At 44.7% G+C, this 57671-nt stretch carries 61 protein-coding genes and 3 pseudogenes (2 of these 64 cut by a window edge); 51 read left to right on the top strand and 13 right to left on the bottom strand.

Annotated features, from left to right (window positions below; translation table 11 throughout):
* The 39 genes and pseudogenes from FIM25_RS02485 to FIM25_RS02685 all read left to right on the top strand — a co-directional run.
* Positions 1-667 carry the 3' portion of a Gfo/Idh/MocA family oxidoreductase gene (locus tag FIM25_RS02485; RefSeq protein ID WP_425456376.1) on the top strand. Its footprint begins 47 nt before the window's first position, so the window shows 667 of its 714 coding nt (coding positions 48-714); its start codon lies beyond the left edge, outside the window; it ends in the stop codon at positions 665-667.
* A gap of 420 nt (positions 668-1087) precedes the next feature.
* Positions 1088-1891, top strand: coding sequence for a PD-(D/E)XK nuclease family transposase (locus FIM25_RS02495; RefSeq protein ID WP_281279290.1), 804 nt, complete (start codon positions 1088-1090; stop codon positions 1889-1891).
* 44 nt (positions 1892-1935) lie between these two features.
* Complete coding sequence (locus tag FIM25_RS02500) at positions 1936-2244, top strand: cephalosporin hydroxylase family protein (protein ID WP_246051970.1); 309 nt, start codon at positions 1936-1938, stop codon at positions 2242-2244.
* Between the two features lie 96 nt (positions 2245-2340).
* A complete protein-coding gene (locus FIM25_RS17835) occupies positions 2341-2622 on the top strand; it encodes a PD-(D/E)XK nuclease family transposase (protein ID WP_179953100.1) in 282 nt (93 codons plus the stop codon).
* Positions 2540-3388: a PD-(D/E)XK nuclease family transposase gene (locus tag FIM25_RS02510; RefSeq protein WP_179953101.1), complete on the top strand. Its 849-nt coding sequence runs from the start codon at positions 2540-2542 to the stop codon at positions 3386-3388. Before FIM25_RS17835 ends, FIM25_RS02510 begins: the two co-directional genes overlap by 83 nt.
* A gap of 44 nt (positions 3389-3432) precedes the next feature.
* Complete coding sequence (locus FIM25_RS02515) at positions 3433-3741, top strand: cephalosporin hydroxylase family protein (RefSeq protein WP_246051972.1); 309 nt, start codon at positions 3433-3435, stop codon at positions 3739-3741.
* Positions 3742-3837: 96 nt separating this feature from the next.
* On the top strand, positions 3838-4935 hold the full coding sequence (locus FIM25_RS02520; RefSeq protein WP_179953102.1) for an Rpn family recombination-promoting nuclease/putative transposase: 1098 nt from the start codon (positions 3838-3840) through the stop codon (positions 4933-4935).
* Positions 4936-5090: 155 nt separating this feature from the next.
* Positions 5091-5321: pseudogene (locus tag FIM25_RS02525) on the top strand (N-acetyltransferase); the annotation flags it as partial.
* Positions 5322-5581: 260 nt separating this feature from the next.
* Positions 5582-6286, top strand: a complete 705-nt coding sequence (locus FIM25_RS02530; RefSeq protein ID WP_139445974.1) for an Rpn family recombination-promoting nuclease/putative transposase — start codon at positions 5582-5584, stop codon at positions 6284-6286.
* Between the two features lie 394 nt (positions 6287-6680).
* Positions 6681-6956, top strand: a pseudogene (locus tag FIM25_RS17490) (DegT/DnrJ/EryC1/StrS family aminotransferase); the annotation flags it as partial.
* 91 nt (positions 6957-7047) lie between these two features.
* The gene (locus FIM25_RS02540; RefSeq protein ID WP_139445976.1) at positions 7048-7401 is read left to right on the top strand and encodes a hypothetical protein; all 354 of its coding nucleotides are present in this window, start codon (positions 7048-7050) and stop codon (positions 7399-7401) included.
* 189 nt (positions 7402-7590) lie between these two features.
* The gene (locus FIM25_RS02545; protein WP_139445978.1) at positions 7591-8298 is read left to right on the top strand and encodes a hypothetical protein; all 708 of its coding nucleotides are present in this window, start codon (positions 7591-7593) and stop codon (positions 8296-8298) included.
* A 14-nt stretch (positions 8299-8312) separates the two neighbouring features.
* On the top strand, positions 8313-9641 hold the full coding sequence (locus tag FIM25_RS02550; RefSeq protein ID WP_218961227.1) for an oligosaccharide flippase family protein: 1329 nt from the start codon (positions 8313-8315) through the stop codon (positions 9639-9641).
* Between the two features lie 112 nt (positions 9642-9753).
* Positions 9754-10653: a hypothetical protein gene (locus FIM25_RS02555; RefSeq protein WP_139445982.1), complete on the top strand. Its 900-nt coding sequence runs from the start codon at positions 9754-9756 to the stop codon at positions 10651-10653.
* 161 nt (positions 10654-10814) lie between these two features.
* Positions 10815-11207, top strand: coding sequence for a glycosyltransferase family 4 protein (locus tag FIM25_RS17840; RefSeq protein WP_484068176.1), 393 nt, complete (start codon positions 10815-10817; stop codon positions 11205-11207).
* The gene (locus FIM25_RS02565; RefSeq protein ID WP_179953103.1) at positions 11185-12306 is read left to right on the top strand and encodes a glycosyltransferase; all 1122 of its coding nucleotides are present in this window, start codon (positions 11185-11187) and stop codon (positions 12304-12306) included. The genes FIM25_RS17840 and FIM25_RS02565 overlap by 23 nt, the downstream gene beginning before the upstream one ends.
* On the top strand, positions 12299-13030 hold the full coding sequence (locus FIM25_RS02570; RefSeq protein WP_179953104.1) for a class I SAM-dependent methyltransferase: 732 nt from the start codon (positions 12299-12301) through the stop codon (positions 13028-13030). Before FIM25_RS02565 ends, FIM25_RS02570 begins: the two co-directional genes overlap by 8 nt.
* Positions 13031-13072: 42 nt before the next feature.
* Positions 13073-13480: a glycosyltransferase gene (locus tag FIM25_RS02575; protein ID WP_179953105.1), complete on the top strand. Its 408-nt coding sequence runs from the start codon at positions 13073-13075 to the stop codon at positions 13478-13480.
* A gap of 34 nt (positions 13481-13514) precedes the next feature.
* Positions 13515-14600, top strand: coding sequence for a UDP-N-acetylglucosamine 2-epimerase (locus FIM25_RS02580; RefSeq protein WP_139445990.1), 1086 nt, complete (start codon positions 13515-13517; stop codon positions 14598-14600).
* Between the two features lie 27 nt (positions 14601-14627).
* A pseudogene (locus tag FIM25_RS17845) lies at positions 14628-14855 on the top strand (glycosyltransferase); the annotation flags it as partial.
* A 145-nt stretch (positions 14856-15000) separates the two neighbouring features.
* Entirely contained in the window at positions 15001-16722 is a 1722-nt protein-coding gene (locus FIM25_RS02590) for an AAA family ATPase (RefSeq protein ID WP_139445993.1), read from the top strand.
* Positions 16723-16815: 93 nt separating this feature from the next.
* Entirely contained in the window at positions 16816-18423 is a 1608-nt protein-coding gene (locus FIM25_RS02595; protein WP_139445995.1) for an AAA family ATPase, read from the top strand.
* A 147-nt stretch (positions 18424-18570) separates the two neighbouring features.
* The gene (locus tag FIM25_RS02600) at positions 18571-20166 is read left to right on the top strand and encodes an AAA family ATPase (RefSeq protein WP_139445996.1); all 1596 of its coding nucleotides are present in this window, start codon (positions 18571-18573) and stop codon (positions 20164-20166) included.
* Positions 20167-20220: 54 nt separating this feature from the next.
* Positions 20221-21939, top strand: a complete 1719-nt coding sequence (locus FIM25_RS02605) for an AAA family ATPase (protein WP_139445998.1) — start codon at positions 20221-20223, stop codon at positions 21937-21939.
* A gap of 94 nt (positions 21940-22033) precedes the next feature.
* The gene (locus FIM25_RS02610) at positions 22034-23641 is read left to right on the top strand and encodes an AAA-like domain-containing protein (RefSeq protein WP_139446000.1); all 1608 of its coding nucleotides are present in this window, start codon (positions 22034-22036) and stop codon (positions 23639-23641) included.
* A 138-nt stretch (positions 23642-23779) separates the two neighbouring features.
* A complete protein-coding gene (locus FIM25_RS02620) occupies positions 23780-24787 on the top strand; it encodes an Rpn family recombination-promoting nuclease/putative transposase (RefSeq protein WP_139446003.1) in 1008 nt (335 codons plus the stop codon).
* Positions 24788-24884: 97 nt separating this feature from the next.
* Complete coding sequence (locus FIM25_RS02625) at positions 24885-26603, top strand: AAA family ATPase (protein WP_139446005.1); 1719 nt, start codon at positions 24885-24887, stop codon at positions 26601-26603.
* A 16-nt stretch (positions 26604-26619) separates the two neighbouring features.
* Positions 26620-28215 (top strand): AAA-like domain-containing protein, encoded by a 1596-nt coding sequence (locus tag FIM25_RS02630; protein WP_139446007.1) that lies wholly within the window; start codon positions 26620-26622, stop codon positions 28213-28215.
* Positions 28216-28476: 261 nt separating this feature from the next.
* A complete protein-coding gene (locus FIM25_RS02635; RefSeq protein ID WP_139446009.1) occupies positions 28477-28710 on the top strand; it encodes a hypothetical protein in 234 nt (77 codons plus the stop codon).
* On the top strand, positions 28707-29063 hold the full coding sequence (locus FIM25_RS02640) for a type II toxin-antitoxin system PemK/MazF family toxin (RefSeq protein WP_179953106.1): 357 nt from the start codon (positions 28707-28709) through the stop codon (positions 29061-29063). Before FIM25_RS02635 ends, FIM25_RS02640 begins: the two co-directional genes overlap by 4 nt.
* 52 nt (positions 29064-29115) lie before the next feature.
* Complete coding sequence (locus FIM25_RS02645; protein ID WP_139446014.1) at positions 29116-30537, top strand: MBL fold metallo-hydrolase RNA specificity domain-containing protein; 1422 nt, start codon at positions 29116-29118, stop codon at positions 30535-30537.
* 220 nt (positions 30538-30757) lie between these two features.
* The gene (locus FIM25_RS02650; protein ID WP_139446016.1) at positions 30758-31057 is read left to right on the top strand and encodes a nucleotidyltransferase family protein; all 300 of its coding nucleotides are present in this window, start codon (positions 30758-30760) and stop codon (positions 31055-31057) included.
* Positions 31050-31385 carry a HepT-like ribonuclease domain-containing protein gene (locus FIM25_RS02655; protein WP_139446018.1) on the top strand — a complete coding sequence of 112 codons (336 nt, stop codon included), beginning with the start codon at positions 31050-31052 and terminating at the stop codon, positions 31383-31385. Before FIM25_RS02650 ends, FIM25_RS02655 begins: the two co-directional genes overlap by 8 nt.
* A 90-nt stretch (positions 31386-31475) precedes the next feature.
* Positions 31476-33170 (top strand): ArnT family glycosyltransferase, encoded by a 1695-nt coding sequence (locus tag FIM25_RS02660; protein WP_139446020.1) that lies wholly within the window; start codon positions 31476-31478, stop codon positions 33168-33170.
* 13 nt (positions 33171-33183) lie between these two features.
* A complete protein-coding gene (locus FIM25_RS02665) occupies positions 33184-34131 on the top strand; it encodes a glycosyltransferase family 2 protein (RefSeq protein WP_139446022.1) in 948 nt (315 codons plus the stop codon).
* 230 nt (positions 34132-34361) lie between these two features.
* Positions 34362-34709, top strand: coding sequence for a pilin (locus FIM25_RS17760; protein WP_425456375.1), 348 nt, complete (start codon positions 34362-34364; stop codon positions 34707-34709).
* Between the two features lie 194 nt (positions 34710-34903).
* Positions 34904-37027 (top strand): tetratricopeptide repeat protein, encoded by a 2124-nt coding sequence (locus FIM25_RS02675; protein ID WP_139446024.1) that lies wholly within the window; start codon positions 34904-34906, stop codon positions 37025-37027.
* An 87-nt stretch (positions 37028-37114) separates the two neighbouring features.
* Positions 37115-37573: a DUF4160 domain-containing protein gene (locus FIM25_RS17495; RefSeq protein ID WP_246051974.1), complete on the top strand. Its 459-nt coding sequence runs from the start codon at positions 37115-37117 to the stop codon at positions 37571-37573.
* Between the two features lie 9 nt (positions 37574-37582).
* On the top strand, positions 37583-37819 hold the full coding sequence (locus FIM25_RS02685; protein ID WP_139446026.1) for a DUF2442 domain-containing protein: 237 nt from the start codon (positions 37583-37585) through the stop codon (positions 37817-37819).
* Between the two features lie 209 nt (positions 37820-38028).
* On the opposite strand, the gene FIM25_RS02690 is transcribed toward FIM25_RS02685, so the two are convergent.
* Both FIM25_RS02690 and FIM25_RS02695 read right to left on the bottom strand, forming a co-directional pair.
* Positions 38029-38442: a type II toxin-antitoxin system HicB family antitoxin gene (locus FIM25_RS02690; protein ID WP_139446028.1), complete on the bottom strand. Its 414-nt coding sequence runs from the start codon at positions 38440-38442 to the stop codon at positions 38029-38031.
* A 147-nt stretch (positions 38443-38589) separates the two neighbouring features.
* Entirely contained in the window at positions 38590-38835 is a 246-nt protein-coding gene (locus FIM25_RS02695; RefSeq protein ID WP_246051976.1) for a type II toxin-antitoxin system HicA family toxin, read from the bottom strand.
* Positions 38836-39337: 502 nt separating this feature from the next.
* Between FIM25_RS02695 and FIM25_RS17850 the strand changes: the two genes are divergently transcribed.
* From FIM25_RS17850 to FIM25_RS02720, 5 genes are all read left to right on the top strand, one after another.
* Complete coding sequence (locus tag FIM25_RS17850) at positions 39338-39499, top strand: DUF4160 domain-containing protein (RefSeq protein WP_218961229.1); 162 nt, start codon at positions 39338-39340, stop codon at positions 39497-39499.
* Between the two features lie 37 nt (positions 39500-39536).
* Entirely contained in the window at positions 39537-39797 is a 261-nt protein-coding gene (locus FIM25_RS02705; RefSeq protein WP_139446030.1) for a DUF2442 domain-containing protein, read from the top strand.
* A 128-nt stretch (positions 39798-39925) separates the two neighbouring features.
* Positions 39926-40747 (top strand): hypothetical protein, encoded by an 822-nt coding sequence (locus FIM25_RS17260; RefSeq protein WP_218961230.1) that lies wholly within the window; start codon positions 39926-39928, stop codon positions 40745-40747.
* A gap of 66 nt (positions 40748-40813) precedes the next feature.
* Positions 40814-41050, top strand: a complete 237-nt coding sequence (locus tag FIM25_RS02715; RefSeq protein ID WP_139446032.1) for a DUF4160 domain-containing protein — start codon at positions 40814-40816, stop codon at positions 41048-41050.
* On the top strand, positions 41034-41306 hold the full coding sequence (locus FIM25_RS02720) for a DUF2442 domain-containing protein (protein ID WP_139446034.1): 273 nt from the start codon (positions 41034-41036) through the stop codon (positions 41304-41306). The genes FIM25_RS02715 and FIM25_RS02720 overlap by 17 nt, the downstream gene beginning before the upstream one ends.
* 28 nt (positions 41307-41334) lie before the next feature.
* Here FIM25_RS02720 and FIM25_RS02725 read toward each other — a convergent pair whose 3' ends face one another.
* Positions 41335-41586 carry a type II toxin-antitoxin system Phd/YefM family antitoxin gene (locus tag FIM25_RS02725; protein WP_139446036.1) on the bottom strand — a complete coding sequence of 84 codons (252 nt, stop codon included), beginning with the start codon at positions 41584-41586 and terminating at the stop codon, positions 41335-41337.
* Positions 41587-42166: 580 nt separating this feature from the next.
* Between FIM25_RS02725 and FIM25_RS02730 the strand changes: the two genes are divergently transcribed.
* Entirely contained in the window at positions 42167-42913 is a 747-nt protein-coding gene (locus FIM25_RS02730; RefSeq protein WP_179953107.1) for an RpnC/YadD family protein, read from the top strand.
* A gap of 867 nt (positions 42914-43780) precedes the next feature.
* Here the strand turns inward: FIM25_RS02730 and FIM25_RS02735 are convergent.
* From FIM25_RS02735 to FIM25_RS02745, 3 genes are all read right to left on the bottom strand, one after another.
* Positions 43781-44134, bottom strand: coding sequence for a hypothetical protein (locus FIM25_RS02735; protein ID WP_179953108.1), 354 nt, complete (start codon positions 44132-44134; stop codon positions 43781-43783).
* 90 nt (positions 44135-44224) lie between these two features.
* Positions 44225-44509: a hypothetical protein gene (locus tag FIM25_RS02740; RefSeq protein WP_139446040.1), complete on the bottom strand. Its 285-nt coding sequence runs from the start codon at positions 44507-44509 to the stop codon at positions 44225-44227.
* 156 nt (positions 44510-44665) lie between these two features.
* Positions 44666-44809 (bottom strand): type II toxin-antitoxin system Phd/YefM family antitoxin, encoded by a 144-nt coding sequence (locus tag FIM25_RS02745; protein WP_139446043.1) that lies wholly within the window; start codon positions 44807-44809, stop codon positions 44666-44668.
* A 300-nt stretch (positions 44810-45109) separates the two neighbouring features.
* On the opposite strand from FIM25_RS02745, the gene FIM25_RS02750 reads away from it, so the two are divergent.
* The 6 genes from FIM25_RS02750 (at position 45110) to amrS (ending at position 51178) form a co-directional block, all read left to right on the top strand.
* On the top strand, positions 45110-46009 hold the full coding sequence (locus tag FIM25_RS02750; RefSeq protein ID WP_246051992.1) for an Rpn family recombination-promoting nuclease/putative transposase: 900 nt from the start codon (positions 45110-45112) through the stop codon (positions 46007-46009).
* A 232-nt stretch (positions 46010-46241) separates the two neighbouring features.
* Entirely contained in the window at positions 46242-47162 is a 921-nt protein-coding gene (locus FIM25_RS02755; RefSeq protein ID WP_139446047.1) for a radical SAM/SPASM domain-containing protein, read from the top strand.
* Between the two features lie 181 nt (positions 47163-47343).
* Positions 47344-48723 carry an NAD(P)H-dependent oxidoreductase gene (locus FIM25_RS02760; RefSeq protein WP_139446049.1) on the top strand — a complete coding sequence of 460 codons (1380 nt, stop codon included), beginning with the start codon at positions 47344-47346 and terminating at the stop codon, positions 48721-48723.
* A 26-nt stretch (positions 48724-48749) separates the two neighbouring features.
* Positions 48750-49565 (top strand): AmmeMemoRadiSam system protein B, encoded by an 816-nt coding sequence (gene amrB / locus FIM25_RS02765; protein ID WP_139446051.1) that lies wholly within the window; start codon positions 48750-48752, stop codon positions 49563-49565.
* A complete protein-coding gene (gene amrA, locus FIM25_RS02770; protein ID WP_218961232.1) occupies positions 49562-50128 on the top strand; it encodes an AmmeMemoRadiSam system protein A in 567 nt (188 codons plus the stop codon). The genes amrB and amrA overlap by 4 nt, the downstream gene beginning before the upstream one ends.
* Positions 50129-50152: 24 nt before the next feature.
* On the top strand, positions 50153-51178 hold the full coding sequence (amrS, locus tag FIM25_RS02775) for an AmmeMemoRadiSam system radical SAM enzyme (protein WP_139446053.1): 1026 nt from the start codon (positions 50153-50155) through the stop codon (positions 51176-51178).
* A 17-nt stretch (positions 51179-51195) separates the two neighbouring features.
* Here the strand turns inward: amrS and FIM25_RS02780 are convergent, their stop codons facing one another.
* The 7 genes from FIM25_RS02780 to FIM25_RS02815 form a co-directional block, all read right to left on the bottom strand.
* Positions 51196-52335: a glycoside hydrolase family 3 protein gene (locus tag FIM25_RS02780; protein WP_139446055.1), complete on the bottom strand. Its 1140-nt coding sequence runs from the start codon at positions 52333-52335 to the stop codon at positions 51196-51198.
* 315 nt (positions 52336-52650) lie between these two features.
* Positions 52651-53115: a PH domain-containing protein gene (locus FIM25_RS02790; RefSeq protein WP_139446059.1), complete on the bottom strand. Its 465-nt coding sequence runs from the start codon at positions 53113-53115 to the stop codon at positions 52651-52653.
* A 164-nt stretch (positions 53116-53279) separates the two neighbouring features.
* A complete protein-coding gene (locus FIM25_RS02795; protein ID WP_139446061.1) occupies positions 53280-53480 on the bottom strand; it encodes a cold-shock protein in 201 nt (66 codons plus the stop codon).
* Positions 53481-53843: 363 nt separating this feature from the next.
* Positions 53844-55016, bottom strand: a complete 1173-nt coding sequence (locus tag FIM25_RS02800; protein WP_139446063.1) for an ABC transporter permease — start codon at positions 55014-55016, stop codon at positions 53844-53846.
* Complete coding sequence (locus FIM25_RS02805) at positions 55013-56197, bottom strand: ABC transporter permease (RefSeq protein ID WP_179953110.1); 1185 nt, start codon at positions 56195-56197, stop codon at positions 55013-55015. Before FIM25_RS02805 ends, FIM25_RS02800 begins: the two co-directional genes overlap by 4 nt.
* Positions 56194-57201, bottom strand: a complete 1008-nt coding sequence (locus FIM25_RS02810; protein ID WP_139446067.1) for an HlyD family secretion protein — start codon at positions 57199-57201, stop codon at positions 56194-56196. Before FIM25_RS02810 ends, FIM25_RS02805 begins: the two co-directional genes overlap by 4 nt.
* A protein-coding gene (locus FIM25_RS02815) for a TolC family protein (RefSeq protein ID WP_179953111.1) crosses the window boundary here: on the bottom strand, positions 57198-57671 show its final stretch. The gene runs 957 nt beyond the window's last position; only the last 474 of its 1431 coding nucleotides appear in the window; the start codon falls outside the window, past its right edge — the gene reads right to left on this strand; its stop codon occupies positions 57198-57200. Before FIM25_RS02815 ends, FIM25_RS02810 begins: the two co-directional genes overlap by 4 nt.

A 57671-nucleotide genomic window follows, 5' to 3' on the forward strand; every position in this document is an offset into this window, starting at 1 on the left:
ACAGAACCGTCGCAATGCTACCCTCCAGCTTTTAAAAAATGCCGTTATGCAGAAGCGATTTGGAAAAATCTATTCTGTAGCCATCAATGTATTCTGGACAAGACCACAGGATTATTACGACAGCGCAAAATGGCGTGGAACCTGGGAATTTGATGGTGGAGCATTTATGAACCAGGCCAGTCATTATATTGACCTTTTTGAATGGCTCATCGGCCCTGTGGAAAGTGTCATGGCCTATACCGGCACCCTTGCCAGGGATATAGAGGTGGAAGATTCAGGAGCTGCCATCCTTCGCTGGCGTAACGGAGCCCTTGGCACCTTGAATGTCTCCATGCTTACCTACCCGAAAAACCTTGAGGGTAGCATTACCATTCTTGGAGAAAAGGGGAGTGCCAAAATCGGCGGGGTTGCGGTGAATGAGGTGCTGCACTGGGATTTTGAGGAAAAGCTGCCCGAAGATGAAAAAATTGGTGATGCCAGTTACCAGACCACTTCCGTATATGGCTTTGGTCATCCCCTTTATTTTTCCAATGTGATAGAAACCCTGCGGGGCAATGCTGATCCGGAAACCGACGGTAGAGAAGGCCTGAAAACCTTAGAGTTACTCATTGCCATGTATCTTTCCGCAAGGGATGGTAAAAAGGTGGCTTTACCGCTTGAATATTAGACGGCTGAGGCTTTCATCAAGACACCCTCTCCCTCTGGGAGAGGGCAGGGGTGAGGGTATAATGGCGCCCCTGTCCCTACAAAAGCCCGGTGGCTGAGGTTCTCGAAGCCAGGGCAGGGGTGGGAGGGCCTGGAGTTTAAAACCTTAGGTTTCGTATGTTGGCGTATATCGAGAACATACGTGACTATTTCAGGCAATTTAATCATATTGGCGTTTCCGTAAGGGAAGATTCTCGTGGAAATAAAAATTTACAATGACATCGTTTTTAAATGGATCTTTGGAAGGCAAAGCTGCACAGCCCCTTTGATCGCCCTCCTTAACGCCATTACATCGCCTGCAAAAAAGTTTTCCGAAGTAACCATCTTAAATCCCTTTGATGAATCTGAACCCTTCAAGAATGAAAAGTAGGGTATCCTTGATATCCGGGCCAAAGATGACTTAAGCGGTGAATGGGTAAATCTGGAGGTTCAGGTAAATCCGGGCTTTCATTATCCGCCCCGCAGCAAGTTTTACCTTGCAGGTATGTACCGGGATCAGCTTGAGAAGGGTAAAGATGGCCTTTATAGTGACCTTAAAGCCTGCTACGGTATTCATATTCTTGTGGGTACGCTTTTTGATAAGCCGGAAGAAGAGGATTTCTGGTTCAATCATTATGCCATGCTGAACACCCGCACACACAAAGCCCTCGTCAATCACTGGCACCTGTATTATATTGAACTTGAAAAGTATCTTCGCAGCCTTGAAAAAAAGGCCGAAGCCAGACCCCTTAATGAGCTTGAGGAATGGACGCTTTTTATTGGCACCATTCAGGACAATGACAGACCCTTAGATGAGCGCATCAATCATAACCCAATGATCCGGGAGGTGTATAAAATGATTGAGACCTTCACAAAAAATGACCATCTCCGTGAGAAATACCGTGTGCAGGAAGAATTCATCCGTGTTCAGAAGACCAATGAGTATATGACTGAAAAGATGAGGCAGGAAATTATCAGGCTGGGTCATGAGGTCGAACACTTCATGGCCGAACAGGAAAGGATTACTGCTGAGAACAAGGCGGCTCTTCAGGCTCAGGAGAGGGAAAGGGCTGAGAAGGAAAGGGAAAAGGCTGAGAAGGAAGCCATTATGAAAAAAGCCATCCATGGGATGCGTAATCAGGGATTGCCAGACGAAGGTATTGCATCAATACTGGGAATATCCGAAGCCGTGGTAAGAGGATTGTAAAAAAAGCCTGCTATGACCCATGCATCATTGCAAAGGTGCATGATGTGGCAAAGAAGTATCAGTGCATTCTTGTCTGTCTGGATTCCATGCATACCCATGACCATGTGCTTGCGGAGCTTAATGCCTATGGGCCGATGGTAAGTACAGGCAGTTATTGTGTGGTTTTTGATACCCTCATTGAAGACATGCCCGAAAATATGTTCCCGGACAGACCCTGGGGGCCGGGCAACAATCCCAAAACCGCTGTGTGGGAATATTTAAAAACCCACCCGGAATTTGAAATGGACAGGGATATCCAGCATAAGCTCCTGATCACCGTTGCACCGGACGGATATCTGAAAAAGATCGCCTGAAAAACTTAAACCAGATTCATTTAAAGCACGGTGGCTGAGGCTCTCGAAGCCCGCTTCAATCCTGTTCAGCCTCCTTTTTTGTAAGGAATGATTTCAATGGAAATAAAAATTTACAATGACATCGTTTTTAAATGGATCTTTGGAAGGCAAAGCTGCACAGCCCCTTTGATCGCCCTCCTTAATGCCATTACATCTCCTTCAAAAAAGTTTTCCGAAGTAACCATCCTGAATCCCTTTGATGAATCTGAACCCTTCAAGAATGAAAAGCAGGGTATCCTTGATATCCGGGCCAAAGATGACTGTTCAGGTAAATCCGGGCTTCCATTATCCGCCCCGCAGCAAATATTACCTTGCGGGCATGTACCGGGATCAGCTTGAGAAGGGCAAAGATGCCCTTTATAGTGACCTTAAAGCCTGCTACGGCATTCATATTCTTGTGGGTACGCTTTTTGATAAGCCGGAAGAAGAGGGTTTCTGGTTCAATCACTATGCCATGCTGAACACCCGCACACACAAAGCCCTCGTCAATCACTGGCACCTGTATTATATTGAACTTGAAAAGTATCTTCGCAGCCTTGAAAAAAAGGCCGAAGCCAGACCCCTTAATGAGCTTGAGGAATGGACGCTTTTCATTGGCACCATTCAGGACAATGACAGACCCCTGGATGAGCGCATCAATCATAACCCAATGATCCGGGAGGTGTATAAAATGATTGAGACCTTCACAAAAGACGACCATCTCCGTGAGAAATACCGTGTGCAGGAAGAATTTATCCGTGTTCAGAAGACCAATGAGTATATGACTGAAAAGATGAGGCAGGAAATTATCAGGCTGGGCCATGAGGTCGAACACTTCATGGCTGAACAGGAAAGGATTACTGCTGAGAACAAGGCGGCTCTTCAGGCTCAGGAGAGGGAAAGGGTTGAGAAGGAAAAGGAAAGGGCTGAGAAGGAAAAGGAAAGGGCTGAAAAACAGGCGGCTCTTCAGGCTCAGGAGAGGGAAAGGGTTGAGAAGGAAAGGGAAAGGGCTGAGAAGGAAGCCATTATGAAAAAAGCCATCCATGGGATGCGTAATCAGGGATTGCCAGACGAAGATATTGCAACAATGCTGGGAATATCCGAAGCCGTGGTAAGAGGATTGTAAAAAAAGCCTGCTATGACCCATGCATCATTGCAAAGGTGCATGATGTGGCAAAGAAGTATCAGCGTATTCTTGTCTGTCTGGATTCCATGCATACCCATGACCATGTGCTTGCGGAGCTTAATGCCTATGGGTCTCTGGTAAGTACTGGCAGCTACTGTGTGGTTTTTGATACCATTATTGAAGACATGCCCGAAAATATGTTTCCGGACAGACCCTGGGGGCCGGGCAACAATCCCAAAACCGCTGTGTGGGAATATTTAAAAACCCATCCGGAATTTGAAATGGACAGGGATATCCAGCATAAGCTCCTGATCACCGTTGCACCGGACGGATATCTGAAAAAGATCGCCTGAAAAACTTAAACCAGATTCATTTAAAGCMCGGTGGCTGAGGCCCTCAAAGCCCGCTTCAATCCTGTTCAGCCTCCTTTTTTGTAAGGAATGATTTCAATGGAAATAAAGATTTACAATGACATCGTTTTTAAATGGATCTTTGGAAGGCAAAGCTGCACAGCCCCTTTAATCGCCCTCCTTAACGCCATTACATCGCCTGCAAAAAAGTTTTCCGATGTGACCATCCTGAATCCCTTTGATGAATCTGAGCCCTTCAAGAATGAAAAGCAGGGCATCCTTGATATCAGGGCCAAAGATGACTTAAGCGGTGAATGGGTAAATCTGGAGGTTCAGGTGAATCCGGGTTTTCATTATCCGCCCCGCAGCAAGTTTTACCTTGCAGGTATGTACCGGGATCAGCTTGAGAAGGGCAAAGATGCCCTTTATAGTGACCTTAAAGCCTGCTACGGTATTCATATTCTTGTGGGTACGCTTTTTGATAAACCGGAAGAAGAGGATTTCTGGTTCAATCATTATGCCATGCTCAACACCCGCACACACAAAGCCCTCGTCAATCACTGGCACCTGTATTATATTGAACTTGAAAAGTATCTTCGCAGCCTTGAAAAAAAGGCCGAAGCCAGACCCCTAAATGAGCTTGAGGAATGGACGCTTTTCATTGGCACCATCCAGGACAATGCCATGCCCCTGGATGAACGCATCAATCATAACCCCATGATCCGGGAGGTGTATAAAATGATTGAGACCTTCACAAAAAATGACCATCTCCGTGAGAAATACCGCGTACAGGAAGAATTCATCCGTGTTCAGAAGACCAATGAGTTCATGACCGAAAAGATGCGGCAGGAAATTGTTAGACTGGGCCATGAGGTCGAACACTTCATGGCCGAACAGGAAAGGATTACTGCTGAGAATAAGGCAGCTCTTTTGGCTCAGGAAAGAGAGCGAGCGGAAAAAGAAAAAGAGCGAACAGAAAAAGAAAGAGAGCGAACAGAAAAAGAGGCAGCCCTCCTGGCCCAGGAAAGAGAACGGGTAGAAAAAGAAAGAGAACGGGCAGAAAAAGAAAGAGAACGGGCAGAAAAAGAAGCTTTTAAGAAAAATTCCATCCTCCAATTGCGTAAGAAGGGTTTTTCTGATGCAGATATAATATTCACGCTGGGAGTTAGTGATGAAGATATCCGCAATTTAGATTGATTTTTCAAAATGGACTCTGCCCCCTTTTTAATGTTTCCGTAAGGGATGGTAAAAAGGTGGCTTTACCCCTTGAATATTAGATGGTTGAGGCGCTCGAATTTCTGGTGGCTGAGGCTCTCGAAGCCCCACTAAATAAGCAACCAGGAGAAATATTCATGAATTACCAGATTCACCCCACAGCCATTGTGGATGAAGGCGCAGAAATCGGAGAGGGCAGCCGCATCTGGCACTGGGTGCATGTGTGCGGTGGCGCAAAAATAGGCAAGGGCGTTTCTCTGGGCCAGAATGTTTTTGTTGGCAATAAGGTGATAATTGGTGATTTCTGCAAAATCCAGAACAATGTCTCAGTATATGATAATGTAACCCTTGAAGATGATGTTTTCTGTTGACCCAGTAGAACACACTGATTGAGAAGAAGGCATCCAACAGTGCCGGGATGCGGGCATTCTTTTTCAGCCTCCAGCAGAATTTTTCTGTTTTTTTCTGTAGTTGTTACTTTCCTGTGCATCAAGTTTGCCGTCGGAATCCTTGACCTTTTGATTTATCTCTTTGAGGATTTCTAACATCAGGACTGGCCATTCTTGTTTATCCAGCTCCCTAATATAATGGGTATTGCAAAGAGAATGGAGGCAGTCTCCATACCGAACTGGATATCAAGGCAAAATCTTCTGACGGCAGGTGGATTGATATAGAAATGCAGAACTCGGATAAGGGCTTTTTCGGGGAACGGGCTTTGTATTATTGGACTGACCTCTATGGGGATCAGCTGGTTACAGGGGACAATTATTCTACCCTGCGTCCTGTGGTCTACATCAATATCCTTGATTTTAAGATGTTTAAGAATGTGGATAGATACCACCTCTGCTTCATGCTCCGTGAAAAGGATACGCCGGAACTGCTTTTGACGGATCACCTTTCCCTGCATTTCCTTGAACTTCCCAAGATTACTGCTTACAATCTGGATAAGAGTCTGGACAACTGGCTTTATTATCTCAAAAATGAAGGCCTGAACAAGGAGGATGGTATTATGGAAAACATCTTGAAGAACAATCCTCAGATAGCCAACGCCAGAGAAAAGTACCTGAGCTTTACCCAGGACGAACATATGCGTGAAGCCTATGATTCTCACATCAGATGGAAGCGGGATCATGATTCGGCTTTGTTTTTTGCGGAAAAGAAAGGACGGCATGAAGAGAAGTTCCAGACCATCATGGAGCTTCTGGATTTCAATATGAAGCCTGAAGAGATAGCCAGAATTACAAGGCTCACTCCCGAACAGGTAAGAGCTGTTATTGCCGCAGGAGACAAGGGTCTGGATCTTCTGATGGAAGATGATGCTACCAGACATTAAGCCTTCTTGCTTTGCTTTTTAAACCGCATTCAGCCAGGAGTGTGTCTTGTGTCCGTTTAATGCCTTGAGGGTTATTTTTGTGGTGTCGGTGTGAGAGAGTGTGACTCTTGCAAAAAAGAAAAGGTAGAAGCAGAGCTTGAAAAAAGAGTAGTACAGCCCTTTTTAAGAGGCTGTCTTCAGGTATTGCCTTGCCCTTACAAAACCCTGCCTTCCATACAGGCCCTTAAAAGCCTTTGCCATTAAGTAACATGTGGAGAAATAAATATGGCCATGGATTTTTATATGAGCGTATTGAAAAAAAGTGATGATTACTGGGTTGCACTTTGTCTTGAAAATGGGTTGGTTGGCCAAGGGTTGTCCAAAGAAAATGCACTATAGCTGAGCTTGTTTTACGGATGACGACAATCTTGCCAAAGCCATGCGTGAAATCCGTGTGCATGGTCAGGACAGACGATACCATCATCCCCGAATAGGCTTTAACGGCAGGCTGGATACCCTGCAGGCGGCCATTCTCCTTGCCAAGTTTGATATCTTTCCGGATGAGGTGAAAAAAAGAGGCCGCATTGGTACACAATATTCACAAAAAATCCAGGCGGAATGCCCAGATATTGTCACGCCACATATCGAGGAAAGGATTGCTGATTTTCCAAATGTTATATCAATAATGTGAAATGTCGAAAACCCTTTACACTCAACTTGAACCTTGATACTTAAGCATTAATGAAATGGTAACCTAATCTTTTTCTAGGAAAAAATTAAGTATGAACAACTCTATAGGTTTGAAAACCAGTGTTTCGCTTCAGCCTGATAAACAAAAAAATTCGCATGACCTGCAACTTTTTATTCTTTGGGCAGCCACAAAAAAGCCTGATATAGAGATGTTTATAGACACTATATCCGAACGCTTTATTTTAAAATATGCCAGTATGTGTGAATGGAGTGAAGAGTATTGGGGCGCGAATCTTAACCGTTTTTATGGTCTTTTACCCGCCGGACCGAGATCAAAGCTCTGTGATGTAGGCGGCAAGCCTTTTCTCATTGCCATTTGCGAAGATGTACAGCCATTGTATGGTCCCCATCAATCATTGGGGGGTAATATAGAACTCCAACCTTAATGCGATGGAATGCAAACGCCAGCTACGAGAGCGATTTGGTGGAAATTATTGTCACTGCTCGTCTAATTCACAGGAGTATTTACATCAAAGCACGCTATTATTAGGGCCATCTATTCATAGTGAAATAAAATATGGACCATGGGATGGGAACATACACAATAATTGTTGCGATCTTATAGGTGCTAATGGGTGGAAAATGCTACCGTGTTTTTCAGCACCCTGAACTACTGCTGTAATTATATTGTTCTTCGTAACTTCCAGAATTTGCCCCACCAGCTTGACATGGAAAAAGACATAGATATGCTTGCTGATGACATGGAGCTTCTTGCCACTGCTGCAAATGCAGTCCCCACAGGCAATGGTTTTGGTAGCTATGTTACCAAAATTGGGGAAAGGAGCGTACCGTTAGACATACGCTGCGTTGGTGATGAATACTATGATGCTTTGTGGGAAAAGGATATGCTGCAATCAAAAGCATGGACTTCAGATGCAATCCCGACACCTGATCCCATCCATCATTTTTTTTCACTGCTTTACCACGCCAAGCTACACAAGCCTGTAGTTAAGCAGCAATACAAGCCATTGCTCTTAAAGCTTGCCAAGGAAATTAATTTCATAGGCTTTTCAGAAGAACATATTGTCAGTCATGAAAAATCTGCTGAAGTCCTGTCGGGTTTTTTGAAAGCACAGCGATATAGATTGACTTTTCCTTTAGATGGTCGTGTGGTCCTAAATCGTCCGGTAGCATCAAAAATTACAGGCTACAACATTGCGAACCCAGATGTCATTAGAATGAGAAAAGTACTTAATCATCTAAGAGCATCCTTGCCACGGTGGAGCTATCGAGTTGTTCCTCAGCCTATTAAATCCGCAGTAAAGCGCTGCTTCGACAAGTAATGGATAAGTCCATCGTGGAGATATTAAGTAAGAAAGCAGAGAATAAGCTTTTTTTGACAAGTAGCGCAGCTATTCTTCTATTAAAAGTGGTTAGTATTATGTTTTCTATCCTAACTACGGTCATCTTAGCACGCATTCTTGGGCCAACGGGTTTTGGTCAGTATAGTTTTGTTTTAGCAGTTGCCTCAGTAGCCACACTTCCAGCCTATGCTGGCATCTCTACACTGGCAATGCGGGAAACTGCCGCCGCCTATGCAACCCAGCAGTGGGGGCTTGCAAAAGGTGTTTTAAAGTGGACCCTACGCATAGCATTGGTCCAAAGCCTATTTGTTTCAGCTTTTTTGGCTGTCCTCCTGTTCATTTTTTCCGATCAGGTTTCTTCTTCTGAATACTGGGCTGCTTTATGGGGTATAATACTGATACCGACTTTGACGCTCAGTGTTCTCCGCACTGCTTTTATGCGTGGTATTGGTGAGCCTGTTAAGGGTATCTCTGTAGAAGCATTGGTGAAGCCGGGTGTGTTAATTATTGGGGTTAGCGTTGCATCTGTGGCGCACTGGCTGACTCCGGCAACAGCCATCGCCTGGAATGTCGTAAGCTGCATAGTTGCTATATGTCTTGGTTTTTGGTGGTTCCAAAGGCTGAAAGCACCTGAAATTTATACGCATCCCCCAGAATACCATGCTTCCATCTGGTGGCGTTCGGTTGGTACACTGGCATTGTTAGTAGGTTCCCAGCAAATTATCAAATATACTGATATCATCCTGCTCGGATTATTTACTACGGCATCTCATGTCGGCCAGTACCGCATTGCGGTTCAAGCTGCCGATATTACATTGTTTGTTTTGATGGGAATAACCATGGTTCTTGGTCCACGGGTTGCGGCCCTGCATGCTACTGGCGATTACAGATCGTTGCAACGACTTGTTACTTTGACAAGTCGAATCAGTGCTTTAGCTGCACTTTTGGCTTTATTGATGCTTCTATTCATGGGCGAATGGCTAATACGAATGGTTTTTGGCATCAATTACGAGGACACTATAACACCCTTGCTAATTTTGGCTACGGGACAGTTATCCTTTGCCTGGTTCGGTATTTCACTTACCTTGCTAAAAATGACGGGACAGGAGCGAGCCTCCTTGAAAGTCCTGGGGTTGGCTGCAATAGTTAATGCACTGCTCAATATAGCACTGATCCCGCTTTTGGGCATGATAGGTGCTGCATTGGCAACTGCCATAACACTGGTTTGGGGGTATGCAATGCTTAGTTGGACTGCTTATCGATTACTGGGACTGCATAGTACGCCGTTTCGTATTTGGCATGGACGGGAGGCCATCAGATGAAACACACAGCTATGTGGCGCTGGGCGGATTACATATTGCAGCGTATTGCGGACCGGATTGGCGTCACTGTCGCACCGAATCATCCGCTGGATTTTACTTAAAGTGATTAATTATGAAAAAAAATGCTTGGCTCTATCGCCTTGATCCGATTGCTGTAAAGATTTCTGATTTTTTTGGTTTGAAATTGTCGCCAGGTAAACCGCTGGATTTAAGAAATATAATAAACCATCCCTTGGATGCCTTTTATCAGGCTGGGCGTCATAGCGTCTTAATTAACATTCCTATTGAAAAAATTCGAACACTTGGAGCTAATGCATTTCCTTGTCATGCCGGAACTTATCATCCCTACATTCGCACTTTGCAAGAATGGGAAGCAGGTAAAATAACCTCCGCAAAAGGTTCTTCTCTTCAACGTTTTTATAAAAATTGGCAACCTAAAAATGCTGCCCAATTTCTTGGATTAGACGAGACAACTTGCCATAAAATCCTTCGAGAATCACCGCCATCTGCCGCAGTTTTGCCCTGGGATTTTAGAAGTATGCAGCGGCAGAAAGAGGACATTCAACATGGCATTATTAATGATTACTTACCACATGCGACCAAGACAATAGTTAAGGATTTTAATTGGCAATTTTGGGGGCCTAAAAATCCATTGGATCTTGAGGTTGAATTATCTCGACTTACCAAACTAATAATCAGTATAAAAAAAAACGGTTACCAACGTACGCACCGTTTAGATGGTGATATAAGTGGTACTTTTCTATGTTCCAGCAAAGACTGGATCTTTTATCATGCTGGAAGTGGGCAACACAGAATTGCTGCCCTCAGTACTCTGGGATGGACTTCAATACCCGTGCGCTTGTTTCAGTCACCGCCTTATCTCGTAATTCGTGAACATGCTAATCACTGGCATCATGTGCGCTCTGGACTCTTTAGTCTAAAAGAAGCACTTGCAGTGTTTGATCGGGTGATGGCTGGTGAGCAGCTTTATATTCCAAATTACAATTCTTAAGTCTAGAACAGTGCGCATCGCACAGTGGTGTCTTTCTCTATAGTAGCTTGTAGTTACTTAAGAAATATTAGGAAAAAGTTATGGATACACTAAACTCGTCTTTGTTTAAAAGAATCATCAGCCCCTCGGCAACCGGCAACGGAGCCTTTGTTGTCCATAAAATGCTTCAGGGCGGGATTCCAGACTACAGGGTTATTCCATATTCCCCATACAGAACGCTGTTTCCGCCATCTCTTTTCACGCCCGGCCGCAATGAACATGCAGATATTATACATACGACAGCAGACTATGGCTGTTTTCATGCCCGCAAAAACATACCTTTGGTGCTGACATTTCATGGCTTTTCTTTGGATCGTTTTTTAAGACCATATAGTACTTTTTTTCAAAGCATTCATTGTCAGACGGATCTTAAATATTTCACAAAGCTTTCTGTACTTCGTGCAGATGCAATTACAGCCGTAAGCCATTTTACGGCTGATCTTGTAAAAAAGAAAATGAGCATCCAAGCAGGCCAAAGAATAAAGGATGATTATGAAGATTTTGTTTCTGTGTAAAAGATTTTATACCAATAAAGACTTGATTAAAGATCGATATGGCCGACTCTACCATTTTCCTGTTTGCTGGTCTAACAAGGGGCACAAGGTTAATGTTGTAGCTGTTAACTATCATTCAAGAGATATGAGCAAGCATATCGCTAATGGGGTTAGTTTTGAAAGTATATCTATAAAAAGATTATTTGTTTCTATTAAGAATTTAATTCCGCATCTTAGTAGGAAGCGGTATGATATTGTAATTTCAAGTGGTGATCAGTTGGTTGGGATGCTAGGTTTAATTATTGCGAGGCTAAATAGTTTACCATTTGTTTTTGATGTATATGATGATTACTCGGAGTTTGATATCAGTAGATTTCCTTCTTTTAAATGGATATACCAAAAAGTTATTAAAAATTCTAATTATATCAGTTGTGTCAGTAAGAATATTCAAAAAAAAGTTAGTTCTTTTAATAAAAATATTAAGATAGGTATTTTTCCAAACGGTACAAACACGCAAGTGTTTTATTTGAGAGATAAGATTGCCTGCAGAGAATATCTGGGTTTAAATTTAGATTGTTATTATATTGGCTATACAGGTTCAATAGATGCACGATTTGACTATTTAGCTATAATAAGTGCTATTAGATGTCTTCGAAAAGATTATAATGTCAAGATGTTAATAGCTGGAAAAAATATAGCTAATATAAATTTTAATGCAGATGAAATTGTGTATATTGGTCAAGTAGATCAGAGTTTGGTTCCAGTAATAATAGGAGCTTCAGATGTTATGGTTGCGCCTTATGCAGATCATCCTTTGTCTCATTGCTGTAATCCATGCAAAATATCTGAATACTTGGCTTGCGAGCGTCCTGTTGTTGCTGCTAAAGTAAGTGATGTAGCTTGTTATCTCAATAATGATCAGTTTTTTATATATAATTGTGGCGATACTCAGGAGCTATTGGAAAAAATAAAATATCATTTACTAAATCCCAAATTGGTCAAAATTCCTGATTCACTACTCTGGCATACTATAGCAGATAGTTTTTTAGAAGAACTTTATTGTATTATAAATGATAAAGTAAAGAAAGGTGCTGAAAATAATGAAGGGTATAATGGATAGTTATTTTAAAAGATTATACGAAAGGACAATGGATGAAGCATATTCTCTGGCATACAAAGAAATTGTAGATGCACTTAAAAATGGCGGAAAATGTCTTGATTGTGGCGCAAATACTGGCAGAAGCTTTGAAATAATCAGTAAATCCCTGCTTTTTGAACAAAAGAACTACCACGGAATTGACTGGTCTGCTGCCGCAGTAGAGCAATGCAAGGATAAAGGCTTAAATGTTATATATAGCGATCTGAATAGAAAATTGGATTTTGAAGATGGGCTTTTTCAGTGCGTTTTCGGGCTTTCAGTATTAGAACATCTACTTAATGGCTGTTCGTTTATGAAGGAATGTTATCGTATTCTTGATAAGAATGGACGGCTTATTTTACTTACACCAAATATAAGTACATTATTCAGTATTGCACTGTTGGCTGTCGGCAAGATGCCTTCAAGCGGACCACATCCTGATTCAAATGAGCTGCTTAATAACGAAGAGGTTTTCAGGGTAAGCAGTGACAGTATTTTAGCAGATACGGAAATTGATACGCCGCAACACAGACATCTTGTAGTTTTCAGTTTTCGAGTTCTAAAGAAATATCTTACCATGGTTGGGTTCAGAGATGTTAAAGGTTATGGTTTTGGCTTGTATCCTTTTCCCAATTTTTTACAACCCATACTTGAAAAAACAGACCCTTATCATTGCCATCAAATGGTCTTCATCGCAAAAAAATAGGCAAGATTATTTTAATCATTAAAGACGATGGTGAGAAAAAGAATGACTGCAAAAAGAATACTTTGTCTTACTTCCACCTTCCCCAGATGGGTACAGGATTCTTCGGCTCCCTTTGTTCTCAACCTGATCCATGATCTAAAAAAATTGGGCTGGCAGGTGGATGCCCTGGCACCACATGCACCGGGTGCTGCCATAGAAGAAGTGCTGCATGATATCCCCACAAGGCGTTTTCAGTATTTCTGGCCACCTGAGCAGCAGACTCTCTGTTATCGCAGCGGTGCCCTGATTAACCTGCGTAAACAACCTTCTGACTACCTCAAGCTTCCGGTTTTTGTCCTTGCTCAGATAGCAGCCGTACTGAAACAGCTAAGAAGAAAAAAATATGACATTATACACTCCCACTGGTTGTTGCCTCAGGGTTTTTCCGGAACAGCAGGCTCTCTTTTTTGAATATTGTAAAATATAATGGTCAGGGAGAACATTTATGATACATTTTTTTATTGGAACAAAAGCACAACTCATAAAGACTGCTCCTGTTATGGTTGAATTGCAGCGTAGAAATATTGTATTTAGATATGTAGATAGCGGGCAGCATGGGAATTTTACTCAATCTCTACGTAAAATTTTTAGAATAAAAGAGCCAGATTTTAGCTTTTGCAAAGATAATCGTGACATTACAAATAGTATTGATGCATTTAAATGGGTGGGATATCTTTTAGTTTGTTATTTTTTTAAAAGAAAGAATCTTAGGGATAAGGTTTTTGCAGGTGGCGGAATATGTCTTATACACGGTGATACTTTGAGTACATTGTTTGGGTTGATGTTGGCAAAAGCAGCTAAACTTAAAGTTGGGCATATTGAAGCGGGCCTGCGTAGCTTTAACTATTTACATCCGTTTCCTGAAGAAATAATTAGAATCTACTGCATGAAAAAGTGTGATTTTTTATTTGCACCATCCGATATGTCGTACAATAATCTTAAGTCTATGCGTTTAAAAGGTAAAATAATAAAGGTGGATGGTAACACTGTTGTTGACGCCCTGCGTTTTATTCATAAAAATTATGTTAATATAGAAATACCTAAAGAGCCTTATGCTCTTGCGACATGCCACCGCCTTGAGACAATAACTAATCGAAATAGACTTGAAAAAGTCATTCAACTCATTAATTGTGTTTCGAAAAAAATAAAGGTTGTTTTTGTGGTTCACAAGCCAACCCGTAAATATCTAAAACAATTTGCTTTAATGGAAAAAATATCATCGAATGTCGAAATTATAGAAATGCAAAATTATGTCGAATTTACTGCTTTGATTCGCAATTCGAAGATGGTACTTGCAGATGGAGGAAGCATCCAAGAGGAGTGTGCTTATTTATGCAAGCCTTGCCTGATATTGCGCAACAAGACGGAGCGTCCTGATGGCCTAGGCAATAATGCCATGTTATGGAACTTTGATTATGCCGTATTGGATAGCTTTATAAATAATATTGATTCTATTACTTATCTCATTGACGAATGGCCAAAACCTTCTGTTAAAATAGCTGATTTTTTAGTTCATCAAATGAATTCATGATAGTATTTCTTCCTCGTAGTTGCAAGCAGAACTGGCGGCATTACGGATTCCGTAACCCATGAAAAAACAGGCCTGCTTGTGGATGAAAGGTCTCCGGAACAACTGGCCGGAGCCATAGTCAGACTGAGCAAAGATACAGCACTTGCAGAAATATTAGCTGATAATGCACTGCTAAAGGTAAATGAGACCTTTACCCGAAAAGCTTCTGCCCAAAAATTTTCCTGTCTGTTTGAAAGTCTGGCAGAAAAAAAATGAACAAAATGAATTTTTGATTTCATCAGGCTGAACACATCAGGGTAAGGATTGAAAAGATGGATCAAAACTGTCTTTTAGTTTAAGCTTGATGTCATATGGTTTTTTACTCTAGGAAGAAAAAAATCTCGTTTCACAGGCGCTGACTATGAAAAAAAGAATCCTCTACGGTGAAGCCAATTACTCAGCCATTGTTCGTGAAAACGGCTATTTTGTGGATAAAACCGCCTACATTCAAAAGCTTGAAACTGTAAAAAATGCAGTATTCCTTCGGCCGCGACGCTTTGGAAAATCCCTTCTCTGCACCATGCTGGAATCCTACTATTCTGTTTTATATAAAGAAAACTTTGAAGAGCTTTTTAGCCATACATGGATAGGCAAAAACCCAACCCGCCTGCATAACAGCCTTATGGTTCTGTCCCTTGATTTTTCAGTGGTTGAAACCGGAGACATGCAGGTGATGGAAAAAAGCTTCAACAGCAGTGTCAACCTTGTCCTTGAAAATATTTTGTACCTGCACAGCTCTTTTTTTGAAGATACAGATGTGAAGATCCGGCATGAAAGCAGTGCCACAGAAAACCTGAATCAACTTTTGCGGGCCATCAGCCGTAAAAATGCCCCATCCCTTTATGTTATCATCGATGAGTACGACAATTTTGCCAACCAGCTCATCACAGGTCATAAAGATCATCTTTATAAGCAGCTCATGGCTGATGATGGTTTTCTGAAAACCTTTTTCAAGCTTTTGAAAGAGGGCCGAAAAACCGGAGCCATCCATAATGTTTTCATCACAGGCGTTTTGCCCGTCACCATGGATGAACTGGCTTCGGGCTTTAACATTGCCACTTTCATCACCCTTGAACCGGATTTTGAAAACATGATCGGCTTCACCCAGTCCGAAGTGGATTTACTTCTCGATGACATTTACAGAGACTATGACATAAACCCGGATACCCGCAATGAGGTACAGGATGTTATTAAAAATCAATATAATGGTTATCATTTTATAAATCCCGAAGGTGAGGCGGTCTATAACTCCACCATTCTTCAGTATTTTCTGAGTTGGTTCACAAAATACCGCACTATGCCAAAACACTTAACGGATATGAATCTTAAAACCGATATCCTTTGGGTCAAAAGAATCACCGGCTCCAACCCTGAGCTTACGGAAGGTTTTGTCACTCAGCTGACAACCCAGAACAGCATTGATTATGACGACACCCTGCTTACCCAGAAATTCAACATGTCACAGTTTTTTGAAAAGGGCTTTTTTCCCATCTCATTTTTCTATCTGGGCATGCTCACCCGAAAAAACGACTTTGCCCTCACCCTGCCCAACCTCAACATGAGAAGAATCTTTGTGGAATACTTCAATGAGCTGTACCGTATTGATGTTTCCACCGGGTACGGGGACATGATGCAGCATTTTGTTAAAACCCTTGATTTAAAAGCCCTGTTTGCGGGCTACTGGCAGGAGTATGTTTCCCAGCTTCCTGAAGCGGTTTTCAATCAAGTGAATGAAAACTTTTACCGCACCACCTTTTATGAACTCTGTTCCCGCTATCTTTCCCGCTGGTTCACATGGAATGTGGAAAGATCATACCCAAAAGGTCGCACAGATCTTGAGTTTGTAGGCAAATACAATGAATGCTTTGCAGGCATCCGCATGGTCATAGAATTCAAGTATTTTTCCAATGCTGCCTTTAAAAAATTCAATACCAGCATTGAAAACTTCACCATGATTTCTGAAGATACGGAGCAGATTGCAGGCTATGTTGAAGGGCTTAAAAAGGAATACCCGGAGGCAAAGGTTTCACAGCATGTGATTTACTGCTTCGGCAATGGGGGTTTTAAGGTGTTTGATATTTAAAAATGACTGATTATCTCTTAAAAAACCAGTTACCTAAAACAGTCTTTTTTAATGACAAAGTGGCTGTCCCATAGTTTTAAGAAAGGCTTAAGCATGGCAAAATTTTTTAACAATGCAGGCCCTGTCAAGGCAGATATGAACTATCATATTGATCCCCTGACCCGTATTGACTGGGATGAGGTTTATGATCTGATTCTACAGCAGCGTTATTTTATCCTCCACGCCCCCAGACAGACCGGCAAAACCTCCAGCCTCATTGCCATGATGCATGCCTTAAACAAAAAAGAAGATTTTACAGCCCTTTATGTGAACATCGAGGGAGCACAGGCCGCAAGGAATGATGTGGATGCAGGAATTAATGAGGTGATCGGCGCACTGGCATCTGCAGCTTCGGTTTATCTTGAAGATGACAGGCCATCGGCCATGCTTGAGGAAGTAAGAAAACAAAGGAAGATGCAGGGTGCCCTTGCGGAACTGCTCACCAGGTGGTCACAGATGCTAGAAAAACCCCTTGTTCTCATGCTCGATGAGGTGGATTCTCTGGTGGGAGACACTCTCATCTCTCTCCTCCGTCAGATCCGATCCGGCTATGACAGAAGACCCAAAGCCTTTCCCCAGAGCCTTATTCTTTGTGGTGTCCGGGACATCAGGGATTACCGCATCCACACCTCCCATAATGAAATCATCACAGGCGGCAGTGCTTTTAATATCAAGGCCGCATCCCTGCGCCTTGGCAATTTTACGGAAGATGAATGTAAAGACCTCTGGTTGCAGCACACGAAAGAAACAGGTCAGATTTTTGATGAAAAAATCTTTCCTGAACTCTGGGAAGACACAAAAGGCCAGCCCTGGCTGGTCAATGCTCTGGCCCATGAGCTGACATGGAACAATAAAGAGGCCCGTGACCGAAGCAAAACCCTTTTTCTGGAAGACTATTTTGCAGCAAGGGAAAGACTGATCCAGTCCAGACAGACCCACCTTGATCAGCTTACGGATAAACTTAAGGAACCACGGGTCAGCCGCATCATTGAAGAACTTCTTCAGGGTGAAGAGCTGCCGGATACGGTTTTTGGCAAAATCAGTACGGATGACCAGCAGTATGTTGAAGATCTTGGCCTCATTACTACAAAGCCCCAGATTGCCATCTCTAACCGGATTTACAGGGAAGTTATTCCAAGGGAAATGACCTGGCTGGCCCAGACCCGTATTGTTCATGAGTCCACCTGGTACATGAGAGAAGACAAAAACCTTGATATGACAAAGCTTCTTTTGGCTTTTCAGCAGTTTTTCAGGGAAAATTCAGAAAGCTGGATTGAGCGCTTCGATTATAAGGAGGCAGGGCCTCAATTGCTCATGCAGGCCTTTTTACAGCGCATCATCAATGGTGGTGGTCGGGTTAACCGGGAATACGGACTTGGAAGCAGACGCACGGACCTTTTTCTGGAATGGCCTCTGGATAAGGAAAAGGGCTTTTTCGGACCTGTGCAGAGGGTGGTGATAGAGCTTAAAATCCTGCGCAAGGGTTTAGAAAATACCATAAAGGAAGGCCTTGAGCAGACAGCCGACTATGCCGATAAAACAGCGGCAGGGGAGGCCCATCTTGTCATATTCAACCGCAATCCCCAGATCCCCTGGGAAGAAAAAATCTGGAACAAAACCATGAATCATGGGAAATGGACCATGGGCGTGTGGGGGGTGTAAAAAGTGGGAAGTGGGAAGTGGGAAGGTTTTTTGTAGAAGTGTCTGAAGTTTAAAAATGACTGATTATTTCTTAAAAAAACCAGTTACCTAAAACAGTCTTTTTTAATGACAAAGTGGCTGTCCCATAGTTTTAAGAAAGGCTTAAGCATGGCAAAATTTTTTAACAATGCAGGCCCTGTCAAGGCAGATATGAACTATCATATTGATCCCCTGACCCGGATTGACTGGGATGAGGTTTATGATCTGATTCTACAGCAGCGTTATTTTATCCTCCATGCCCCCAGGCAGACAGGTAAAACCTCAAGCCTCATTGCCATGATGCATGCCTTAAACAAAAAAGAAGATTTTACAGCCCTTTATGTGAACATCGAGGGAGCACAGGCCGCAAGGAATGATGTGGATGCAGGAATTAATGAGGTGATCGGCGCACTGGCATCTGCAGCTTCGGTTTATCTTGAAGATGACAGGCCATCGGCCATGCTTGAGGAAGTAAGAAAACAAAGGAAGATGCAGGGTGCCCTTGCGGAACTGCTCACCAGGTGGTCACAGATGCTAGAAAAACCCCTTGTTCTCATGCTCGATGAGGTGGATTCTCTGGTGGGAGACACCCTCATCTCTCTCCTCCGTCAGATCCGATCCGGCTATGACAGAAGACCCAAAGCCTTTCCCCAGAGCCTTATTCTCTGTGGTGTCCGGGACATCAGGGATTATCGTATCCACACCTCCCATAATGAAATCATAACTGGCGGCAGTGCTTTCAATATCAAGGCCGCATCCCTGCGCCTTGGCAATTTTACGGAAGATGAATGTAAAGACCTCTGGCTGCAGCACACGAAAGAAACAGGGCAGATTTTTGATGAAAAAATCTTTCCTGAACTCTGGGAAGACACAAAAGGCCAGCCCTGGCTGGTCAATGCTCTGGCCCATGAGCTGACATGGAACAATAAAGAGGCCCGTGACAGAACAAAGCCCCTTTTTCTGGAAGACTATTTTGCAGCAAGGGAAAGACTCATCCAGTCCAGACAGACCCACCTTGATCAGCTTACGGATAAGCTCAGGGAACCCAGGGTACATAAAGTTATCTCAGCACTTCTTTCCACAGATCAGACGGAACTTCTCATGCCACGGGATGATATGGATTATGTGGAAGATCTGGGACTCATCCACCGAAAACCTCACATAAATATCAGTAACCGCATTTACAGAGAAATCATACCCAGAGAACTGACGGTGGTCACTCAGGATACCATGATTCAGAAAAGCATCTGGTACACGAAAGAAGATTCAAGCCTTGACATGGAAAAACTCCTTTTGGCCTTTCAGCAGTTCTTCCGGGAGAATTCAGAAAGCTGGATTGAGCGCTTCGATTATAAGGAGGCAGGGCCTCAATTGCTCATGCAGACATTTTTACAGCGCATCATCAATGGCGGTGGCCGGGTGAACCGGGAATACGGCCTTGGGAGCAGGCGTACGGATCTTTTTCTGGAATGGCCTCTGGATAAGGAAAAGGGCTTTTTCGGACCTGTGCAGAGGGTGGTGATAGAGCTTAAAATCCTGCGCAAGGGTTTAGAAAATACCATAAAGGAAGGCCTTGAGCAGACAGCCGATTATGCGGACAAAACAGGGGCAGGGGAGGCCCATCTTGTCATATTCAACCGTAATCCCCAAATCCCCTGGGAAGAAAAAGTCTGGAATAAAACCATGAATCATGGGAAATGGACCATGGGCGTGTGGGGGGCGTAAAAAGTGGCTATCCTGCTATGGTTCAGGAAAAAAACTACTTCACAGGTGCTGACTATGAAAAAAAGAATCCTCTACGGTGAAGCCAATTACTCAGCCATTGTTCGTGAAAACGGCTATTTTGTGGATAAAACCGCCTACATTCAAAGGCTTGAAACGGTAAAAAATGCCGTATTCCTTCGGCCACGACGCTTTGGAAAATCCCTTCTCTGCACCATGCTGGAGTCCTACTATTCGGTTTTATATAAAGAAAACTTTGAAGAGTTTTTTGGCCATACATGGATAGGCAAAAACCCAACCCCCCTGCATAATGCCTTTCTTGTKCTGCATCTGGAYTTTTCCACCATTGAGACGGGTGATCTGGAAGTGATGGAGAAAAGTTTTGATCATACTGTMAAYCTTGCCCTTCAATCCCTGGTGAACAGAAACACCTGTTTTTTAGATGATAAACCGCTGCTGAATCYGGAAAACAGCTCCGTATCCAATCTGAAGTCTGTTATCAATAAGATCCAGGACAATAAGCTGCCGCTCCTCTATGTCATCATCGACGAGTATGATAACTTCGCCAACCAGTTGATTACAGCCCACAAAGATCATCTTTATAAGCAGCTCATGGCCGATGACGGTTTTTTGAAAACCTTTTTCAAGCTTTTGAAAGAGGGCCGAAAAACCGGAGCCATCCACAATGTTTTCATCACAGGCGTTCTGCCCGTCACCATGGATGAACTGGCTTCGGGCTTCAACATTGCCACCTTCATCACCCTGAACCCCAATTTTGAAAACATGATCGGCTTCACCCAGTCTGAAGTGGATAGCCTGCTGGATGAAATTTACAGAGATTATGAGATCAACCCGGACACCCGCAATGAGGTTCAGGATGTCATTAAAAATCAATACAATGGCTATCATTTTATCGATCCCGAAGGTGAGGCGGTTTATAACTCCACCATTCTTCAATATTTTCTGAGCTGGTTTTGTGAATTTAAAACCATGCCCAAACACTTGACGGACATGAACCTCAAAACCGATATCCTTTGGATCAAAAGAATCACCGGCTCCAACCCTGATCTTACGGAAGGTTTTGTCACTCAGCTGACAACCCAGAACAGCATCGACTATGACGACACCCTGCTTACCCAGAAATTCAACATGTCACAGTTTTTTGAAAAGGGCTTTTTTCCCATTTCCTTTTTCTATCTGGGCATGCTCACCCGAAAAAACGATTTTGCCCTAACCCTGCCCAACCTCAACATGAGAAGAATCTTTGTGGAATACTTCAATGAGCTGCACAGAATTGACGTTTCCACGGGCTACGGGGACATGATGCAGCACTTTGTCAAAACCCTTGACTTAAAAGCCCTGTTTGCAGGCTACTGGCAGGAATATGTTTCCCAGCTTCCCGAAGCGGTTTTTTCTCAAGTGAATGAAAACTTCTACCGCACTACCTTTTATGAACTCTGTTCCCGCTATCTTTCCCGCTGGTTCACCTGGAATGTGGAAAGATCATACCCAAAAGGTCGCACAGATCTTGAATTTGTGGGCAAATTTAATGAATGCTTTGCGGGCATCCGCATGGTTATAGAGTTCAAATACTTTTCCAATGCAGCCTCTAAGAAATTCAATACCAGTATTGAAAACTTCACCATGATTTCTGAAGATACGGAGCAGATTGCAGGCTATGTTGAAGGGCTTAAAAAGGAATACCCGGAGGCAAAGGTTTCACAGCATGTGATCTACTGCTTCGGCAATGGTGGTTTTAAGGTGTTTGATATTTAAAAATGATTGATTATTTCTTAAAAAAACCAGTTACCTAAAACAGTCTTTTTTAATGACAAAGTGGCTGTCCCATAGTTTTAAGAAAGGCTTAAGCATGGCAAAATTTTTTAACAATGCAGGCCCTGTCAAGGCAGATATGAACTATCATATTGATCCCCTGACCCGTATTGACTGGGATGAGGTTTATGATCTGATTCTACAGCAGCGTTACTTTATCCTCCATGCCCCCAGGCAGACCGGTAAAACCTCAAGCCTCATTGCCATGATGCATGCCTTAAACAAAAAAGAAGATTTTACAGCCCTTTATGTAAACATTGAGGGAGCACAGGCCGCAAGGGGAGATGTGGAAGCAGGGATTTCAGCCGTGTGCAGTGCCTTTGCCCGTTCTGCATCCCTTTACCTGAATGATCCGGATCTGGAACCATGGATACGGGCAACGGTAAAGGAGTTTCCAGCAGAAGACCGCCTCAGCAGCATACTTGCAGCCTTCAGCATGCGGCTGGAAAAACCCCTTGTTCTCATGCTCGATGAGGTGGATGCCCTGGTGGGGGATACCCTCATATCCCTTCTTCGCCAGCTCAGAGCTGGGTACGAACAACGCCCCAAAGCCTTTCCCCAGAGCCTTGTTCTCTGTGGTGTCCGGGACATCAGGGATTACCGCATCCACACCTCCCATAATGAAATCATCACTGGCGGCAGTGCCTTTAATATCAAGGCCGCATCCCTGCGCCTTGGCAATTTCACGGAAGATGAATCTAAAGACCTCTGGTTGCAGCACACTAAAGAAACTGGTCAGGTTTTTGATGAAAAAATCTTTCCTGAACTATGGGAAGACACAAAAGGGCAGCCATGGCTGGTCAATGCCCTGGCCCATGAGCTGACATGGAACAACAAAGAGGCCCGTGACAGAACAAAGCCCCTTTTTCTGGAAGACTATTTTGCAGCAAGGGAAAGACTGATCCAGTCCAGACAGACCCACCTTGATCAGCTTACGGATAAACTTAAGGAACCACGGGTCAGCCGCATCATTGAAGAACTTCTTCAGGGTGAAGAGCTGCCGGATACGGTTTTTGGCAAAATCAGTACGGATGACCAGCAGTATGTTGAAGATCTTGGCCTCATTACTACAAAGCCTCAGATTGCCATCTCTAACCGGATTTACAGGGAAGTTATTCCAAGGGAAATGACCTGGCTGGCCCAGACCCGTATAGTTCAGGAATCCCTCTGGTACACGAAAGAAGATTTGAGCCTTGACATGACAAAGCTTCTTTCCGCCTTTCAGCAGTTCTTCCGGGAGAATTCAGAAAGCTGGATTGAGCGTTTCGATTATAAAGAGGCAGGGCCTCAATTGCTCATGCAGGCATTTTTACAGCGCATCATCAATGGCGGTGGCCGGGTGAACCGGGAATACGGCCTTGGGAGCAGACGCACGGACCTTTTTCTGGAATGGCCTCTGGATAAGGAAAAGGGCTTTTTCGGACCTGTGCAGAGGGTGGTGATAGAGCTTAAAATCCTGCGCAAGGGTTTAGAAAATACCATAAAAGAAGGGCTTGAGCAGACAACCGACTATGCGGACAAAACAGGGGCAGGGGAGGCCCATCTTGTCATATTCAACCGTAATCCCCAAATCCCCTGGGAAGAAAAAATCTGGAACAAAACCATGAATCATGGGAAATGGACCATGGGCGTGTGGGGTTCTTGAAAAACTGGGAACCCTTGCCAACCGAAAAAAGAACGGAAAATCTGCTTTGACAAAGATCATCTACCACGGTGCAAAGAAGGTGTTGCAGGATCTTGTCCGCTTTGCCACCCGTATGCGCCACAGGCAGGGAATATTTCCATGGAAATAAAAATTTACAATGACATTGTGTTTAAATGGATTTTCGGAAGGCAAAGCTACACAGCCCCTTTAATCGCCCTCCTTAATGCCATTACATCGCCTGCAAAAAAGTTTTCCGATGTGACCATCTTAAATCCATTTGATGAATCTGAGCCCTTCAAGAATGAAAAACAGGGTGTCCTTGATATCCGGGCCAAAGATGACCTGAGCGGTGAATGGGTGAACCTTGAGGTTCAGGTGAATCCGGGCTTTCATTATCCACCCCGCAGCAAGTTTTACCTTGCGGGCATGTACCGGGATCAGCTTGAGAAAGGCAAAGATGCTCTTTATAGTGACCTTAAAGCCTGTTACGGTATTCATATTCTTGTGGGTACGCTTTTTGATAAGCCGGAAGAAGAGGATTTCTGGTTCAATCATTATGCAATGTTGAATACCCGTACCCACAAAACCCTCGTCAATCACTGGCACCTGTATTATATTGAACTTGAAAAGTATCTTCGCAGCCTTGAAAAAAAGGCCGAAGCCAGCCCCCTTAATGAGCTTGAAGAATGGACTCTCTTCATTGGCACCATCCAGGACAACGCCATGCCCCTGGATGAGCGCATCAATCATAACCCCATAATCCGGGAGGTGTATAAAATGATTGAGACCTTCACAAAAGATGACCATCTCCGTGAAAAATACCGTGTGCAGGAAGAATTTATCCGTGTTCAGAAGACCAATGAGAAGATGACTGAAAAGATGAGGCAGGAAATCATCAGGCTGGGCCATGAGGTCGAACACTTCATGGCCGAACAGGAAAGGATAACTGCTGAGAACAGGGCGGCCCTCCTGGCTCAGGAGAGGGAAAGGGCTGAAAAAGAAAGGGAAAGGGCTGAGAAGGAAAGGGAAAGGGCTGAGAAGGAAGCCATTATGAAAAAAGCCATCCATGGGATGCGTAATCAGGGATTGCCAGACGAAGATATTGCATCAATACTGGGAATATCCGAAGCAGTGGTAAAAGGATAACCGTATAGAAAGCATCGGCGGCTATTCCGCTGTCCAAAGATTACACACTTCATTACCTCCTGGGCCTGACCCGGCCAGAATGCCACAGGCACTGACTATGAAAAAAAGAATCCTCTACGGTGAAGCCAATTATCCGGCCATTGTTCGTGAAAACGGCTATTTTGTGGATAAAACCGCCTACATTCAAAAGCTTGAAACAGTTAAAAATGCAGTATTTCTTCGGCCACGACGCTTTGGAAAATCCCTTCTCTGCACCATGCTGGAGTCCTACTATTCTGTTTTATATAAAGAAAACTTTGAAGAGTTTTTTGGCCATACATGGATAGGCAAAAACCCAACGCCCCTGCATAATGCCTTTCTTGTGCTGCATCTGGATTTTTCCACCATTGAGACGGGTGATCTGGAAGTGATGGAGAAAAGTTTTGATCATACTGTCAATCTTGCCCTTCAATCCCTGGTGAACAGAAACACCTGTTTTTTAGATGATAAACCGCTGCTGAATCTGGAAAACAGCTCCGTATCCAATCTGAAGTCTGTTATCAATAAGATCCAGGACAATAAGCTGCCGCTCCTCTATGTCATCATCGACGAGTATGATAACTTCGCCAACCAGTTGATTACAGCCCACAAAGATCATCTTTATAAGCAGCTCATGGCTGATGATGGTTTTTTGAAAACTTTTTTCAAGCTTTTGAAAGAGGGAAGAAAAACCGGAGCCATCCACAATGTTTTCATCACAGGTGTTTTGCCCGTCACCATGGATGAACTGGCTTCGGGCTTCAACATTGCCACCTTCATCACCCTTGAACCGGATTTTGAAAACATGATCGGCTTCACCCAGTCTGAAGTGGATTTACTTCTCGATGACATTTACAGAGACTATGACATAAACCCTGATACCCGCAATGAGGTACAGGATGTCATTAAAAATCAATATAATGGTTATCATTTTATAAATCCCGAGGGTGAGGCGGTCTACAACTCCACCATTCTTCAGTATTTTCTGAGCTGGTTCACAAAATACAGCACAATGCCAAAACACTTAACGGATATGAATCTTAAAACCGATATCCTTTGGATCAAAAGAATCACCGGCTCCAACCCTGATCTTACGGAAGGTTTTGTCACTCAGCTGACAACCCAGAACAGCATCGACTATGACGACACCCTGCTTACCCAGAAATTCAACATGTCACAGTTTTTTGAAAAGGGCTTTTTTCCCATTTCCTTTTTCTATCTGGGCATGCTCACCCGAAAAAACGACTTTGCCCTCACCCTGCCCAACCTCAACATGAGAAGAATCTTTGTGGAATACTTCAATGAGCTGTACCGTATTGACGTTTCCACGGGCTACGGGGACATGATGCAGTACTTTGTCAAAACCCTTGACTTAAAACCCCTGTTTGCAGGCTACTGGCAGGAATATGTTTCCCAGCTTCCCGAAGCGGTTTTTTCTCAAGTGAATGAAAACTTCTACCGCACTACCTTTTATGAGCTCTGTTCCCGCTATCTTTCCCGCTGGTTCACCTGGAATGTGGAAAGATCATACCCCAAGGGCAGAACCGATCTGGAGTTTGTAGGTAAATTCAATGAATGCTTTGCAGGCATACGCATGGTCATCGAGTTCAAATATTTTTCCAATGCCGCCTTTAAAAAATTCAATATCAGTATTGAAAACTTCACCATGATTTCTGAAGATACGGAGCAGATTGCAGGCTATGTTGAAGGGCTTAAAAAGGAATACCCGGAGGCAAAGGTTTCACAGCATGTGATTTACTGCTTCGGTAATGGGGGTTTTAAGGTGTTTGATATTTAAAAAGAAAGGCTTAAGCATGGCAAAATTTTTTAACAATGCAGGCCCTGTCAAGGCCGATATGAACTATCATATTGATCCTTTAACCCGGATCAACTGGGATGAGGTTTATGATTTGATTCTACAGCAGCGCTACTTCATCCTCCATGCCCCCAGACAGACCGGTAAAACCTCAAGCCTCATTGCCATGATGCATGCCTTAAACAAAAAAGACGATTTTACAGCCCTTTATGTGAACATTGAGGGAGCACAGGCCGCAAGGGGAGATGTGGAAGCAGGGATTTCAGCTGTGTGCAGTGCCTTTGCCCGTTCTGCATCCCTTTACCTGAATGATCCGGATCTGGAACCATGGATACGGACAACGGTAAAGGAGTTTCCAGCAGAAGACCGCCTCAGCAGCATACTTGCAGCCTTCAGCATGCGGCTGGAAAAACCCCTTGTTCTCATGCTCGATGAGGTGGATGCCCTGGTGGGGGATACCCTCATATCCCTTCTTCGTCAGCTCAGAGCAGGGTACGAACAACGCCCCAAAGCCTTTCCCCAGAGCCTTATTCTCTGTGGTGTCCGGGACATCAGGGATTACCGTATCCACACCTCCCATAATGAAATTATCACAGGCGGCAGTGCTTTTAATATCAAGGCCGCATCCCTGCGCCTTGGCAATTTCACGGAAGATGAATCTAAAGACCTCTGGTTGCAGCACACTAAAGAAACTGGTCAGGTTTTTGATGAAAAAATCTTTCCTGAACTATGGGAAGACACAAAAGGCCAGCCCTGGCTGGTCAATGCTCTGGCCCATGAGCTGACATGGAACAATAAAGAGGCCCGTGACAGAACAAAGCCCCTTTTTCTGGAAGACTATTTTGCGGCAAGGGAAAGACTCATCCAGTCCAGACAGACCCACCTTGATCAGCTTACGGATAAACTCAGGGAACCYAGGGTACATAAAGTTATYTCAGCACTTCTTTCCACMGATCAGACGGAACTTCTCATGCCACGGGATGATATGGATTATGTGGAAGATCTGGGACTCATCCACCGAAAACCTCACATAAATATCAGTAACCGCATTTACAGAGAAATCATMCCCAGAGAACTGACKGTGGTCACTCAGGATACCATGATTCAGAAAAGCATCTGGTACAYGAAAGAAGATTCAAGCCTTGACATGGAAAAACTCCTTTTGGCCTTTCAGCAGTTCTTCCGGGAGAATTCAGAAAGCTGGATTGAGCGTTTCGATTATAAGGAGGCAGGGCCTCAATTGCTCATGCAGGCCTTTTTACAGCGCATCATCAATGGTGGTGGCCGGGTGAATCGGGAATATGGCCTTGGAAGCAGGCGTACGGATCTTTTTCTGGAATGGCCTCTGGATAAGGAAAAGGGCTTTTTCGGACCTGTGCAGAGGGTGGTGATAGAGCTTAAAATCCTGCGCAAGGGCTTAGAAAATACCATAAAGGAAGGCCTTGAGCAGACAGCCGATTATGCGGACAAAACAGGGGCAGGGGAGGCCCATCTTGTCATATTCAACCGTAATCCCCAAATCCCCTGGGAAGAAAAAGTCTGGAACAAAACCATGAATCATGGGAAATGGACCATGGGCGTGTGGGGGGTGTAAAAAGTGGGAAGTGGGAAGTGGGAAGGTTTTCTGTAGAAGTGTTTGAAGTTTAAAAATGACTGATTATCTCTTAAAAAACCAGTTGCCTAAAACAGTCTTTTTTAATGACAAAGTGGCTGTCCTATGGTTGCACTTGGTTGCAGTGAATATATGGAGCCTTTGCCAGTTATCTCGGACAAGCATATTGACTTTCAGTGGGCTGGCACTTATTTTAGGCCTGTATATTAAGGCCTGATATGGGCACCAAAAAGAGGGGGGGCTATGTTACAGGCAAAATTCAGTGTTGAAGAATCGCAGGCACAATTTTTGAATAATTTTAAAGCTTATGGATTTAAGGATAAAAGCTCTATGCTTCGCACAGCCATAGAATATTTCAAGAAAGAAATAGAACTTGAAAATCTTAGGAAATCCGCTGAATTATATTCTGAAATCTATTCTGAAGATAATGATCTAAAAGAATTGACCGAAACGGCAATAGACGGATGGCCGGAATGACAAGGCTTAAAAGAGGTATGGTTATAGATGTCAATCTCGATCCGGCAAAAGGTTCAGAAACAGGAAAAATCAGACCTTGTGTAGTCGTGACCAATGACATTTATAATGAGAGAGTTCCTGTTATTCAGGTTGTCCCAATTACTGAGTGGAGTGAAAAAAAAGCTCGAATACAAACCAATGTTGAAATTTATCCTTCACCCGATAATGGTTTATTAAAAAAATCAATAGCAGACTGCTTGCAGATGCGTCCAATAGATCATCGTTATAGGTTAGTCAAAATTCGGGGAAAATTGTCAATGGATAAGGTACAGGAAATTAATAAGTCTTTAAAAATTTTATTTGAACTAAATTAGAAAGAAAAGGGGGCAGCCTTTTTGCAATCGAAAAAAGAAGGGAAAATCTGCTTTGACAAAGATCATCCACCACGGCGGTAAAGAAGGTGTTACCGGCTCATGTCATCAGCTTCTGCTGGAAAACGGCAAAAGCCTTCTGATAGACTGTGGCCTGTTTCAGGGTGCGGAAGTTTCTCCTGATCAGGAAACGGCAAAAAACGCTGATCCCCACACCATCTCCTTTGATACCCGCAATATTCTGGCCCTTGTCATCACCCACAGCCACATTGACCATGCAGGCCGGATGCCATGGCTTCTCGCCGCAGGTTTTCAGGGGCCCATCATCTGTTCAGAGCCTTCCGCAGAACTGCTGCCCCTTATGCTGGAAGATGCTTTCAAGCTTTCCGTAAGCTCCAGGCCGGATATGCTGGATCGTTACACCTCCCTCATCCGAAGCCGCCTCCGGCCACTGCCCTATAAAACATGGCATACCCTGCTGGATTCTTCCGGGCAGATGGTCCGTATCAAGCTGCACCGGGCCGGTCATATTCTGGGTTCTTCTTCTGTGGAATGCGCCATTCTCGATAAAAGCACAGGCAAAGACCAGCGAATTGTCTTTTCAGGAGATCTCGGCGCACCATGGGCACCCCTTCTTCCGGCACCAAAGCCCCTTTTCAGGGCAGATACCCTGATCCTTGAGAGTACCTACGGAGACCGGACCCACGAAGACCGCAAAAACAGAAGAAACCGCCTTGAAACCCTTGTGGCAGATTGTTTTAAAAACGGTGGAACCCTTCTTGTTCCAGCCTTTAGTCTGGGCCGCACCCAGGAGATTCTTTATGAACTGGAAGAGATTCTGTACACTAAAGCAGAAGAAAGCCTGAATAAGGGCTGGCTGTGGAAGGATCTGCCCGTTTATCTGGATTCTCCCCTTGCCGGACGCATTACAGACATCTACAGAAGCCTCAAGCCCTTCTGGGACAGGGAAGCCCATCAGAAACTTGGCAGAGGCAGAAAACCCCTTGCCTTTGATCAGCTTATAACTCTGGATTCCCACGCTGCCCATATATCCAATGTCAGAGAGCTTGCCCGGTCCGCAAAGCCAGCAATTGTCATTGCCGGAAGCGGCATGTGTACCGCAGGCCGCATTGTCAACTATCTGAAAGCCATGCTGAAAGATCCCCGTCATACCCTTCTTTTTGTGGGATATCAGGCGGCTGGCACACCGGGCAGGGATATTCAGAGGTTTGGGCCTAAGGGCGGTTATGTATTTCTTGAGGGAGAAAAGATTTTCATCCGAAGCCGCATAGAAAGCATCAGCGGCTATTCTGCCCATGCAGATCAGAAGGATCTTGTCCGCTTTGCCACCCGCATGCGCCACAGACCCGGAGAAATTCATCTTGTGCATGGGGAGGAAGGGGCAAGAAAAGCCCTGAAGGAAGAGCTGGAAAAGGCCTATTCTGCTCTGGGTAATCTTGTTAAGGTGTTTTCCTGAAAAAATAAATACCTTTAGTTTAGAAAGGGATGCTTCTTTCTCTCCCCTCTCCCATTGGGCTTATCTTTACCCATAAGTCTGGAATCAGGAAATTAGGGAGCTGATATGGTAAAAATGATGGAGTGCAGATGGAGTGCAGGCCTTGGTTTTCTCCCCTCTCCCACTGGGAGAGGGGCCGGGGGTGAGGGAAAAAAAGCGGGCAAATGCCAGGGAGATAAAAATGACAAAAGATCAAATAATAATAAAGATAAAAGAAAATTATCCGTATCTTATGAGTGAGTTTGGTCTTAAAAAAATCGGTTTGTTTGGCTCTTACGCAAAAGGTGTGCAAGAAGAAAGCAGTGATATTGATATTGTCGCTGAGTTTGAAAAACCCATAGGTCTTAAATTTGTAATATTTGCCGAATATTTGGAAAATATCCTTGGAAAAAAAGCGGATATTCTGACGCCTGCTGGCATAAAGGGAATTCGAAACCCGGATATCGCAAAATCCATTATGGAAACCATTGAATATGTCTAAAAGAAATGAGGAAGACTTTCTGCTTGATATTATGGAGGCCTCACGGAGAATTCTCTCTTACACTCAGGGTGTTGATTATACCAGCTTCATGGAAGATTTAAAAACCCAGGATTCAGTGATCAGAAATCTTGAAATCATAGGAGAGGCTGTAAAAAATCTTTCAAAAGAATTCCGGGCACAACATGATCATATTCCATGGAAAAGCATGTCTGGCATGAGAGATCGCTTGATACATGACTATTTTGGTGTGAATCTGGATATTGTTTGGGGAGTGATATCTGAAGATTTACCAATTTTATTCGAAAAAATCGGAAAAATTGTATACTAAAAAAAACCCAAGACCTGGAAGCTGCATATTGTATGCATCCTTAGCAGTATGACTTATGCACGGGCATGAGCATGAGAGGAATCATAACAGATGAACTTAGGCAACAGAATCCAGCCAATCCATTACCTGCTTTTTTTTCTTATTCTCCTTACCATTATTTTCATATCCATCCTTGCAGCCGTCCCACCCGTTGACCGGGATGCCCTGACCCACCATCTTATTATCCCAAAACTTTACCTTGAACATGGCTTCCATGAGATTCCCCATATTATATTTTCCTACTATCCCATGAACCTGAATCTTCTCTACATGATTCCCATGTACTTTGGTAACGACATCCTGCCAAAATACATTCATTTTCTTTTTGCCATTCTTACTGCGGTTTTAATTTACAAATACCTCAGCCAACGCACCAATAAAAGCTATGGCCTGCTCGGGGCGCTTTTTTTTCTTTCCACGCCTGTGGTTATAAGGCTTTCCAGTACGGTGTATGTGGATCTTGGCCTGGTCTTTTTTTTCTTTGCTTCCATACTTGCCATTTTCCGCTGGATTGAAACCGGTTTTAAAACCCGCTACCTCATCATAAGCGGTATTTTCTGCGGGCTTGCCCTCGGTACAAAATACAATGCCCTTGTGGGTTTTTTTCTGCTCACACTTTTTATTCCCTTTATTTATGTAAGGTATAATCAAAGGAGCAGAAACTATCATGTAAAATCCATTGCCGCAGGAACACTATTTGTCTTTGTTGCCCTTGCTGTTTTTTCTCCATGGATGGTGCGCAATGTGGTCTGGACCGGTAATCCCATATACCCACTTTACAACAGCATTTTCATATCAAAGCCTGAGCCGGAAAAATCAGAAATCAAAAAAAATACTCCTGCGCAAAAAAAACCTTTAAAAATAACCCACATTGATGTCCGCCACCACTTATACGAAGAATCATGGCTTGAAATTGCCCTGATTCCAGTCCGTGTTTTTTTTCAAGGGGAGGATGATAATCCCAAATACTTTGATGGCAGGCTTAATCCTTTCATATTTCTGCTGAGCCTCTTTGCCTTTATGGGTATCTCTGCCGCAGGAAGACAGAAAAATACCGAAAAATGGATATTGCTGTCTTTTTCCGTCTTGTTTTTGCTTTACGCCTGTGCCAAGGCTTCCATCCGTATCCGATATTTCATTCCCATTCTGCCGCCCATGATTGTTCTTTCCATGTATGGCCTTTATAATATTGAAAACAGGTTTTTGAACCGCCAGCACCCTTATGCCGGATGTCTTAGAAAAACCGTCATGCTTACCATAGCCTTCGCCATGCTTGGCATGAATGTCCTTTATATGAAAGAGCGATTTGAAAAAGACAGGCCACTGCCCTACATTACAGGAAAAATCAGCAGGGATGATTACATACAACAATACAGACCGGAATACGCAGCCCTTCAGTACGCCAACGCAAACCTTGGAGAAGGTCACAGAATACTGGGCCTCTACCTTGGTAATCGCCACTATTATTCCGATATACCCATTGAATTCAGCACTCACATATTCAGAAGCCACGCTAAAAATGCTGATTCCGGCACGGACCTTGCTATAAAACTCCATGAAAAAGGCCTTAGCCATATTTTGGTGAGACTTTCCATGCTCAATGATTTTTTTGATGAATACAATGAGCAGGAGCAGAAGATTTTAAAGGCGTTTTTTGAAAAAAATGCTGTAATGGAATTTCATAAAGACGGAAACGGCCTTTTGCGTATTTTGATACCCGCCAAAGATGATGATCCCCAAATTTAAAATCAGAGGTTCCATGTATAAAGATAAAACCATAGGCGTTGTGATACCCGCCCACAATGAAGAAACACAGATTGGCAAAGTGATAGAAACCATGCCGGATTTTGTGGATCACATTATTATTGTGGATGATTGCAGCACAGACAATACAACTCAAGTCATTCGTCAGTATCAAGATAAATCTTCCCACATCACCCTGATAAGCCACGAAACTAATAAAGGCGTTGGGGGTGCCATGGCCACGGCTTATAAGTGTGCCAGAGATATGAATCTTGATATTGCCGTGCGCATGGATGGTGACGGGCAGATGGATCCTGAAGATATGCCTGCCCTCCTTGATCCCCTTGCCTCAGGGCAGGCGGACTACAGCAAAGGTAACCGTCTTTTTACCGGTGAGGCCTATAAAAAAATTCCCAAAGTCAGATACTTTGGAAATGCCTTTTTATCCCTTTTTACAAAAATTGCTTCCGGCTACTGGCATGTGGCAGACTCTCAGTCCGGCTATACAGCCATAAACCATAAAGCCCTTAAAACCATAGACTGGGATCAGATGTACCCCTGGTATGGTCAGCCCAATGATGTGCTGGTGCGCTTGAATGTGAATGAATTAAAGGTTTGTGATGTGCCCGTAACCCCTGTTTATGGTGTGGGTGAAAAATCTGGAATGAAAATCCGAAAAGTAGTTTTCACCATAGGCTGGCTTTTAATCAGGCTCTTTTTCTGGAGGATGAAGGAAAAGTATATTATCCGTAACTTTCATCCGTTGATATTTTTTTATGCCCTTGCCTTTTTCTTCCATGCGGCCACCTTTGTTCTTTTTTTGCGCATGGCTCTTGTCTGGATTATTGTGGGGCATATTCCACCCATCAATGCCCTTGCCTGCTTTTTTTCCTTTATGAGCGGAAATCAGTTCATGCTCTTTGCCATGTGGTTTGACATGGAGGCCAATAAGCATCTGAAATAGCGATTGACAAAATTTGGCAGTTTTAGGGGTCTTATTCTGACAAAAAATGTCATCCCTAAAATAAGCACATAAAAAAACTCAAACTTGCCCATTGCAAAGTAACCGAAAACTCAGTATTCTTTTTATAATTTTAAGTTTCAAGTTGGCTGGCATGGCAATTGCTTTTTGTTTTAGCAGAGTTTGTTTTCTAAAGTGCTGAAAAACCAGAACCTGAAAAAAGGAGAGAGCTTATGAGGGAGACATTGAAGGATCAAAAGGGTTTTACGCTTATCGAACTGATGATTGTTGTGGCAATTATTGGTATTTTGGCGGCGGTTGCAATTCCCCAGATGACAAAATATTTTGACAGAGCAAATGTTTCAAGAATTGAACAGGTAGTTAGGGAGGCTAATATACTTATTGCTGATTATATGGTTGAAACTCAAGGTGCAACAGTAGCTTTAACTAAAGCAAAAACTTTCCTTCGTGACGCAGCAACAGCAAGTAATATAAGTGCAAAAGATAATCTTTTAACCTCTGGCAATGTTACAAGAAATCTTTTATTTAATACAACAGAGGGGATTTTTAAAATGCCTTAATACTGGCATATTTCTTTAAAGTAAAATCCTCTCCGGTTTATTGCTGGAGAGGATTTGTTTTTTTTAATAGTTATGATTATAGTTGAAATTATTTTGTTAGGAATACTTTTTTAAGATATAAAAAATTAGCCCGGTGCCTGTAAGGGGTTCCGGTTTTTTATTTTGCATTTATATACAAGATAAGGATAAGTTTAATGTTAACAAATTATATGCGGACACAATCTCATTTATCATCCTTATCCGATAACAAGCATAATAAAAAGTGGTTTTATATCCTCTCAACCATCATTTTGTTTTTTGCATACAGCAATACCTTCCATGCATCCTGGCATTTTGACGACCATCACAATATAACACAGAATTCTCACATTCAAATCAGTAGCCTGAATCCAGACAGTCTGAAAAACGCCGCATTAAAAGGTCACTCTAATCGTCCTGTTTCCAATATCAGCCTGGCCCTTAACTGGTATTTCGGGCAGGATAATGTAAAAGGTTATCATATTGTTAACCTTGGCATACATATTTTTACGGCATTTTTTCTTTATCTTGCGATATTTACTCTTTTTAAAACTCCCAATCTTTCCGGCAGGCAGGATAATGAAATTCATTTCATTGCATTTCTGGCGGCCATTATATGGGCATTGAACCCCATACAAACCCAGGCCGTTACTTATATTGTGCAACGCATGGCTTCCATGGCAGCCCTTTTTTATATCATGGGCATTTATTTTTATCTCATGGCAAGGCTTGGCAGGACATACAAAAAAAAGCTGTTTTTTTATTCTGCCCTTGTGCTGGCTTTTTTATTAGCTGTCGGTTCCAAAGAAAATGCCCTGATGCTGCCCGCTTCAATTTTTTTGATTGAAATTATATTTTTCAGAGACCTTAGTGACCCGGCTGTCCGAAAACGCATGTTCTGGTCCGCTTGTGTTCTCGCCGCACTTGTTTTTATTTCAGGCCTTTTGCTTTTTTATTCAGGAGATTTTATCAGCAGGCTGCTTGGAGGCTATGAAAGAAGAACCTTTTCCCTTGAAGAACGACTGCTCACCCAGCCCCGCATCATACTCTTTTACATCTCCCTTATTTTTTATCCCATTACAGACCGTCTTTCCCTTGTCCATGATTTTGAAATATCCACAGGCCTTTTTCAACCCTGGACCACCCTGCCTGCCATTATGCTTATCACGGGTATGATTGCTACGGCCCTTTGGAAAGCCCGCCAATACCCCCTTATTTCCTTTGCCGTTCTTTTTTTCTTTTTAAACCATGTGATAGAATCTTCCGTCATTGCCCTTGAGCTTGTTTTTGAACACAGAAATTATCTGCCTTCCTTTTTTCTTTTTGTGCCCGTAGCAGCAGGTATTCACTATGGTATCCAGTATTATATTAAATATAACAAGGCTATGTATTTTATTATTGTTTCTTCTGTAACTATTCTCCTGATAGTTTTGGGTATTGGTACCTATGTGCGTAATATGGAATGGCAGTATGAATTTACACTGTTGCATGACGCACTGGAAAAAGCTCCGGGAAGTGCAAGGCCTTACCAAAATCTAGCTAATATTTATTTAAACATAGGTATGTATGATAAGGCAGAAGAGTTGCACTTGAAAGCAATAGATCTTTATGACAGTACAAAATATAAAGCCGAAGTCATTTCTTTGCATAATCTGGCGGTTATCTATTATAGAAGGGATAAAGATTATCCTAAAGTGATAGAAACATATCGAAGGGCACTCAGTATGGGGCATGCTTTAGAAAAAAGCCATTATAACCTTGCCATTGTTCTTACAAAAACGGGAGGTATGGACGAAGCAATGGGGCATGCAAAGCTGCTTTTGAGAGTAGCTCCCCGTAATACGGATTACATGAATCTCATGGCTTATATCAAAATCAGGAAAGGGGAGTCTGAAAAAGCACTGCCCCACCTGATAGCAGCCATCGGCCAGAATCCGGATAACGTCAGAACCCTTATGGGGCTGGGTACGGCCCGCATGAATATGGGGGAGCATAGGGTGGCAGAGCATTATTTTCTGCGTATTTCAGGTAGCTCCCCTTTAAAAACAGACAGTCTTCTTCTTCTCATAGAAAACAGCCTGCGGGATAAGAATCCTGAACAGGCAAAAAAATATGCGGAACAACTGGTTGCCACCGTAAGCCTCAATAGAATACGGGAAAGACTTTTTAATCAGAATGATCAGGAGATCCAATGGCCCATAGCAAAAGAGCTTGTTGCTCCTGTAATTGCACAGGTTTTGAAGCAACAGGCCAGCATGATTACAGATGCGGCAGGAGATGCAGGAAATGAAATCCCATAAGAGCTACTTTGGGATTTAATATGCCCGGAAAATTAACATCCGTCACCCCACCCAACCATGGCACTCACCCAACCATGGCACCCAACCATGGGACACCCACCCACTTGGTTGTTTACACCCACCCTCATTTTGGGTTGCTTGGTTCCTTCCTGTTTTTGTGGTTCAGCAGGGCATCGGTTCTATCACTGGCATGTATTTTTACCCTTATTCTTGACTGTTTCAATAAGGCTGGTTATATGTATTAAAGTAAATAAATACTTTGGAGATTTAGAGTTTATGCCAACGATAAGCATGTTTTATGGAATTTTGATCTTGATGTTTTTCCGAGACAATCGCCAACATCATTTGCCTCATATTCATGTTCGTTATCAAGGTGAAGAAGCTGCAATTGCTATAGAGGATGGTTCGATTCTTGGGGGTAGGATTCCTCCAAAACAACTTAAGCTTGTTCAGGCATGGATAGAAATCCATAAAGAAGCTTTGATTACTAACTGGGAGCTTGCGGTTAACGGGGAAGAGCCTTTTCGTATTCCACCGCTTCAATGAGGTGTCGCTATGTTGATTGATGTTGTATTTGTAAAGCCACGTAAGGATTTTCAGCTGGAGCTGGAGTTTGCAAATGGGGAGATTCGTATTTTTGACATGCGTCCCTTAATTGCCGTTAAGCCTTGGAATAGAATAGCTTCTCCCGGTATTTTTCAAAAAGCATCTGTAGAATATGGGACTGTTGTATGGCCCGGTGGGATTGATGTAGCATCAGATACCTTGTATCTGGATGGGAAAAACTTATAAATCGCTCAAACTATGGCCCACAACCATCACAACCAATCAGCACAAGCAAACAACCGACACCATGGGACACCCACTTTGTTGTTTCCAAGCCCCCTCCTTTTATGTATCTTTATCTTTAAAAACAGTATCCTTTAAAGTGAAGGAGGCCATATGACCTGCCTCCGTTCAACCCTTATCAGCCTTGAAAGCACTCCCTGGTATCAAAAGCACTAATAATGCGTAATTGACTTTTCCAAAGCTATTTTTTTTCCGGCCATAACCAAAAAAGCGGATCTGTCTATTCCCAGTTTAGTTGCAGCCGTATCAATCAATATAAGATCCTGCTCGGCAAGGCTAATATTTACCCTCGTTCGTTTTTGAACAGTAGCAATAGTTATTAATGTTATTCCAAAAAAATCAAAATCATGTTCATGTTTTCTGGCAATGGTTTTATAGTTTGAGGGCTCTGGGATTGTTTCACAGTCTTCGGCCATACCTTCAAGATGAAGTGTCAAGGCTTCTTTTGCCATAACTTCCAGTTCTTCAAGGCTGGACCCTGCCGTGATACAACCGGGAAGATCTGGAAAAGATAAGCCATAATCAGAATCTTCTGTTTTGTGGATGACTCCGTAAAAACTTGCCATCGGCGTTTCCTTTCAAATAGTATTTGAGGCTTTGTAAAAATCAGGACCGTGCTACAAATCCTACAAAAGCTTAAAATTACTTAATAAATAATTTAAAAATATTTTTGGTTAGTGCCACTGAAATTTAAGAGATAATCAGTCTCTTTTCTATTTCAGTTTTATTCCGGCCTGCTTTTCAATGCTTTTTAATGTTCCAGGCGGAACATCTTTTTTCGGATGGGAAACCGTTACTCTGCCGGATTTTTCAGGGTGCTTAAATTGCCAATGACTGCCTTTCGTACTCACTTTTACCCAGCCTGCCTGTATTAATATTTTTATTATTTCCTGACTGTTCATGTGTGTAAAGTAACACATACATGTTTGATCGTCAAAATAAAACCACAGATCCATCATGGGACACCTCCACCATGGTCCCAGACAATCCAGACAATCAGACAAGGCAGACGGACAGACAATGGGACACCCAGTGCGCCGGGATAAGCTGGCATGAGATTGGAGGTGCAAGTCCTCTATCCGGTAAGGTTTAGCGAACCGCCGGAGACCTTAAGTCATGGACTGCTGCTCGTGAGGGTCGTGGTTAAGCGTTGACAGGGGAACACACCACCCACTTCGTTATTTACACCCACCCTATTAATTTTGTAATTTTGGGTAGGGGCAGGGTAAACGCATGTAAGTCTCACTTCAAAATTGAGTTTGTGTAAAATCAGAGCCTTATAAATTTCAAAGGCTGAACCTCTTTGATTGTTAATGCTGTAACCTATTGAAATTACCTTCCGCAAAATCTACATGCGTTCACCCTGTGGGTAGGGGAGCAATGCTTGACCTTCTTTTCCAAATACCTTATTTTATAATTTTAAAAGGTGGTCAGGAATAATTTAAATAAAGGGGGAAAAGAATGAGTCCAACAGTTTTCAGAGAGAAAGGTTATCGATTCTTTTTCTTTTCCCGAGAAGAAACACGAATGCATGTACATATTTTTTCTGCTTCAGGCGAAGCAAAATTCTGGATTTTTCCGGAGATAGAGCTTGCAAGAAATTATGGATATAACCGTAGCTAACTGAAAGAGATTGAATCTTTGGTGGAGGAAAATAGAGATGAACTTATCAGCGCATGGAAGCAGCACTTTTCCTGTTGAAGTAACCCATATTTCAACCCATGGCATCTGGATACTGGCCCATGGATGCGAGCTTTTTATGCCTTACTCTGATTTTCCATGGTTCAAAGATCAGCGTCTCAGTGACATTCTGAGTGTTGTAGAATTGTCTCCAGGACATTTTTACTGGCCAAATCTCGATATTGATTTGACACAGGAAATAATTGAAAATCCGCAGAGGTTCCCAAACATTAGTATTTAAAGACTAAAAGGGGTCAGACCCCAATGGCACTGAATTTAGCATAATATGATAAATTTCCAATAAAAAAAGACTGGTTCTGTGATATGTTGTTAATAGCGACAAAAACAATTAATCACAGGAGCCAGCCTTTGCTAAATCATACACGCACCCTAAGAGATCAGCAACAGAAGTTTTTTGAAAAAGAATGTAAAAATTTTCCTCACACGGCTTTCTATGACTGTGTGATGCAAGGTTTAATAACAAAAATAGGGGATTTAAGCCATTCAGACCAGCATCAGCTTGCAGAGCTTGCTGGCCTCTACCGGAGCCGCCTTTTTGATATTTCTTGGTTCATGCGTATGCTCAATGAATCCATTGCAAGGAAAGCCAATCAGGAGGAGGGGATAGGCGGCAGGTTCTGGGAAGGGCGTTTCAAGAGTCAGGCCCTTTTAGATGAAAAGGCCATTCTTGCGGCCATGGCTTATGTGGATCTCAATCCTGTAAGAGCTGGTATGGCAAAAACCCCGGAAGATTCAGAGTATACTTCCATTAAGGAAAGGCTGGATGCCCTTAAGTCCTCTTCGGCATTGAGTGAATCTGAAAATGATGTCCGGCTTCGAGAGCCTCAGTCACCTACACCCCCTGAAAAACCCAGAGCCGCCCTTGCGCCCTTTGATGATCTTACGGATATGCCCTTTGCCATTCCCTTTGGTTTCCATGAATACGCAGAGCTTGTGGACTGGACAGGAAGGCAGCTCAGGCGAAAGAAGATGAGCATCCGTGAAAATACACCGCCCATTTTGAGTCGTTTAGGTGTGGATGCAGCCGTCTTTGTATCTTCCATGGATACGCTTTTAGAGCAGTTCGGTACCGCCGTGGGTGATTCTGAAGTTTTGAGGATGCATTGTAAGCTGAGGGGGCTTCGCTGTATGCCCGGTGTTCGGTGTGATGTCTTTTTTGATGCGGCATGATTTACAAAGCTCGCTTTATTTCCGTCCGCTTCCCAATAATAATCTGGAAAAGAGACAAACAAGAAAATGCCAACAGTTAAAAGTATTCCAGGTCCTTACCGTTTCTTTTTTTATAGTTTTGATTGCAATGAACCAATGCATGTTCATATTCAAAGAGATAAAGAAGTATGCAAATTTTGGTTAAATCCTCTTGTTTTGGGTAAGAATAATGGATTCTCTCCAAAAGATTTGAATTTAATCAGAAAAATTATACAGTTAAATATGGAAATAATAAGGGAGGCATGGCATGAGCACTGCGATTGAAATAGTAGAAGCAAGATTGAACCGTATAGAAGTAACGGACATTGAAATAACAGCCTTTCTTTCTGACGGTCGAAGAATAAGTGTTCCATTGGCATGGTCCTGGAGATTGTCGGATGCAACTCCGAAACAGCGTCAAAATTACGAAATAATTGGTAATGGTCAAGGCATACATTGGCCTGATATTGATGAGGATATAAGTGTTGAAGGAATGCTTCTCGGTATCCCTGCACGACACAGACAGTTTTCATTTGCTTAATCCCCTGCATGGCCTGCAAAAATGAGCTTCACTCTGAAAGTTCCTTTTCAAGGCCTTTTTCATTTTCAAGCTGGGTGATGGATTCCAGAAGACGCCTTGCATTTTTCGGTGACCGTAAAAGATAGGCCGTTTCTTCAAGGGCTTCATAATCCTCAAGTGACATAATCACAACAGCACTGGATGTTTTACGTGTCACAATAACTGGCGAGCGGTCTTCACAGACCCTGTCCATTGTTTTAGCGAGGTTTTGTCTTGCAGCGGTATAGGTTATGGCTTCCATATCTGAATCCTCCTGTACAGAATATTGTACGTCCAGACAGTGGCTTGTCAAGCAAAAAAAAGGTATGCTCCCTTTGAAAATTTGTGGATGCAGCCGTATTTGTATCTTCCATGGATATGCTTTTGGAGAAGTTCGGTACCGCCGTGGGTGATCCTGAAGTTTTGAGGATGCACTGCAAACTACGGGGTCTTCGCTGTATGCCGGGTGTTCGGTGTGAGGTCTTTTTTGATGCGGCATGATTTACAGGGCAGGATTTATCTCTGGTGGCTGAGGCTCCCGAAGCCCGGTAGTTGAGGCTATCGAAGCCCCTTTCCAATTCCATCCTTTCGGGCTATGCAGTAGCAGGGTATTTCTGTTACACTTTCAAAAGAAAGGACATTGCATGGCAACAAGCAATTCCAGTGATTACGACAGCCCATGGAAAGAGGCCGTAGAGCGGTACTTTAAGGAATTTCTGGCTCTTCTTTATCCTCAGATCCATGATGAGACAGACTGAAGCCGTAAGCCCGTATTCATCGACAAGGAGCTTCAGAAGGTAGTCCGGGATGCAACCCTGGAACGGCGTTATGCGGATAAGCTGGTGAAGGTCTGGACTAAGAAGAATCAGGAAATCTGGGTGCTGATTCATGTGGAGGTTCAGGGTGACCCTGAAACTGTCTTCCCCAAACGCATGTATGTGTACAATTTCCGCATCTTTGACCGCTATGACAGGGATGTGGTCAGCCTTGGCGTACTGACGGACAGGCAGGAGAGCTTCAGACCGGATTCCTATGCCAGAGAATTATGGGGCTGCTCCCTTGACTTCCGCTTTCCCATTGTCAAACTTATGGACTGGGAGGATGAAGAGCGTTGGGAAGAGCTTGAAAACAGCGACAATGTTTTCGCCCTGGTGGTCATGGCCCAGATCAAGGCCAAAAGCTGCAAATCAAAAGACGAGCTGAAGGCATGGAAGTTCCATCTGGTGAAGCTTATGTATCAGCGGAACTATAGCAAAGAAGACATCCTGCAGCTTTACCTGTACATCGACTGGATGATAAGCCTGCCCAGGAAGCTTGAAAAACAGTTCCTTGACGATGTTTACCTCTTTGAGGAGGAGAAAAAGATGCCATACATTACAAGTGCAGAGCGGTTTGGGTTGGAGAGGGGTGAGGTTAAGGGCATGTACAACGAGAAGTTCCAGACCATCATGAGCCTTAATGAGTTCAATATGAAACCGGAGGATATTGCCAAGGCTACCCGTCTTACCCCTGAACAGATAAAGGCTGTCCTTGCAGCAGGAGACAAGGGCCTGGATCTTCTCATAGGTGATGATGCTACCAGACATTAAACCCTTCTTATTTTGATTTTTATCCATCCGTGACCGGACGCAGCCTTCAATGGGTTGTGTCTGGTTGTTGTCTTATGGGGCATCCTGTGGCTTCGGTATCTGTTCCTGTACCTGATAATTCTTCCGTATCTTCCCATGGCAGTTCATTCATGCCCCGGTTCCCTGATTCCTTCCTTTTCTAGCTCCTTATCCCCCGCTGTACCGTCTCTTTTGTTTCCTGGGCCATCCCATGGGACACCCAGTGCGCCGGGATAAGCTGGCATGAGATTGGAGGTGCAAGTCCTCTATCCGGTAAGGTATAGCGAACCGCCGGAGCCCTTAAGTCATGGGCTGCTACTCGTGAGGGTAGTGGTTAAGCGTTGACAGGGGAACACACAGGCTCGGTATTGAGCTCCTAAATCAGGGTTGGGAATGCTGACCGTGTTGGGTGAACGGGAAGGCAAAACTGAATGCTGCGTCAACGCAAGTAGCAGGCAGGTTCCCCGGAGTCGCTGACCCGGTGCATGTGTGAATGTCTCATGAACGGAACCCGGGAGGCCTCATCCAGCGGTACTTTAAGAGAGTAACTAACAGCTCCAAGGTAAGTAGCCGAACAGCTGCCAGAGCCGGGTGAGGAGTCGGACAAGGCCATAGTAGTGAAGAAGGGGACGAACAAATTGAAGGAACAGGCATGATGACAAACGAACTGGATATGCGAAGTCCGGGGGACTCCAGGAAAAGCCCCTGCATCCTTTTTCGGTACGGGGGCTTTTTGCGTCAGGGGTTCAGCAATGCTTTTGTGCAGACAGTGGGTTCGCATTTTTCCACATCAAATGATGTAGGAAAACAGGAACTGGAGAAAGATCGGGAAGGCCCTTTTCTCAGTCTTTATTTGTTTCTGTCCATGTAGCTTCTGATGCCAAATCCGCTGCCAAGGCCGCCAAGGAAAACGGCAAAAAGTTTGATGACCTCCCGGTACAGTTCCTTGTCTGAGCCGACCAGAAAAACGGTGGCGAATATGAACAGAACGGCAAAGACAAGAACGTATATCAGGGTGTATTTTCTGTTTTCTGCGGCATCCCTGAAAGATCTTTCATCATCCTTTTCGGCAAGTTCCAGAATTCTGGTGATATGGGTTTCATTGATCTTGTCCACAAGAGGATGGGGTGCCGGTCCCAGCCTGTGCATGGACATCCCGATTTCCAGAACCTTCCTTGCTTCCGGGGGAAGCCCTTTAAGCATCTCCGGCTCCACAAAACCCACGTCATTTTTTTTTAGAATACCCTTTGCCTTCTTCTGTGGCGGTATCCTTTGTGTTTGTTTCCGTATCCGTCATTGCAGCAACTCCCGAAGGCGGCCTGAGCTGATTTTACTGACCAGCACCTTTTCAATGCGTTCCGATATTTCTGCACCAGAGTAGGATGCAGCGGCCTGCCGGACAAGGGCATCAAAGGCCTGATCATCCATATGCCCTTCATTGCGGAGACGCACCATATACCGGATGAGATTCTGAAAAGCGGTACGCCGGGCCTGTGCAAGGGTGTCGTTTCTGTCTTCATGGAAAGCCATGGGAACAAAAGGAGTCTTCCCTGCCTGTCCGTATGTGTTCAAATACATATGCCCTCCGGAACACGGATGGTTTATTGCAAGTAAAAAATCTGCTGGCAACTAAAAGGGGTCAGACCCCTTTTATGTTCAAAAGTTTAAAAAATACAGTTGTAACCACTTGATTTAATTATAGCCTCCACTTATTGATAAGTTACATAAGAACAACTAAACTGTCTCAGCCACAGTAACCAAAGCTGCTATATCCTGACCTCTGCGTGTCAAAATAACGGGTTCTTTTTCATATACAACCCTATTTACTATATTGGCAAAATTTTTTCTGGCATCGGCAGTAGAAATTTTTGTATGCATAGTCTTTCCTCATTAATTTATAATGTACAAAAATAGCATCACTACATTTAGCATAAAACAAATATAAGCTTTGCTTTTTAAAAAACAATACCATCAACGAAACAAAGGAAAGTTATCCTCTGCTAAACCGTAGCGGTAGCTGTTCACATCAAAAACTATGGGATTCCATGGATAAGCTTTAGGAGAAGTTCGGCACCGCCGTGGGTGATCCTGAAGTTTTGAGGATGCACTGCAAGCTGAGGGGGCTATGCTTCTCCCCGCCATATGAACCAGAAACCAGCGGGAGGCTCCTTGAACCAGATGCTTACGGATTTTTATGTAAAGCCCACATCGGATATCTTCATCAAGTTCCTCTTTGGCAAGGAAGAGCATAAGCCCATTCTCATTGATTTCATCAATGCTGTTATGAAGAACTCAGGATTTACTTTGATCACAGACCTTGTGATTAAAAACCCTTTCAACATTCAGACCATCCTCAATGCCAAAGAAACCATACTGGATATCAAGGCAAAATCTTCTGACGGCAGGTGGATTGATATAGAAATGCAGAACTCGAATAAGGGCTTTTTCGGGGAACGGGCTTTGCATTACTGGACGGATCTTTACGGAGATCAGTTAGTTACAGTTGACAATTATTCTACCCTGTGCCCTGTGGTCTGCATCAGTATCCTTGATTTTAAGATGTCTAAGAACGTGGATAGATACCACCTCTGCTTCATGCTCCGGGAAAAGGATACGCCGGAACTGCTCTTAACGGATCACCTTTCCCTGCATTTCCTTGAACTTCCCAAGATTACTGCTTACAATCTGGATAAGAGTCTGGACAACTGGCTTTATTATCTCAAAAATGAAGGCCTGAACAGGGAGTATGAGACTATGGAAAATATCTTAAAGAACAATCCTCAGATAGCCAACGCCAGAGAAAAATACCTGAGCTTTACTCAGGACGAACATATGCGTGAGGCCTATAATTCTCACATCAGATGGAAGCGGGATCATGATTCGGCTTTGTTTTTTGCGGAGCAGAAGGGAGAGATCAGGGAGAAGTTCCAAACCATCATGGAGCTTCTGGATTTCAATATGAAGCCTGAAGAGATAGCCAGGATTACAAGGCTCACCCCTGAAAAGGTAAGGGCTGTTATTGTAGCAGGGGAGAAAGGTCTGGATCTTCTGCTGGATGATGATGCTACCAGGTATTAGGTTCTGGTGAGGGAAAAATGAAGTAGGCCATATGACCTGCCTCCGTTCCACCTTTAATTTCAGTCAGGCGTTCCCGCATAAAGGAGATTGATCTTATACAGGAAACAATTGAAAAACCGCAGAGGTTCCCCGGAGTCGCTGACCCGGTGCATGTGTGAATGTCTCATGAACGGAACCTGAGGAGGCCTCACTCAGTGGGACTTATAAAGTTACTGATAGCTCAAAGGTGAGTATGCTCAACAAATGTAAGATGTTTAAAAAAATATATTTTGAAATAACAAGTGCGTGTAACCTCTCCTGTCCTTTCTGCCCCCCTCTGAAGCGGGAGTCAGGGTTCGTTGATGAAGCTGGGTTTAAGAAGGTAGTAGGTGAAATTGCAGGCATGACGGAAAGGGTGCTGCTCCACGTGAGGGGAGAGCCCCTGCTGCATCCGGAGTTTCCCCGTTTTATCCGTATAGGGCAGGCCCTTGGCGTTTCCTTTGAAATCACCACCAATGGTGCCCTTTTGGAAGGCCTGGAAGATGTGCTGCTGTTGCCCTCCCTTGTGCAGGTGAATTTTTCCCTGCACAGCCTGCTGGCCAACGGCCTTGAAAATCAGCCCCTGATTCTGCAAAAAATTTGGGACTTTGCCCGGAGAGCGGAGAGGGAGAGGCCGGATCTTTATATCAATTTCCGTTTCTGGGATATGGCAAGTGCTGTGGATACTCCGCAGAACGCCATACTGGAGGAGTTGGAAAGGATGTATGGTTTTCATCTGACCGATGTGAACGTGAAACGGAAAAAGAGCTTCCGGCTTTCCGGCAGAGTCAGCCTGCACTTTGATACGGAGTTTCAATGGCCTTCCATGGGGGATGCTGTGACAGGTGATGCCGGATTCTGTTACGGCCTGAAAAATCAGATTGCCATTCTTTCCAATGGTGTGGTGACTCCCTGCTGTCTGGATGCGGAAGGGGTCATTTGTCTTGGCAATATTTTCCATCAATCCATTGCAGAGATTCTTGAAAGTCCAAGGGCCACTGAAATCAGAAGAAATTTTCAAGCATATCGCCTGTCCGAAGCCCTTTGTCAGCGCTGCAGTTATATAAAGAGATTTTCTCCTAAAACCCTGCGCACCCAGCAGACAGGCCATGGTGGTGTTTTAGCCGGGGTATGAAAAACCATGTTCTTTGCAGGCATCTAAGGATGACAGGGTGATGGTGTGTCTGTGTTTTTTTCTTCTGGACAAGAGAGAATTGATGTGTTTTTTTATATATTTTGCATACAAACAAAAAGCTCCGATGGAGCAGGCTTGAAGCAGAAACTCGCTACATTGATACCTTCTGAAAGGGGGAAAAATGCAGATTACCGTCATCAGTGGCAGTCCAAAGGGAGAGCTGAGCGTTACCCTCCAGTCCCTGCGTTACCTTGAAAAAATCTTTCCTGAACACAGTATGGATGTGATCCATGTGGGCCAGAGCATCCGGGCCATAGAGGAAAAGGCGGAAAAAAGGGAAGAAATTTCAGCTCTTGTAAGTGCTGCTGACCTTGTGATTTTTGCCCAGCCGGTCTATACTTTCACCATTCCATCCCAGCTGAAACGCTTTCTGGAGCTTGTGAACCAAAGTGATCTGAAAAGGGCTTTCAATGGTAAATATGCGGCTGTGATTACAACATCCATCAATTTTTTCGATCACAGTGCCCATGATTATATGCGGGCAGTGACAGAAGATCTTAACATGGCCTTTGCAGGTGGTTTCTCCGCAGATTCCTATGATCTTCTGAATGCGGAAGAGCAGCAGCGCCTGAAAAGCTTTGCCCAAGATATTTTCAAGACCGTTGAAAAGAAACGGCCTGTTACAAGGGCCTTTGCTCCTCTTGTGCATTCCTTGTGGAATTATGAGCCGGGTCCGGATATTGCCGGCTTGGATACCGTGGCAAAAAAGGTATTGATCATTCAGGACAGAAAATACAGTGCAGAAAATGCGGGAGCCATGGCAGACCGCCTTGCCCGTCGTTTTCCTGCGGCTGATCGTCTGATACTGGAAGAAATGACACTGGCGGGAGGCTGCCTTGGCTGTGTGCAGTGTGGTTTTGATCACAGGTGCGTATATACAGGGAAAGATGATTTCATTGCCACCTATGAGGAGAGGATAAAAACCGCTGATATTATTTTCTTTGTCATGAAGGTGGAAGACCGCATGTTCTCTTCCCTCTGGAAAGCTTTTTTTGATCGGGGTTTCTACAATACCCACACTCCTACACTTAAGGGGAAGCAGTTGGGCTTTGTGATTTCAGGGCCTCTGGGTCAGATGGCTCCTTTCAGGGAAGTGCTGACGGCCTTTACCCAGTGGCAGGGTGCGGGGCTTGTGGATATGGTCTCCGATGAGTGCGGTCAGGCCTATTTGCTGGACAGTCTGCTGGATACCCTTGCTGAGCGGGCCGTGGAAGCCGGTGAAAGGGGATATGTGGCCCCTGCAACCTTCCTTGGCAAGGCAGGTATGAAGGTGTTCCGGGATGATGTGTTCGGTCGTCATCGCTTTGTGTTTCAGGCGGATCATGACTGGTTTGAAGCCAATGGTATTTATGATTTTCCCCAGGATGACAAGAGGGCCATGGAAACCAATGCCTTTATGTTTGATATGATGAAGGACCCGGCTGCCAAAGAGGCCATCCGGAAAATGCTGAAATCCGAGATGGTGAAACCTATGCGTAAGGTGGTGGAAGAGGCCGGTTGAGTATAGAAAAAACAGGAGGTGGCTCTATGCAATCCGATTCCCGTGTACGCAGTCCTGCGGTGGCATCCCTCTTTTATCCGGGGGATGCCTTGCGTCTTGAACAGGAAGTATCTTCTCTTCTGGCAAAGGCTGATGCTTTCCCGGATATTCTGCCCAAAGCCATGGTTGTGCCCCATGCCGGGTATGCCTGGTCCGGTGCTCTGGCAGCCACAGCCTGTAAACTTCTTATTCCCATGAAAAATCAAATCCGGCGGCTGGTGTTGCTGGGGCCTGCCCACAGGGTATACCTGAGGGGCATTGCCCTTCCTTCCAGTACGGCCTTTGCCACGCCCTTCGGGGAGGTGGGTTTAGATACGGATCTTCTGCAAAAACTGGCAGCGGCTTTTTCCTGTGTGAAGGTGATGGATGCGGCCCATGCCATGGAGCACAGCCTTGAGGTCATTCTTCCCTTTCTTCAGAAAACCCTGGACTCCTTTACCCTTGTGCCTCTGGTGGTGGGGGAGACGGATGCCCTTAAAGTGGCTTCGGTGCTGGATTATCTCTGGGGCGGTGAAGAAACCCTCATCCTTATCAGCTCGGATTTAAGCCATTTCAAGGATTATGCCTCAGCACGCACAATTGATATGCAGACGGCGCAGGCCATTGAATCCATGGACCTTTCTGGGATTTCTTCCGATGCCGCCTGTGGGGTTTATCCTTTAAGGGGTTTTCTTACTTCTGCACTTCGCCGCAGTCTCAAGGTTCACCGTCTGGGGCTTTGCAATTCTGGGGATGTCTCAGGAGATAAAGCAGGCGAGGTTGTCGGCTATGGGGCATGGGCTTTCACGGAGGAGGGAATATGAGCATGGACTACCTTAATCCTGCGGAAAAAAAGTTCCTTCTTTCCATGGCATGGGATGTTCTCAGGGCAGGGGTTGCCGGAAAGAGATCCCTTATAAAGCCCGATGCGGAAACAGGGGGGCATCTGATGGAAAGGGGAGCTTCCTTTGTTACCCTTCAAAAGTCGGGAGAACTCAGGGGATGTATCGGCTCCCTCACGGCATGGCGGCCCCTTTGGGAGGATGTGGCGGCCCATGCCTGGAATGCGGCCTTTGAAGATCCCCGTTTTTCTCCTGTAAAGGCTTCGGAACTTTCCCTCATTTCCCTTAAAATTTCTATTCTGACACCGCCGGAACCCCTTTTATTTGATTCGGAAGTGGATTTGCTTTCAAAGCTTCAACCCGGTGTGGACGGGCTGACCATCCGTTCGGGCAGGTGTCAGGCCACCTTTCTTCCTGCTGTGTGGGAACAGCTTCCGGAGCCGGAAGACTTTCTGGTCCATCTCAAGCTGAAGGCCGGACTGCGGGCAGATGCTTTTCCCAAAGATCTTAAAGCTGAACGCTATGGGACGGATGAATTTGCCTGAACCTTTCTGGGATAGGAGAATGCCATGAAAATTCCTGAAAGTTATTTTCGTAAAAAGGAGAAGGACAGCCTGCAATGCATGGTCTGCCCCCATGGCTGTATCCTGAAAGAAGGGCAGCGGGGACGCTGTTTTGTGCGCATGATTCAGGAGGGACACATGGTGCTGGACACCTATGGTCGTTCCAGCGGGCTTTGCATTGACCCAATTGAAAAAAAGCCGCTTTATCATTTTCTGCCGGGAAGCCGGACGCTTTCCTTTGGTACGGTCGGATGTAATCTTGCATGCAGATTCTGTCAGAATTGGGAACTATCCCGTTCCAGAAGCATGGACAGGATGATGGTCTCTGCCTTGCCAGAAGCCATTGCCGCAGCTGCCCTGAAGGAGGGATGCAGGAGTGTGGCCTATACCTATAATGATCCTGTGATTTTTCTGGAATATGCCATGGATACTGCCAAAGCCTGCAGGGAGGCAGGAGTTTTGTCTGTGGCTGTAACCGCAGGCTACATTCATGGAAAGGCGAGGGAAGACTTTTTTTCCTGCATGGATGCGGCCAATGTGGATCTAAAGGCTTTTTCTGATTCCTTTTACAGAAAATACTGCGGTGCCTCCCTTGGGCCGGTTTTGGAAACCCTTTGCTATATCCGTCAGGAAACCACGCTCTGGCTGGAGCTGGCTACCCTGATTATTCCTGGATACAATGATTCTGATAAAGAGCTGGATACCATGGTAGACTGGATTCTTGAGCACCTCGGACCGGAGGTTCCCCTTCATTTTACTGCCTTTCATCCGGACCATGAGTTCCGCCATGTGAAAAGAACACCTGCAGCCACCCTGCTGCGGGCAAGAAAACGGGCCATGGACAGGGGGCTTTTCCATGTGATGACGGGAAATATCCTTGAAGATGAAGGATCTTCCACCTTCTGCCATAATTGTGGCGAACTTCTCATAGCTCGGGCAGGATACCATATTACGCAGTGCAGGCTTTCAGAAAAGGGACTCTGCCCCCTTTGCAATACTCCCTGTGCCGGTTTTTTTGATACGAATCTATAGGGTTTAATGGGGTATACTTACCATAAATAGCGATTTTTCAAAGCAGATATTCTTTCGTAGGAAAGGGCTATCCTTTCCTTTGAAATCCGGTTTTCCTCCACAAGCCTTTTTATAATTTCTATGGCTTCCTTTGCAATGTCAGGATTATAGTCTGCGGGTGAATTGTTGGAGAAAATAAGCATGTCAACACCTGCAAGGATGGCCTTTTCAATGGCGGTTTCCATGCCGTAGTGATCCGTAATAGCTCCCATCATCATATCATCGGAAACAATAACACCTTCCCATCCCAGTCTTTTTCTTAAAATACCTGTCATGGTACTGTGGGACAGAGTTGCCGGATAATCCGGATCAAGATGGGCATTGAAGGTATGGGCTGTCATGATCATGCCATCAAAATCGTTCATGAAGTGCAGCAGGTAGGGGTATAGTTCTTCGGTTTTCCAGGTTTCGGTGATGTCCGTGAAACCATAATGGGAATCTTCTTTGGAGCTGCCATGCCCCGGAAAATGTTTGAGTGCGGCAATAATGTTTTTCTTTTTATAGGTCTCTGTGAAAATTTCAGAATGCCTGAAAACCAGCTCAGGGCTTTGGGAAAAGCTGCGTTCAATTTTTCCTATTACAGGGCAGTCGGGATTGACATTGACATCGACAACCGGAGCAAAATTTACATTGACACCCATATCCGAAAGAGTGGCTGCACTTTTATCTGCCCAGAACTGTGTGGTCTCCGCATCATTGAGATCCCCTAGGTACTGGGCGGATACTGTGGGAGGGAAGCCATAACTTTCCTTCAGGCGGTTTACCCTGCCTCCTTCCTGATCTAGGGCAATGAAGAGGGGAAAAGGCGAGGCTTTCTGAAGCCTTCGGCTCAGTTCTTTGAGTTCTTCCGGTGAGGAGATGTTTCTGGGGCGTGATCTGGAGGGGACATCATACTCATAGAGAACAACACCCCCGATATTTCTTTCCTGTATGTCCTTGTATATGCTGTGATTCTCATTAATTTCCGTTCCCCTGAATCCGATAATCAGCATTTGGCCGATCTGTTTTTCAAGGGAAGGCTTTTCCTCTGAGCTGGAGTTGGCACATCCTTGAATACCGAAAGAGAGGGTTGTGAGCAGAGCAATAAAAAGGATACTATGAATGGTCTTTTGGTGCATGGTGATCTTTCTTTGTGGGATGAATATTAAATTGTTATTGAAATATCAGACCATTATTGGAAATGGATTTTATTTTGTCAATATAGAATGTATTGAAAAAGTCCGAAATTTTGAACAATGGGTCAATCTGCTGGTGGGCTGTGAATGGGTACTGACGGGGAGTGTGGCAGCTGTCAGGTCAGGTTTTAAAGACGGGAGTTATTACAGGCCCGAGAGCAATGCATTTGTACTGGCTTTGCAGAGACCATTTTGAGAAAGGTCAAATTTTGGGTTGCACCCATTTTTCATATAAAAAAAGATTTTATATCAGAATAATCAATGGACACTCTCTGGTTTTATGTAAAGATCCATGGCTTCATCTACCTTGTCCCGCCATGCAGAGGGATTGAGGATGCCCTGAAAACGGACTTCTGCATCGCTTGATCCTGCAGAATAAAAGGCAATATCCCCTATGCCAAGAAGTCTTTGTGGAATACTCTGGTTGAGTTCGATACTTTTTAAATCCTGTATCCTGATACTCTGCTGATTTCTGGCAACAATACCCTTGTGGCGCGAAATTCGTCTTTTGTCGATGGTGAATTTTAATGAGAATCTTTTTATTGCCGTCAGCCCCAGAAGAAGTATGCCCGCGGCAAAAGAGCTTCCCGATAAAATGGATTTTATGGGGCCTGTAAGGTTAAATGCGGTGAAAGCAGCAAGAAGAAAGAGGATGGTGGAAAGGGTGATGATTTGCCAGTAGCTTCGCCATGCAGGTCTGAATTCTGTGTATAAATCCGGCATGATACCCTCCTTATTTATTTGTGGTATAAAAAATATGGAGTCATTTCTGAAATGATGGGTGATGGATACGGCATCCAGATTTTTATAACAAAAAACGACCGTCCTGTATAAAGAAACAGGACGGTCGTTATGTCTTATTCGATTTTATCTGTAATTATTGAAAATTACAGAGGTACTACTTTGTCAGCTGCCGGGCCTTTCTGGCCGTTGACAATATCAAACTGAACACGCTGACCTTCTTGAAGCGTTTTAAAACCGCTGCTCTGAATAGCAGAAAAGTGTACAAAAACATCTTCTCCGGAATCCGTTGCAAGAAAACCAAAACCTTTAGACTCATTAAACCATTTTACAGTGCCTTCTGCCAATGTCTTCTCCTTAACATCTGTTTGTATCTGAAGTGGTGTTCATCATTGGCAGCTTTTATATCTGTACAACAATCCTTGGACCGTTCCACATTTACTTTGCTCTTGCCAATAGAATTGCACCTATTGAGGCTTGAACACTAATAGAAAGTGCCGGGTCTGTCAATGCTTTTTTTTAACATAAAATTGATTTTTTCAATTTATTATTTTTGTGATGAATATGACACGGTAAGGATTTCAGGTGTCATATGTATAAGGTTTTAAAGTATTATGTTTTATATCAATGATATACGGGTCTGGCTGAAGTGGTTTTAATAGCAGAATACCATGCCCGATACAGTCAAAAGCAGAGGCTCTATTTTATTGTCAGGATAATTTGCCCCTGTCTCCTCTGCTTTGTTGCATATTTTCCCGCCATGCAATTATGCATGCAAGGATGAAATAAATCAGTGCCTGCAGCCATAACTGTATAAATTCCGGTTTTATGGTGTGAAAATCCGCACCCATATGATTCAGCTTGAGAAAGCCGCCGATGCCCGGAGTGGCGGGAAGGAGCTGGGAAAGGATACGGAGTGGTTCAGGAATGGCTTCCACGGGCCATGAAAAGCCGGAGAGAAAGAGAATGGGGATGGATGTGAACAAAAGGGCCATCATGGCAGAGGCCCTCTCCCGGAACAGGTGGCGCAGGCAGAGCCCAAGGCAGATGGTGGCCAGAAGAAAGGGCAGAAGAAAGAAAAAAAGTTCCCAGAGATCCGCCCGCTGTGGATATCGGTATATTCTGAAGAGAATGCCAAAAAACCATACAATATGCAGACAGTAGAGGGGAAGATAAACAAATATCCGGCCAAGGGTGCGTCCTGTGGCAGAACTGTTTTCTGGAAGACCTGTATTGCCACCGTATTCCCTTTGCGTCCCTCCCAGCATACCTATACCTATGAGAAGGGTCTGATGAAGTATGAGCACAAGTACGGCAGGAACTATGTAGGCACCATAGCCGCCCGCAGGATTGAAGAGGAAAACATTCATCAGGGGCAGGGGATCTCTTGCAGCCATGGCCTGTTTTTTTGTGAGTCCTGTGGCTGTAAGTCTTTGAATTTCGATGCCTGCGGAAAGGGTGCCTGCACTTTGCTGAACTCCCATGGCCACCTGACGGTAAACGAGAAAATAACTTCCGTCACAGTAGAGGGGAAGGGTGGCTGTGCGGCCTTTGCGTATGTTTGGGGTAAAATCCGGTGGAACAATGAGAATACCGCTGACTTCCCTATTGATAAATGCCTTTCTTGCGGCCTCAAAATCAGAAAACTGTTTTGCCACCTGCACGTTTTCTGAAGCATCCACCATGCGTATGAGCTGCCTGCTGACGGGTGTTCTGTCCTGATCGACAACTGCAATGGGAACACTGCGAAGCACTTCGGCCCTGTAGGGAAGGGGGTATACGGCAGGATAGATGAGCTGCACGCCGAAAAAAAGCAGCAGTATGCCCGGATCTTTCAGTATGCGAAGGGCTTCAGCCCGCCATTCTTCTAAAAAACCTTTCATTTCCGCCCCCAGTAAACGGGATTTTTCATGCGGCCTGGCATGAGAATCAGACCTGTACCTCCGGCCAGAATCACAAAGAGCCAAAGGCTGCCAAAGGCATCCATGGAAGCCTGAACCGGCGCTCCCCTGAGAGTTTGATCCACAAAAAGTCGCAGATAATGGGTCAGGGGCAGAAGATCACCCCATAGCCTTGCCGCCGAAGGCATACCCATTGCCGGGAAGGTGACACCCACAAAAGCAAAGGCTGTACTGGCGTAAAATGAAGCAAGACTTAAGGCCATGCGCATATTGGCGCAAATAGCTACTAGAAAGAGGGCCACAGCCTGATAAGCCAGCACCATACTGCTGGTGGCAAGACGCAGCAGCAGTCCGCTGCCTTCCATGGGAACTCCCATTCGGAAGAGAAAGGCATTCATGAAAAGACCCCATACGCAGAAAATCAGGGTGTAGGGCAGGATTTTTGCGATAATGGCAATCCATGCGCTTCCTCCTGCCTTTTCCAGCCACTCTGCTGCTGTGCTTCTGGCCAGTTCCGATCCAAGGGCATAGATGGCAGATGTAATTACAAACATATGGAGCATGGTGGGCAGAAGGGTGGCTGCAAGGAAATAGAAGTAGTTGGAGTAAGGATTGAAGGGTACTCGCACATCCACACGTATGGGCTGAATACGCCCGATGGCAGCATTGCGGGTCTGGCCTTCGGCCATATGGCGTTTGAGCTCCAGTCCCGAAGAAAGGGACTGCATGGCCATGGTGGCATCTTTCATGATAAGGCTTGCGGCAATCATGTAGGTGTTGTTCACATAAAGGATGGTTTTCGGGGCCAGTCCCCTTAGAACATCCTTCTCAAGGTTTTTGGGGATAATAAGCAGACCATAGGTTTCCCCGCTCTGTATGGCCTGCCTGCCTTCGGTGAAGTTGCTTGCCGGCAGATGGATGCGGATACCAGGTGTGGCATCCATGCGGCGGATGATTTCCCTTGAAAGCTGGGTATTATCCTGATCCAGAACCGCCACGGGCAGGTTGCTGAGAACTCCCTGGGAGAAAAACCAGGCTATAAAGGCAAAGGATAAGGGGGGGAGCAGAAATACCACCATAATGAGAAGGCGGCTGCGGGCCATTCGGACCAGTTCCCTGCAGAAAACCGCCCGGAATCCGGTTTCAGGAATCAGGGCTTTCAAGGCCGCTCTCCTTCGGGCTGCAGGTCTTCCCATATGACAAGGGCGCTCATGCCCGGACGCAGGCCGGGTATGGGGTTAAGGGGTCTGGCCCGGACCTCAAAGGTTTTGAGATCAAAATCCCCCCTGGACCGGGTGGCCCGCCAGGTGGCAAAATCCGCCATGGCGGCAATGTGGGTTACCTTTAGAATAAAATGCTGATCTCCTAAGGCTGGAAACTTTGTCGGCAGTTCATCGCCCATGCGGAAGCGGGTCAGCAGGTCTTCCCTCAGCTGGAAGGTGATCCAGATATCGTTTAGGTCCACAAGGGATACCACAGGGAATCCGGGGCTTACCAGCTCTCCCACCTCGGCGTTGATGCTGGATACTTCTGCGGCCAGCGGGGCTGAAAGCCTTGCTTCCCTGAGATAGGCCTCCACTTCGGAGACGGCCCCCTCGGCCTGGGCCAGAAGGGCATCCGCCGTAGCCCTGTCTTCCTGTCTGGCCCCGGCGATGGCCATGTCATAGCCTGCTCTGGCCGCTTCTGCCGTTCTTCTGGCTGCCGTCATGCGGGCCTCGGCCTCATCTTTCTGCTGGGCTGGAACAACGCCTTCGCTATGGAGTTTATGGATGCGGGCAAAGGTCCTTTCAGCCAGTGTGGCGTTGGCTTCCGCCGTTTGCCAGGCATTGTATGCGGAGCGGATTTCTTCACTTCTGGCTCCGCCGTGGGCTTTTTCCTGCTGGGCAAGGGCTGCCCTTTCCGCAGCCGTCGCCTGACGCAGCTTGGCTTCAATTTCAGGGCTTTCCAGCTCCACAAGAAGTTCTTCCTTCAGTACCCGCTGCCCTTCTTCAATGTGAAGTATGGCCACACGGCCGGCAATTTTGGAAGCCACATGGACCTCGCGGGCCTCCACCTCTCCCTGCAGAATCAGGGGCGGCGGTGTCAGCAGCCGCCATCCTGTTACGGAAAGAGCTGTAAGTATCAGTACCAGAGTAAACAGGGTGGCAATGCGCCGGGGGATGCTCATGGCAGTTCCGCCTCCTTTTCTGCGTTTGTGCGATAGTATTCAAAGTCAGAAATACTGCCCGTTGTCTCAAGAAGTCTTGCAAGAGCCAGATCAAAGTCAAAAAGGGCCTGAAGGTGGGTGATCTGTACCTTGGAGAGGGCCAGCTCCGCATCCACCACATCCAAAGAGGTGGCAAAGCCCTCTTCAAAGGCCCGGGTTCTCACCCTGAGATATTCCCGGACAAAGGTTCTGGAAACAGCTAAGGTATCAATCTGTTCTATGGCCTGCATCAGTCTCTGATAGCGGCTTTCCACAAGGGCTTCCATATCCCGGATGGCCTGACTGCGAAGCTGGCTGATCTGGTTTTTTACGGAATGGGCGGCCTCTACCCTGCCGGACCGTGAAAAGCCGTCGAAGAGGGTAAAGCGGATACCTGCACCTGCGGCCCATTCCGGCTCCAGTACCGTGAGGTCATCTGTGATCAGGGCTCT

The organism is Desulfobotulus mexicanus (assembly GCF_006175995.1).
GTDB classification, from domain to species: domain Bacteria; phylum Desulfobacterota; class Desulfobacteria; order Desulfobacterales; family ASO4-4; genus Desulfobotulus; species Desulfobotulus mexicanus.

Coding starts and splice junctions, on each gene's coding strand:
- FIM25_RS02685 (WP_139446026.1), top strand. CDS start 37,583: ATGTTGATTGATGTTGTATTTGTAAAGCCACGTAAGGATTTTCAGCTG.
- FIM25_RS02735 (WP_179953108.1), bottom strand. CDS start 44,134: ATGCTTAAAGGGCTTCCCCCGGAAGCAAGGAAGGTTCTGGAAATCGGG.
- FIM25_RS02610 (WP_139446000.1), top strand. CDS start 22,034: ATGGCAAAATTTTTTAACAATGCAGGCCCTGTCAAGGCAGATATGAAC.
- FIM25_RS02695 (WP_246051976.1), bottom strand. CDS start 38,835: ATGATGGATCTGTGGTTTTATTTTGACGATCAAACATGTATGTGTTAC.
- FIM25_RS02510 (WP_179953101.1), top strand. CDS start 2,540: ATGACTGTTCAGGTAAATCCGGGCTTCCATTATCCGCCCCGCAGCAAA.
- FIM25_RS17835 (WP_179953100.1), top strand. CDS start 2,341: ATGGAAATAAAAATTTACAATGACATCGTTTTTAAATGGATCTTTGGA.
- FIM25_RS02715 (WP_139446032.1), top strand. CDS start 40,814: ATGCCAACAGTTAAAAGTATTCCAGGTCCTTACCGTTTCTTTTTTTAT.
- FIM25_RS02570 (WP_179953104.1), top strand. CDS start 12,299: ATGGATAGTTATTTTAAAAGATTATACGAAAGGACAATGGATGAAGCA.
- FIM25_RS02595 (WP_139445995.1), top strand. CDS start 16,816: ATGGCAAAATTTTTTAACAATGCAGGCCCTGTCAAGGCAGATATGAAC.
- FIM25_RS02745 (WP_139446043.1), bottom strand. CDS start 44,809: ATGCATACAAAAATTTCTACTGCCGATGCCAGAAAAAATTTTGCCAAT.
- FIM25_RS02760 (WP_139446049.1), top strand. CDS start 47,344: ATGCAGATTACCGTCATCAGTGGCAGTCCAAAGGGAGAGCTGAGCGTT.
- FIM25_RS02555 (WP_139445982.1), top strand. CDS start 9,754: ATGAAAAAAAATGCTTGGCTCTATCGCCTTGATCCGATTGCTGTAAAG.
- FIM25_RS02740 (WP_139446040.1), bottom strand. CDS start 44,509: ATGTATTTGAACACATACGGACAGGCAGGGAAGACTCCTTTTGTTCCC.
- amrB (WP_139446051.1), top strand. CDS start 48,750: ATGCAATCCGATTCCCGTGTACGCAGTCCTGCGGTGGCATCCCTCTTT.
- FIM25_RS02565 (WP_179953103.1), top strand. CDS start 11,185: ATGAAGATTTTGTTTCTGTGTAAAAGATTTTATACCAATAAAGACTTG.
- FIM25_RS02750 (WP_246051992.1), top strand. CDS start 45,110: ATGCTTACGGATTTTTATGTAAAGCCCACATCGGATATCTTCATCAAG.
- FIM25_RS17495 (WP_246051974.1), top strand. CDS start 37,115: ATGGGACACCCACCCACTTGGTTGTTTACACCCACCCTCATTTTGGGT.
- FIM25_RS02520 (WP_179953102.1), top strand. CDS start 3,838: ATGGAAATAAAGATTTACAATGACATCGTTTTTAAATGGATCTTTGGA.
- FIM25_RS02620 (WP_139446003.1), top strand. CDS start 23,780: ATGGAAATAAAAATTTACAATGACATTGTGTTTAAATGGATTTTCGGA.
- FIM25_RS02590 (WP_139445993.1), top strand. CDS start 15,001: ATGAAAAAAAGAATCCTCTACGGTGAAGCCAATTACTCAGCCATTGTT.
- FIM25_RS02600 (WP_139445996.1), top strand. CDS start 18,571: ATGGCAAAATTTTTTAACAATGCAGGCCCTGTCAAGGCAGATATGAAC.
- FIM25_RS02640 (WP_179953106.1), top strand. CDS start 28,707: ATGACAAGGCTTAAAAGAGGTATGGTTATAGATGTCAATCTCGATCCG.
- FIM25_RS02540 (WP_139445976.1), top strand. CDS start 7,048: ATGAACAACTCTATAGGTTTGAAAACCAGTGTTTCGCTTCAGCCTGAT.
- FIM25_RS02705 (WP_139446030.1), top strand. CDS start 39,537: ATGAACTTATCAGCGCATGGAAGCAGCACTTTTCCTGTTGAAGTAACC.
- FIM25_RS02675 (WP_139446024.1), top strand. CDS start 34,904: ATGTTAACAAATTATATGCGGACACAATCTCATTTATCATCCTTATCC.
- FIM25_RS02800 (WP_139446063.1), bottom strand. CDS start 55,016: ATGAAAGGTTTTTTAGAAGAATGGCGGGCTGAAGCCCTTCGCATACTG.
- FIM25_RS02780 (WP_139446055.1), bottom strand. CDS start 52,335: ATGCACCAAAAGACCATTCATAGTATCCTTTTTATTGCTCTGCTCACA.
- FIM25_RS02660 (WP_139446020.1), top strand. CDS start 31,476: ATGAACTTAGGCAACAGAATCCAGCCAATCCATTACCTGCTTTTTTTT.
- FIM25_RS02790 (WP_139446059.1), bottom strand. CDS start 53,115: ATGCCGGATTTATACACAGAATTCAGACCTGCATGGCGAAGCTACTGG.
- FIM25_RS17850 (WP_218961229.1), top strand. CDS start 39,338: ATGAGTCCAACAGTTTTCAGAGAGAAAGGTTATCGATTCTTTTTCTTT.
- FIM25_RS02810 (WP_139446067.1), bottom strand. CDS start 57,201: ATGAGCATCCCCCGGCGCATTGCCACCCTGTTTACTCTGGTACTGATA.
- amrS (WP_139446053.1), top strand. CDS start 50,153: ATGAAAATTCCTGAAAGTTATTTTCGTAAAAAGGAGAAGGACAGCCTG.
- FIM25_RS02575 (WP_179953105.1), top strand. CDS start 13,073: ATGACTGCAAAAAGAATACTTTGTCTTACTTCCACCTTCCCCAGATGG.
- FIM25_RS02665 (WP_139446022.1), top strand. CDS start 33,184: ATGTATAAAGATAAAACCATAGGCGTTGTGATACCCGCCCACAATGAA.
- FIM25_RS02650 (WP_139446016.1), top strand. CDS start 30,758: ATGACAAAAGATCAAATAATAATAAAGATAAAAGAAAATTATCCGTAT.
- FIM25_RS02625 (WP_139446005.1), top strand. CDS start 24,885: ATGAAAAAAAGAATCCTCTACGGTGAAGCCAATTATCCGGCCATTGTT.
- FIM25_RS02655 (WP_139446018.1), top strand. CDS start 31,050: ATGTCTAAAAGAAATGAGGAAGACTTTCTGCTTGATATTATGGAGGCC.
- FIM25_RS02755 (WP_139446047.1), top strand. CDS start 46,242: ATGCTCAACAAATGTAAGATGTTTAAAAAAATATATTTTGAAATAACA.
- FIM25_RS02720 (WP_139446034.1), top strand. CDS start 41,034: ATGAGCACTGCGATTGAAATAGTAGAAGCAAGATTGAACCGTATAGAA.
- FIM25_RS02580 (WP_139445990.1), top strand. CDS start 13,515: ATGATACATTTTTTTATTGGAACAAAAGCACAACTCATAAAGACTGCT.
- FIM25_RS17760 (WP_425456375.1), top strand. CDS start 34,362: ATGAGGGAGACATTGAAGGATCAAAAGGGTTTTACGCTTATCGAACTG.
- FIM25_RS02725 (WP_139446036.1), bottom strand. CDS start 41,586: ATGGAAGCCATAACCTATACCGCTGCAAGACAAAACCTCGCTAAAACA.
- FIM25_RS02690 (WP_139446028.1), bottom strand. CDS start 38,442: ATGGCAAGTTTTTACGGAGTCATCCACAAAACAGAAGATTCTGATTAT.
- FIM25_RS02635 (WP_139446009.1), top strand. CDS start 28,477: ATGTTACAGGCAAAATTCAGTGTTGAAGAATCGCAGGCACAATTTTTG.
- amrA (WP_218961232.1), top strand. CDS start 49,562: ATGAGCATGGACTACCTTAATCCTGCGGAAAAAAAGTTCCTTCTTTCC.
- FIM25_RS17840 (WP_484068176.1), top strand. CDS start 10,815: ATGCTTCAGGGCGGGATTCCAGACTACAGGGTTATTCCATATTCCCCA.